Origin of the sequence: Vibrio floridensis, from assembly GCF_021852965.1 — a bacterium.
GTDB classification, from domain to species: domain Bacteria; phylum Pseudomonadota; class Gammaproteobacteria; order Enterobacterales; family Vibrionaceae; genus Vibrio; species Vibrio floridensis.
In genome coordinates this window covers 57672-115342 of record NZ_JAKGCY010000011.1, presented here as the reverse complement: position 1 = coordinate 115342, position 57671 = coordinate 57672, and the positions used below count along the sequence as shown (strand labels likewise).

The window sequence follows — 57671 nt, the reverse complement described above, 5'->3', positions numbered from 1 at the left end:
ATGAACATTTAGGTGTTTGAAATTAAAGAGTTTAAAAAAAAGATCAAAAAAATCTTGAGGAAATCGTTTTCGCTTAGTTGTCTCATTGTGATGACAGGGTAAAGTAAAGCGCATCTACAGGGAGTAGGAAAGGATGACAGACCAAGATGGTCTCCAAGGATGCAGACACAGGGAGTGTTTGAAAGCCGGAGAAAGGACGTCAGGTCAGCGGGATGTTGATCGGATAAGGATGGTCATCTCGTCTAAAGGTTAAGACAGGGTAAAGGATCAGGCGCAAGGAATCGCCGTGATACAGGAAGTCGAAGGAAAGCCAAAAATCATCAGGAAGATGGCAAACAACACTTTTGGCAAGGAAAGCTTGAAAAACAAATGGAATATTGGTGCACTAAATGAGTGCAACACAGTTTTAGCCACTTATGTGGCGGTTCAGAAAGCGACAGCATAGCTGTCGCTTTTTTTATTTTGGCGGTTTTTTTACGAAATTGGTGATATTTTGCCCGCCAACCCTCCAATATGGCCTGACTTTCTGGTATGTTTCGCATCCTTGTTTGAGGAAGTCCCAATGCATACTTGTCCTTTATGTCAGCATGATCAGATTCAGCACTTTTTCACCGACAAACACCGTGAGTATCTGCAATGCGAGCAGTGTGAGTTAGTGTTTGTGAATCCGGCGCTACGGCTGGATGCAAAAACAGAAAAAGCTCACTATGATCTGCATGAGAACAATCCGTTGGACCTCGGCTATCGTCGCTTTTTATCGCGTATTGCTGAGCCTCTATTGGAAAGAATTGCACCGCAATCGAAAGGATTAGATTTTGGTTGTGGGCCGGGGCCAACGCTCTCGTTGATGCTAGAAGAGCATGGTCATATCATGGCGTTATACGATATTTACTATCATCCCAATGCATTGTCATTGGCGACAAAGTATGACTTCATGACCGCCACAGAGGTAATAGAGCACCTTTATGAACCCAATGCGGTGTGGCAACAATGGTTAAATTTAGTTAAACCTGGAGGCTGGATCGGTCTGATGACCAAAATGGTGATCGATCGAGAAGCGTTTACACATTGGCACTATAAAAATGATCCCACCCATGTGATCTTTTTTAGCCAAGCAACGTTCCAGTATCTAGCCGAGCGTGATCAGCTCGAACTAGAATTTATTGGCAAAGATGTAATTTTACTGAGGAAGACCCAGTAATGAGTCGTAAGAAAAAATCAAGAAAGCCGGGTGCCGCAGGTGCACCTGAATTCATCGTTACCCGCAACCGTTCTGAGTCGGACGTTGCTGGTCGTTTACGCAAAAAAGACAAAAAGCGTAAAGGACTAAAAGCGGGTGCCCGTAATTCAGAAGAAGTGTCAAAGCAAAAACAAGGTTCATCACAGCAACTTGATCCGCGCTTGGGCAGCAAGAAGAAGATTCCACTAATTGTGGAACCGGCGAAGAAACTCAATAAACAAGAGCGTCGCCTTTCTGCCGCACAAGAGCTCGAGATGCTCGAAAATGATGCGAAACTGAATGTGCTGCTTGACCGCCTCGAGTCAGGTGAAAACCTTGGTCGTGGTCTACAGCAATACGTGGATGAAAAACTCGATCGCATCGAGCAGTTGATGAGTCAGCTTGGCTTACTAGAGCCAGAAGCAGAAGAAGAGTACCAAGAAGCGCCAGTGCGCAAATCACGCTCGGATGATGATCTGCTAGCAGATTTTGAAGACTTTGACATGGATGATTACAAAGGATAAGTGGAACAATGAGTGTAACCCTACTGGCCATTCTTGGTGGCGCTATCATCCTTGGTTTGGCGTCGTATGCTGGTTACCTTCTACTCCAGCTTAAAAAGCAAAAGGAGTTGCAGCTCCAGCATCAGAAGTTGGCGCTCGAAAAACGCAACGCCAACATTTTTGATAATGTGAACACCCTTTGTCTCGCGGGCATTCAAGGCCAATGTGACCTATCCGAAATTGCGATTCGGGTTTACTGCATCATGGACTACGTTCAAGGTGAGGATCGTGTCGATTTCGACAAAGAGTATCCTGCGATTTCAGAGCTTTATCATGTCGTTAAAGACATGGCACGCGGTGAAGAACGTCAAAAGTTGGAGAAACAGCAACGCATGAAGCAAAACCTTGAACGTCACAAGGCCGAAGGTCGCCTCAGCGAAGCGGTGATCGAAGATCTCAAAACACTGCAAAAAAGAGTGAAGCCGCTGAACAATCAAATCCATGTTCAGATGATCTAATCTCTAGCCCTGCTTTTGAGCAGGGCTATCGTGATCAGGCTAGCACTTCTAAAAATTGGCGATAAAAAAGCCATATCACAGCGCATGAGTGTCTTGTTGATGTGGCAAAATAGCGCCCCACAGCATTTTATGGAAGTACCACCATGTCGAATCAGAATCTTGAATCGAACCAACAAATTGTTTGGGACCAAGCGGTATTGGACAAATATAACTACTCAGGTCCACGTTATACGTCTTACCCAACGGCTCTAGAGTTTCATGAAGCTTTTACCATTTCTGATTACGATATGGCTTGCTCGCAATACCCAGAGCGACCGCTTTCTCTCTACGTTCATATCCCGTTTTGTCACAAGCTTTGCTACTACTGTGGTTGCAACAAAGTGATCACGCGTCATTCGCACAAAGCGGATGAGTATTTGGATGTGCTGGAGCATGAAATTCGCCAACGTGCGTCTTTACTGCAAGGACGTCACGTGACGCAACTGCATTTTGGTGGTGGTACGCCAACGTTTCTTAGCGCAAAACAGATCACGCGTTTGATGACGCTACTGCGTGAAGAGTTTACTTTTGTTGCGGATGCGGAAATCAGTATTGAAGTAGACCCACGAGAAATCGCGTTGGAAATGCTGGATCACTTACGTGCAGAAGGCTTTAACCGACTGAGTATCGGTGTGCAAGACTTTAATAAAGAAGTGCAGAAACTGGTTAACCGTGAGCAAGATGAAGCGTTTATTTTCGCTATGGTTGAGCGTGCGAAGCAGCTCGGCTTCCGCTCGACTAACCTTGACTTGATTTACGGTTTGCCTAAGCAAGATCGAGACTCTTTCGCTAAAACGCTGGAACAAGTCCTCACCATGAAGCCAGGCCGATTGTCGGTGTTTAACTACGCTCACATGCCTCAGCTTTTTGCTGCGCAGCGCAAAATCAAAGATGAAGATTTGCCGAAAGCGGAAGAGAAAATGGCGATTCTGCAAAACACCATCGCGACATTGACCGATGCAGGCTACCAGTTCATTGGGATGGATCACTTTGCTCTGCCTGAAGATGAGTTGGCGGTGGCGCAGCGCAACGGTATTTTGCACCGCAACTTCCAAGGCTATACCACACAAGGTGAATGTGATTTGGTTGGCTTTGGCGTCTCGGCGATTTCCATGATTGGTGATGCCTATGCGCAAAACCAAAAAGAGTTGAAGAAATATTACGCACAGGTAAATGAACTGCGCCACGCTTTGTGGAAAGGGGTCGCACTCGATAGTGATGACTTACTACGACGAGAAGTTATCAAGCAGCTTATCTGTAACTTCAAGCTCGACAAAGTGGCGATTGAGAAGCAGTTCGCGGTGACGTTCAATCATTACTTTAAAGAAGACTTACAATTACTACAGACCTTTATTGACGATGCGCTGGTGGAAGTGGATGAACAAGCGATCCGCGTGACACTTCGTGGCCGTTTGCTCATTCGCAATATCTGTATGTGCTTTGATAAGTACTTGCGAGCCAAAGCGCGTCAACAGCAGTTTTCTCGCGTGATCTAAACACAGTATCGATGTCTCTTTAAATACAAATGCCAGCGAAAACGCTGGCATTTTTAATGTGTCTTAACGGTTTGTGCTTATAGTGATGGCCACTCATCAAATGGCACCGGGCGGCTATAGAGATAACCTTGTGCGAGTGTGCACCCTAGCTCCATCAACAGTTCTGCTTGCACACTCGTTTCCACTCCCTCTGCAACAACGTTAACGTTAAAGCCGCGAGTGATGTTTACCACGGCGGCCACTACCGAGCTGTTTAATCCTTCTCGGTTAAGTTTTTCAACAAAGGTGCGATCGATTTTGAGGCAGTCAAACGGCAATGAATGTAAGTACGCCAAAGAAGAATAGCCAGTACCGAAATCATCAATGGCTATCGCTATACCTAGTTTCCGCAGTTTGTTCATGTTATCCATGGTGGAATGGGCGCTTTCGACCAAGCGAGACTCGGTGATCTCCAGTGTTAAGTTGGAGGCGGACAAGCCCGTTTCGGCTAAGACTTGAGAAACTTCACTAACAAAATCCTCTCGCGATAACTGATTGACGGAAATGTTTACATGCAATTGGAACTCTTTCCGCCAACGGCCTTGAGCTATCGCTTGAGCACAATCACGGCACGATTGCAGTAAGATCCGTTTGCCGATTTCTTGAATCATGCCGCTATCTTCCGCGATGGGAATAAAATCGAGTGGGGAGACTATGCCTTGCTTGCTAAGCCAACGTGCCAAGGCCTCTGCACCGATCACTTCGCCGCTTTTTAGCTCAATAATCGGCTGGTAGTAGGGAACAAATTCATTGCTATCGAGGCCGTCCTGAATCTTGGCCAGCATCTGGGTGCGAAATTTTGATGCATCAGCCATCTCTGGTCTATAGTAGCTGATTCCCGCGACATCTTGTTTGGCATTGCTTAATGCTATGCTGCCGTTGCGTAACCAACGAGCCATGTTGTTGTCGTTATCTGTGATGACAATACCGATGGAAACCTTCATCACCACGCTTTCTTCATTCATGTAAAAAGGTGCAACGAAAAGCTGTTGTAAGCGATTGACGGCTAGTGACATTTCCTCTGACTGTTTGATGTGTGGGGCGTAAATGGCGAACTCATCACCACCGGTTCGCGCCAATAAGTATTTGTCGTCAAATATGGTTTGTAGGCGTTCAGCGATCTTAATGAGCAGCTGATCACCATTGTAGTGACCCATGCTGTCATTGATGTCGCGGAATCGATCTACACCTAGTATGAACAAGCAGCCGGACTCACTGGTTTGGCGTTTGCTGATGTCTATCAGTCCTTCTCGACTGTAGAGTTTGGTTAACGAATCGAAAACCAATTGGTTTTGCAGCGCTTTAAACGACGCTTTGAGATTGTTGGTCATATCGTTAAAGGCGTTCACCAGTAAACTGGTCTCATGAATACGCCCAGGTTTTGGCATATGGCTATCCCAATTGCCGTTGGCGAGATTTTTCGCTGCTGTTGCTGTCGCAGTAATGGGGCGGGTAATACGGCTAAAGATAACTAAGCAAAACGACATGCCAATTGCGCTGACCAGAAGGCCAATTAGCCAGCTTTGCTGTTGCGACTTGGGTAGAGAGCCAAGAAGCTCTGATTCAGAAATGGCGATACCAATGAACCAAGTGAGGCCATAGGCATCGGTGTAAGGTGAGAGCAAACTAAAGTATCGCTCATTCTTGGTTTTCAACTCGAATGGACGCGATGTTGGATGCGCCATCAGGTTATCTTGTTTTACGCGCTCAGCGTGCAACTTGATGATTGGGTCTGCGCTTTCTACTGCCAGTAGGCGTTCGCCTTTCTTAGACCATTCTGTCCCCCAAGAGACGACGCTACCTTGTCCCGAATGGGCAACCAAGCGTTGTTCACTGTCCATGATGTAAACCTTCGCTTTGGTTTTTTCACGTAACTGACTAAGAAAAGCGTTAAAGGTATTGATGCGAATATCCGTCACCATCACGCCGACAAACTGTTCAGTATCATAAACAGGAGATAGAGCGGATAGGGTGATCTCTTGGCGTTCATCTGCATTGGCGTAGATTGAAGACCACATCACTTTTCGTTCTTTGGCGACAGGTGCATACCAAGGGCGGATGCGAGGATCGTAATTGGGAATAACCGAAACAATATCATTGCTGATATGTTCGCCGCGATAAATCACCAGCTTGCTATCGGTGCGATCATCTTGAATCATCAAGGTATGAGAGCCATCGTTCTCTTTGCGAAAACCGATATAGTCGGCGGCTTCCGAACCAAAGCCAATCACATCAAGTTGTGGAATATCGGCGTACAGGGTTTGAAAAGCATTGAGAAAATAGCCTTGCAGCTTTGAGGTGTCATCCGCTTGGTAAAGGTGGTTATAGCTGATGGTATGGGCCATTGCCAACCCAGCATCAAAGGGAGCGCCTAAATACTCAGTAAGATTGTTGCGTACATTTTCCGTTAATGAGGAAAGCTGTTTTTCGCTGAGGTCGAGCACGGCATGTTCATAACTGTTGCGCTGAACCAGAATCACTAAGCTTATGGAAAGCAGGAATATCACCACAAATGGAGCGATAACCGCGGTTTTTAATGAGATGCTGCGTTTTTCTTCGAGCTCGTACATAGAGAATGCGTCAATCCTTGAGTTCTTTTGAGCCAATAAGGAGAGACGCGCTCTGATATTTAAGTGACGTGCTGTAAAGAATCAGTACAGTTCTTTGAGCTTGCGTGTGAGCGTATTGCGTCCCCAACCTAGCACTTTGGCGGCATCTTGTTTATGTCCATTGGTGTGCCTCAGTGCTGCTTCTAATAGTATACGTTCGAATTGAGGAAGTGCATAAGCCAGAAGTTCTTTTTCTCCCGACTCAAGGGCGTTTTCTGCCCAAACCGACAGCGTTTCTTGCCAAGTTCCGCTGGGATTGGATTCCTCCACCATGCGTTTCTCGTTTACCAACTCGCTCGGCAAATCGTTGGGCAAAACTTCGCTACCACTAGCCATCACGGTCAACCAACGGCAAATGTTTTCGAGTTGGCGAACGTTGCCTGGCCAACTGAGGCGGTTGAGTATCTCTACCGTGCTGCTGTGTAACGTTTTGGCTTCTACACCGAGCTCTTCTGCGGCTCGCAGCAAGAAGTGCTGGGTCAGTTTTTCGATATCTTGCTTACGTTCGCGAAGGGCTGGGATCTGCACGCGAATGACGTTGAGGCGGTGAAAAAGGTCTTCACGAAATTTGCCTTGTTGCACCAAACGTTCGAGGTTTTGATGGGTCGCCGCGACGATTCTCACATCGACCTTTATCGGAGAGTGGCCACCAACACGATAAAACTGGCCGTCTGCCAGAACACGAAGAAGTCGCGTCTGGATGTCGAGTGGCATGTCACCAATCTCGTCAAGGAAAAGGGTACCGCCATTGGCTTGTTCGAAACGACCTTGGCGTACCGAGTTTGCGCCAGTAAACGCGCCTTTTTCATGGCCAAACAGTTCAGATTCAATCAGATCTTTCGGTATTGCTGCCATGTTCAATGCAATAAAGGGTTTGCTTGAACGAGGACTGTGGCGGTGCAAAGCGTGGGCAACCAGCTCTTTGCCGGTCCCAGATTCGCCATTAATCAATACCGAAATGGAAGAGCGTGAAAGGCGGCCAATTGCGCGGAAAACCTCTTGCATCGCTGGCGCTTCGCCGATGATTTCCGGAGTGTGCGCTGCGTGTGTTTGACTAGAGGCCATTTGTTCACGTTTTTGCTCTTGTCCGTGAGCAATCGCACGCTCAACCAGCATGAGCGTTTCATCGATATCAAAGGGTTTGGGCAGGTACTCAAATGCCCCTTTTTGGTAAGCGTTAACCGCCGCATCCAGATCCGAATGTGCCGTCATGATGATGACGGGCAAGTTCGGACACTTCTCATGCACTTGTTTTAATAGTTCGATCCCATCAATGCCAGGCATGCGAATATCAGAAACCAAGACGTCAGGCACTTCACGTTCTAATGCCATCAACACACTTTCACCATTGGCATAGGTTTCACATTTGATGTTGGCAGAAGATAATGTCTTTTCCATTACCCAGCGAATCGAACTGTCGTCGTCGACAACCCAAGCATAGCCTCTACTCATGTTCTATTCCTTGCAGCGTTAAATTGGCAAATAAATCGTAAAATTGGTGTGCCCCGGCCAGCTTTCAACATCAATTTTTCCGTTGTGCTGATCGATCAGGTTTTGCGAAATGGAGAGTCCCAACCCTGTTCCTCCATCGCGGCCACTGACCATGGGATAAAATAAAGTATCTTGTAGTTCAACTGGGATGCCGGGACCGTTATCGATGATTTCTATTCTTGCAGCGACTTTGCAGCGCTGACCGTGAATATTGGCTTGGTGCACCGTTCTGGTGCGAATGGAGATTTTACCATCCTCTTGGTGAGCCAAAATTTGTGAAGCGTTGCTGACGATATTGAGCATCGCTTGTTCAATTTGATCGGTATCGATGTAGATGTCGGGCAAGCTTGGGTCGTAGTCTCGTTCAATCACCAGTGTTTTCTGCGATTCGAGCTCAACCAATTGGCGTACTTTTTCGAGCACTTGGTGGAGATTGGTTTGTTGTTTTTTACCGGGTTTTTGTGGACCGAGTAAACGGTCTACGAGCGCGCGTAGGCGATCAGCCTGCTCAATAATGATCTGGGTGTATTCCGTCAATGAGGGATCCGGCAGCATTTTTTCCAATAGCTGTGCTGCACCTCGTAACCCACCCAACGGGTTTTTTATTTCATGCGCCAATCCACGAACCAACAGCTTTGCCGCTTGCTGTTGCGCGTGCTGGTTCATTTCTTGAGTGATGCGACGTTGTTGGTCAACTTTGCGCATTTCCATCAAGAGCATCAACTCTCTTTCGATAGAAATCGGACTGACCGTCACCTCCAGCAACAAAGGTTTGCCATCCACCACGAAAGTGACGTCACTGTCGGTAATGCTTTGTCCGCTTTGTAATGGCTGTGAAAGCAGGGCGAGATCGAGCGATGCATGCTGAATCAACTGCGATAAAGGATGATGCACAATCCGTTTGGCGCTCTGTGAAAACAGCTGTTCGGCCGCGGGATTGGCATGATGTATTTGCAGCTCATCATCTAAGATAAGCGTTGCCGTCACCATATTGTTGAGAATGGTATTTGAGAGAGCGGAATTCACCTTCACATCCTTGTTTTTGTTATCTTCTGGTGCATTGCACTAAATTGGTGCAAATGAATTCAGTATGGCGGATTACAAAGACAAGAGAAAGGAGAATTTCCGTCTATCAGCTACTTAATATTGCTTGTAAACCGCTATTTTATCTTAGTGCGATGAAGATGCACTGATATAGGGCTAGTAGATGCAATAAGCTTGCCGCTTCGAAAGGCTTGTACGGCAATGACGTGAGTACCGCGATCGATGTTTTTGAGCTGCCACAACGTCGAGGTCTGAGGGGCACCATAGCGATTTCCGTCAAACATCAGTTGCAGCTGCTCACCAATATCCAGCTTACGGTTGGTCTGCACTTGAATCGTGATTAACCCTTGATTGCTGCGAATGGTTGCATCGTGGGTTGGTGAGCGAAGTGAGAGAGAAAGGGCTTGAGCCTCCTCTTTCTTGATTGGTTGCTCTTGTTCTTTGACTGCTTGGTTTGGTTTGGCCAACGATTGGGTCGATTCCACTTGAGGAGGGGGGGCGGTGCCATCAAGATCCGGTAGTACTACGGACTTTGCACCGTTGTTGGGCGTGTCACTAATGTGGAGCACGCCATTCTCATCGACCCATGTGTATACCGTTTGAGCGGCAACAAACGACGTTAAGAGTGAGAGGCATAGAGCAAAAAGTAGTTTCATGTTTCACCTCCTAAGAGATGCAAGTTCACGTTAATTAAGACGAAACCTCTATGAAAAACAGGGCTTCGATATCGTTTTTGTTATAGCAAGGTTATGTTATTACTCAGTGAGTATTTAGCAAATAAAAGAAAGGCTCGCCTGTGAGGCGAGCCTTAAAATGGATGCAACTAAAGTTGCACTGTCTACATAGTGGACAAATTATACTGAGTAGTATAGTTCGAACTCTAGTGGGTGAACCGCCACGTTTACGCGCTCAACTTCTTTTGTTTTCAGCTCGATGTAAGAATCGATGAAATCATCAGAGAATACGCCACCTGCAGTTAGGAACTCACGGTCATTGTCTAGGCACTCTAGCGCTTGTTTTAGCGATTCCGCTACTTTTGGAATCTCAGCCGCTTCTTCTGCTGGTAGATCGTACAGATCTTTGTCCATTGCTTCGCCTGGGTGGATCTTGTTCTTGATACCGTCAAGACCAGCCATCAACATAGCTGCAAACGCTAGGTATGGGTTTGCTGCTGGATCTGGGAAGCGAACTTCGATACGACGCGCTTTCGGGCTTGGTACCACTGGGATACGGATAGACGCAGAACGGTTACGCGCAGAGTAAGCCAGCATTACTGGTGCTTCGTAGTGAGGAACCAGACGCTTGTACGAGTTCGTCGCTGGGTTAGTGATCGCGTTCAGCGCACGTGCGTGCTTGATGATACCGCCGATGTAGTAAAGCGCCATTTCAGATAGACCGCCGTACTTGTCACCAGCAAACAGGTTCACGCCATCTTTGGCTAACGATTGGTGAACGTGCATACCAGAACCGTTGTCGCCGACAAGTGGCTTAGGCATAAAGGTTGCTGTTTTGCCAAATGCGTGTGCAACGTTGTGTACCACGTACTTGTAGATTTGGATCTCGTCCGCTTTAATCGTTAGAGTGTTAAAGCGAGTTGCGATTTCGTTCTGACCTGCTGTTGCCACTTCGTGGTGGTGCGCTTCAACAACAAGGCCCATCTCTTCCATTACAAGACACATTGCAGAACGTAGGTCTTGTGAAGAATCCACTGGAGCTACAGGGAAGTAACCACCCTTCACACCTGGACGGTGACCTTTGTTACCGTTTTCGTAGTCAGAACCTGTGTTCCATGCCGCTTCTACGTCGTCGATCTTGAAGAATGAACCCGACATGTCAGTTGCGAATTTCACATCGTCAAACAAGAAAAACTCTGGCTCTGGACCAACAAGAACGGTGTCTGCTAGGCCAGTAGAACGCATGTACTCTTCAGCACGTTTTGCGATAGAGCGTGGGTCACGATCGTAACCTTGCATTGTGCCTGGTTCTAGGATGTCACAACGGATGTTTAGCGTTGCTTCTTCAGTAAATGGGTCTAGAACAGCTGAAGATGCGTCAGGCATCATCACCATGTCTGATTCGTTAATGCCTTTCCAGCCAGCAACTGATGAACCATCGAACATTTTACCGTCTTCGAAGAAGTCAGCATCGATTTGGTGAGAAGGAATAGAGATGTGCTGCTCTTTACCTTTAGTATCGGTAAAACGCAGGTCAACAAACTTAACTTCGTTTTCTTGGATAAGCGATAGAACGTTTTCTACTGACATCTTGGATAACCTCCAGTGTTATTAAAGCGGTAATAGTCAGATTCGATTTGGAATCCAGCATTGATTAATTTCATTTCATTCTTATTAATCGATGCTGATTCATACAAAGCTAAAAGTGTGCCAGTTTTTTTAACCTATGTTAATCAATCACTTGCATCGCATTGTTGGTGCGGGGTATCCATGTTTGCACCAAAATGATCCTTTATTGCATCAGTTTGGTGCAATCCTTTGTCGGTTGCACCATTGTGAATCAGAATCGCGATCCATTTCGCCCCTGTTTGACGCTTTTGTCAACCAATGTGTGCTCATCTATGCATAAATGGGCTGTGGAGTGAGCTTGGTCGAAAAATTGCCACTCTTTAAAAAGGCCAAATAGCGTTAATCAAGCAAAAATACTTACGAATAGATCACATATTTCTGGGTTTTTTATCAAAATCTGGTACATTATGGCCGTTTTTTTAATCAAGCCTGACTTGTTCAAAAAGTGAACGGCTTGAATAATATTGTCTAAACAAGTGAATCAGAATCCATGACGACTCCACAGATTGATAAATTAAGAAATATCGCGATCATCGCACACGTTGACCACGGTAAAACCACACTGGTTGATAAATTGCTGCAGCAATCGGGCACTATACAATCTCGCGGCGATGTAGAAGAGCGAGTCATGGACTCGAACGACATCGAAAAAGAGCGTGGCATTACCATTTTGGCGAAAAACACCGCTATTCGTTGGAATGACTACCGTATCAATATCGTAGATACCCCTGGACACGCGGACTTCGGTGGCGAAGTTGAACGTATTATGTCGATGGTAGACTGCGTACTGCTTATCGTTGATGCAGTGGATGGCCCAATGCCACAAACGCGCTTTGTAACGCAAAAAGCGTTTGCTCACGGCCTTAAGCCTATCGTTGTAATCAACAAGATCGACCGTCCAGGCGCGCGTCCTGATTGGGTTATGGACCAAGTGTTCGACCTCTTCGACAACCTAGGTGCAACTGACGAACAGCTCGATTTCAAAGTGGTTTATGCTTCGGCACTAAACGGCTGGGCAACGCTTGAAGAAGGCGAAACTGGCGAGAATATGGAACCACTGTTCCAAACGATCGTTGATGTGGTTGATGCGCCAAATGTTGACCTTGATGGTCCACTACAAATGCAAATTTCTCAGCTTGATTACAGCTCATACGTGGGTGTTATCGGTGTTGGCCGTGTGACTCGTGGTAAAGTGAAAGCGAACCAGCAAGTAACCATTATTGGTGCAGATGGTAAAACGCGTAACGGCAAAGTGGGCACGGTACTGGGTTACATGGGTCTTGAGCGCCACGAAGTTGATCAAGCAACCGCGGGCGACATCATTGCGATTACTGGCCTTGGCGAGCTAAAAATTTCAGACACTATCTGTGATGTGAACAAAGTGGAAGCGCTTAAGCCGTTGTCTGTGGATGAGCCTACCGTCACCATGACGTTCCAAGTAAACACCTCTCCGTTTGCGGGTCTTGAAGGTAAGTACGTGACTTCACGTAACATTCTTGAGCGTCTTGAGAAGGAATTGGTTCACAACGTAGCACTACGTGTAGAGCAAACTGAAGATCCAGACAAATTCCGCGTTTCAGGCCGTGGCGAGCTTCACCTCTCTATCCTGATCGAGAACATGCGTCGTGAAGGCTTTGAGCTTGCAGTATCTCGTCCAGAAGTAATCCTGAAAGAAGAAAACGGTCAGCTAATGGAACCGTTCGAAACCGTAACCATCGACGTTCAAGAAGAACACCAAGGTGGCATTATGGAGAAGATCGGTATGCGTAAAGGCGAACTGAAAGACATGTCTCCAGATGGTAAAGGCCGTGTTCGTTTGGACTTTATGATGCCATCTCGTGGTCTGATCGGTTTCCAAACTGAGTTCATGACACTGACGTCGGGTTCAGGTCTTCTTTACCATACGTTTGATCACTACGGCCCACACAAAGGCGGTAACATCGGTCAACGTATCAACGGTGTATTGATTGCGAACGCTGCGGGTAAAGCGCTGACTAACGCGCTATTTAACCTGCAAGAACGTGGTCGTCTCTTCATCGGTCACGGTGTGGAAGTGTACGAAGGTATGGTTATCGGTATTCACAGCCGTGACAACGACCTAACCGTAAACGCACTGAAAGGTAAGCAGCTAACCAACGTTCGTGCTTCGGGGACGGATGACGCACAGGTTCTGACTCCACCAATCGTGATGACCCTAGAGCAAGCACTAGAGTTCATCGATGACGACGAGCTAGTAGAAGTTACACCGGAAAACATCCGTATCCGTAAGAAATTCCTAACGGAAAGTGATCGTAAACGTGCTTCTCGCGAAGCGAAGTAATTACGCTTTCGGTTAATTAAATGGGAAACCCTGAGTTGGCAACGACTCAGGGTTTTTGTTTATTTAGGAGCAAAACATGGATTTGGTGATCATCAGTGGTGGCCCCGGAGCGGGTAAAACCACGTTAATTAATGCGCTGTCGGCGCAGGGTTACATGACTTTTGCGGAAGGCTCTCGCACATTGATCGAGGAGCAAAGTGTACGCGCTGACGGCATTTTGCCTTGGACCAATCTTCCCGCGTTCGCTGAGTTGTGTTTGGCGTTGATGAGTGAGCAAAAGCGCCAAGCCAGTGGTGCCACCGTCGCGTTTTTCGACCGCGCCATTCCCGATATCATCGCCTATCTCAAAATGGGGCACTGTGAGGTGCCCATCGCGTTGCATCAGGCCAGCCAAGGCTATTACGCCAAAGTGTTCGTCTGCAAGCCAGAATCGTCCATTTATGTCCAAGACGAAGTGCGGCCGCACACGTTTGTCGAAGCGTTGCAAATTCATCAATTGTTGGTGGAAGGCTACCGTGAGCTAGGTTATCAAGTGGTGGAAGTGCCGTGGGGAAGTGTGGCTGAGCGGGTGGCGTTTATTCTGCAGCATGTAAGGTGAAAAGACCCTCGCGAGGCACAATAAAAAACCTCCCGCAAGCGAGAGGTTTGAGAGGTTTACTGCTGGTTGAGTTTTTGCAAGAACTTGTCGGATTCGGCTATTGCAGCATTCATTTGTGAGATGGCGTTGGCGATCTCTTTTTCCAAGCTCATGAACTCGCCTTGCAATGACCCAACGGCGCTGGCGTTGAGATTGTGTTTCAAATACAAAGTATTGTCGCGCAGCGTATTGAGCACTGGTGTCATTTTTTGCTCCGCTCGTTTCATCGCTTTGAGCATCTGTTGGTAAGAGGCTTTGGTCTCCTTGAGCTTCTGTTCACTGGAACGGCGCAGCTTGGCATTGGTGTAAAGTGCGAGCTCTTGTTGCCATTCATCGAACAAGGCATCCGAGACATCTTCAATCGCTGCAATGCGATCGCGTACTTCCTGCGCGGCTTTTTCACTCTCTTGGTATTGGTCGTTGATTTGGTTATACACCTCTTCCAACTCACCGCCATTAAATTGGGTTAGGCTGGATAAAGCCTGCAAGGCGCTGGTAAACTCTTGTTGGGCCTCTTGCTGAGATTCTTTGGCGTCTTCGACTCGGTCGACCATGATCTCACGTTTGTGGTAACCCACTTTTTCCATTGCAGAGTAGTATGCGGACTGACAACCAGTCAGTGCAAAAATCGTTAGTAGTATGGTGATTAAATAAGGCATGCTTATTTCTCAATGATCTATTTAAGTTACGTATGGTTAGGACTATGAACCAGTTATTTGGCAGAGACAAGTTGAGATTGCCGCAGAGAGCCCAAACGTGTGTGGCTTTCGTCCGTTATTTGATAACACGCATGAATCATGACCGCGTCAATGTGAATGCTGGCTATTTGGCTTACATTACCTTGCTTTCCATAGTGCCGATGCTGACGGTGTTGCTGTCGATCTTGTCAAAGTTTGCTGTGTTCGAGGATGTGGGCGGGGTATTGCAGAGCTTTATCATCCAAAACTTTGTACCCGCATCGGGAGACGCTGTTCATGCGGCATTGCAAGAGTTTATCGCCAATACAGGCAAAATGACGGCGGTGGGTGCGGCGTTTCTGTTTGTGGCGGCGTTGATGCTGATTTCCAACATCGACAAGAATCTCAACTATATTTGGAGAGTGAAGAAGAAGCGTCGTGCGGTGTTCTCGTTTTCGATGTATTGGATGGTGTTGACGCTTGGGCCGATTTTGGTCGGAGCCAGTATTGCGGCCACCTCTTACATCACCTCACTGCGTTTACTCGATAGTGAAGCGATCTCGACAGTCTACGATCAGTTGCTGCGTTGGCTGCCATTTATCCTCTCTTCTTCTGCCTTCGTTGGTCTTTATTTGTTGGTGCCGAATAAGAAGGTGCAGTTTTCTCATGCCGTCGTTGGTGCCATGATTGCGGCGGTGTTGTTTGAGCTTAGTAAAAAAGGCTTTGCCGCGTACATCACACAGTTTCCGTCGTATCAATTGATTTATGGCGCTTTAGCCGCCATTCCGATTCTTTTTGTTTGGGTGTATCTCTGTTGGTTGATCGTTTTAATCGGTGCTGAAGTCACCGCTGCACTCGGTGAGCGGGAGCACTGGAGGCCAGCTGAGGACGTGATACAATCGCTGCCAGATAATGACACAGAATTAGAAAAGGATACTCAACGTGATCGCTTTGATTCAGAGAGTTAGTGAAGCGGCTGTACGCGTCGATGGTGAAGTGGTTGGTCAGATCGACCAAGGCCTTTTGGTGTTGCTCGGCGTAGAAAAAGACGACGATGAGGCCAAAGCAAAGCGTTTGATGGAGAGAGTCACGACCTACCGCGTGTTTGAAGACAGCGAAGGAAAAATGAACCTCAATGTGCAGCAAGTGGACGGTAAGGTGTTGGTGGTTTCGCAATTTACTTTGCCTGCCGATACCAAAAAAGGCACGCGTGCTGGTTTTTCTCGTGGTGCACATCCTGCTGATGCCGAGCGTTTATACGACTATTTCTCCGATTTGTGTCAGCAAGTGCTACCAACGGAGCGTGGACGATTTGCTGCGGATATGAAAGTCTCGTTAATTAACGATGGCCCAGTGACGTTTTGGTTACAGGTATAGTGACCCCAAAAACGGGCGAATAATGCATGGAAAAGGAATTTTATGTTTAAACTGATCACCCCAGAAACGGACAATCAACTGAACAAGTATTTCCACTTCCGTTGGCAAATGCTGCGCGAACCTTGGCGCATGCCGATAGGCTCTGAGCGCGATGAATACGATCCGATGAGCCATCATCGCATGATTGTGGATGGCCGAGGTCGTCCGATTGCGATTGGCCGCCTTTACATCACGCCGGATAATGAAGGGCAAATTCGTTATATGGCGGTTAAAGGCAATCGCCGCAGCAAAGGCATGGGTTCGTTAGTGCTGGTGGCGTTAGAGTCGCTAGCGCGCCAAGAAGGGGCAAAACGCTTGGTGTGTAATGCGCGCGAAGATGCGATTTCATTTTATGAGAAAAATGGTTTTGAACGCCGCGGTGAACTGACCGATGAGCGTGGGCCAGTGCGTCACCAACAAATGGTCAAACCGCTTGATCCGATGGCGAATGTGCTGCGCAAACCAGAATGGTGCACCGAGCTGCAAGACCGTTGGGAAAAGCAAATCCCTATCGCTGACAAAATGGGCATCAAAATTAACCAATACACCGGTTATCAATTTGAGTGCTGTGCGCAGCTCAATCCCAATCTCAATCCCCACAACACCTTGTTTGCGGGTTCAGCCTTTACCTTGGCGACGCTTACGGGGTGGGGGATGGCGTGGCTGTTACTCAAAGAGCGCGGTTTGAAAGGCGATATCGTGCTGGCGGACAGCAACATTCGTTATCGTCATCCCGTGGATAAAACCCCGATTGCGAGCACCTCGCTCGATGGGATCAGTGGCGATTTAGATCGCCTTGCCAATGGACGAAAAGCACGCATTGTTATCTTGGTGACCATTTACAGCGGTGATGTGGCTGCGGTGGAGTTTACCGGTACCTACATGCTGCTGCCAAACTACAAAAAGCAGATGCGACAGCAATAGGCGTAATGGCTATTTGAGTGCATTAAGAGGCCGCGTTTGCGGCCTCTTCTGTTTTGGCTGGTGGAGTCTCCTGTGTCGCTTGGCTTTGCTCTGGACATTGATTTACGCGTTGATGTTCGTCTGACATCATATCGCCACTCCATTGTTGGCAACCCATTTTCATCTGATAGTGAATGCCGCCTTGTTCCGGCGCTGTAAGATCGCTCGCACCACCAAATGTGCCCTCGATATCGGGGCCTTGCAGTTTGACGGGGTCGAGGGTGAGTTTGCCTCTCTCCATGCTCAGACTGATTTCCGAAACTTGCAGCGGCAGGATGCTCCCTTCATCAAATGGCGTGTAGACTTCGTGCAGGCGAGCATGAATGCCACCGGTGAGCGAATGGGAAAACATTGCCCAATCACCACCTAGCCCTTTCGCGCTGACATCAAGGCTGCTGATGGCGTTGAGTTCAAAAGGCAAAGGGAGTTGAGAGAGTAACAATCCAATAGGCAGGCCATCCGCATTTAAGTTGGCTTGCCAGGGTTTGCTCAAGCTATCCAACTGCAGTTGCCCATATGCTTCGACATAACCTTGCTTGAGCGGCGCAAACAGACGTTCAAGCTGCCACAGGCCATTTTCGCTGTGCATTTCAATCAATGGGTGGCTGGTTAGAATGTCTTTGTAGCTGGCATTCACAGCCGTTGCTCGCAACTTACCTTGCCACAATCCTGCCTGATGATTTTGCTTTAAGAGTAATTGTTCGCCATCGATATTGAGTCCAGAAAGCTGCCAATAGGGCTGGCTGATTAACTGAATAAACTGACTGCGTTCAATGCTGAGTTTATCAATACGAACATTCGGTGTTTGAGCGAACAGTTGTCGTATCCATGCCTCTTCTCCCGGTTGCTCGGCTGCCCACTTCACATTGTTCACCAGCAGTTGTTCCAGTTGAATGCTGTCTGGTGTAAGCAAGCCAGCAAAGAGCACGTTGCCTTGCTGCCATTGGGCAGAAGCCTCTTTTACTTGAATCGCGTTTGGATCGAGCTGTAGTTTTACTCGCGGTTCCACCCAAATATTGTTGGGCGCTTGAACACTTTCTGCCGAAAAGGACAGCAGACCTTGCTGCTGTTGCCAAGGTTCAAAAGGCAGAGTGAGGTTTTCACTGCTCAACTCAAAATTGACCAATTGATACCCCTCAATCGCCAGTGAACTGCGTAAGATATCTAGGCTATTGATATGGTTCACCTTCATGCCAAGGCTTTGCCATGGCTTGGCCAAAATAGAGGTGACTTGTTGCTCGGTGAGTGTCAATCCTTCTAGGGTAACATTGACCAATGACCAACCTTGCGGGTATTGCTCCGCTTGGCCAGAGACTTTGGCGCCGCGCCAAACCAATGAGAGGCCATAAACGGTGCTGTCCTGGGGTTTATAGTCAATATCAACCAGCAGTTGGTTAAAGGCTTCACCTTGCCAATAGAGCTGTTGTGCGGAAAATTGGATTTCACCAAAAGGGATACGTTGCTCGTCATTTTGCCAAATTGGCTGTTTGACCTGCAGTTTCATCCCCCTCGCGCTGAAGGCGCTGTCGGCATAATCGAGATTGGAGATCGCTATTTGATGGATATGAATTGCATTTGGTAGCCGTGCTGACAACGATGAAGTTAAGCCGTTTTGCAGGCTTAAACCATCGAGCAGCACACTGGCTATTTGCCATCGACCATCGGCATACCATTCTGGCGCAATCCAAACATCGAGCTGTTCAACGTAATTAATCTCGCTGTCGTCAAAAGAGACATTCTTAAAAGAAAAGTGATGGGGATATTGGTAGTGAACAGATTCGACCTGCATGCCCAACGAAGAAAGCTGGCTTAGGTGGTTAAACACTTGACTGGCATAACGGGTTTGCAAGCTGATAAGAATGCTGATGGGTATTAATGCGACGACAACCAACAAAAGCGCGACACTGACTAGTGCTTTTTTCATCCCTGCCTACTGATCACTATGGTTTGCAAATAAGTGCAGATAAGCTTGGCTTAATTTCTATGGTGATTCAATAAAAAAGCCCCTCAGGAGAGGGGCTTAAGTTTGCTTTTCGTAGCTAGGTCACTAATCGAGCTGTGGGCCTGCTGCAACCAATGCCTGGCCTTCTGCGTTATCGGTGTACTTGGCAAAGTTATTGATAAAGCGCTGAGCAAGATCTTGTGCTTTGCTTTCCCATTGAAGTGGGTCTACATAGGTGTCGCGTGGATCAAGAATGGTTGGATCCACACCAGGAAGTGATGTAGGTACTTCTAGATTGAAGATAGGCACGTGTTTAGTTGGTGCTTGTTCAATTGAGCCATCTAGGATCGCATCGATAATACCGCGCGTATCTTGGATTGAGATACGTTTGCCGCTGCCGTTCCAACCGGTATTGACGAGGTAGGCTTCCGCGCCTGCTTCTTCCATACGTTTTACCAGTACTTCAGCGTACTTGGTTGGGTGAAGCGTCAGGAACGCAGCACCAAAACACGCAGAGAAGGTTGGTGTTGGTTCGGTGATGCCACGTTCAGTACCCGCTAGTTTCGCGGTAAAGCCAGATAGGAAGTGGTATTTGGTTTGCTCTGGCGTCAACTTAGACACTGGAGGTAGCACGCCAAACGCATCCGCAGAAAGGAAGATCACTTTGTTGGCATGACCGCCTTTTGATACTGGCTTAACGATGTTTTCAATATGATGAATTGGATAAGAAACGCGAGTATTTTCGGTTTTTGAACCATCGTCGAAGTTGATTGAACCGTCGTTACGAACGGTCACGTTTTCAAGTAGCGCGTCACGACGAATCGCATTGTAGATGTCAGGCTCAGCTTCTTTCGACAGTTTGATGGTTTTTGCGTAACAACCACCTTCGAAGTTAAACACACCATCGTCATCCCAGCCGTGCTCATCATCGCCGATCAGTGCGCGTTTTGGATCGGTCGACAGCGTCGTTTTACCCGTACCAGAAAGACCGAAGAAGATCGCCACATCGCCTTCTTTGCCCATGTTGGCTGAACAGTGCATCGACGCGATACCTTTGAGAGGAAGGAAGTAGTTCATCATCGCGAACATGCCTTTCTTCATCTCACCGCCGTACCAAGTACCGCCGATCAACTGCATGCGTTCTGTTAAGTTAAATACCGTGAAGTTTTCAGAGTTCAGACCGTGCTCTTGCCACTTCTGGTTGGTACACTTCGCGCCATTCATCACCACGAAATCAGGTTCAAAGCTGGCCAACTCTTCTTCGGTTGGACGAATGAACATGTTCTTAACGAAATGCGCTTGCCATGCCACTTCGGTGATCACACGGATGCTAAGACGGGTATCAGGGTTGGCACCACAATAGCCATCAATCACAAAAACGCGCTTACCAGAAAGCTGGTTGGTGACGAGCTGCTTTAGATCGTTCCATACGGCTTGAGTGATGGGCTTGTTGTCGTTTTTAACAGCATCAGTGGTCCACCACATGTGTTCTTCGGTGGTGGCATCCTTCACAATGTATTTATCTTTTGGTGAGCGGCCAGTGAAGATACCTGTGTCTACAGCGACTGCGCCAAGCTCGGTCACTACGCCTTTTTCGTAGCCTTCGAGATCAGCACGAGTCTCTTCTGCGAACAATGTTTCGTAACTTGGGTTGCGCACAACCTCTTTTACGTTGCGAAGACCATGTTTGGTTAGATCAATTGATGCAGCCTTTGTATGTTCCATAACGGTCATAGGTGCTCCTTTTAGGATTTTTGTAGGGATTTTGTAAGAATTTATTAATATTTCTGCTCACCATGCTAACAACGGGTGGGGTAGAAAACAGGGATATAGTTCAAAAAATAACCTTAAGATTCCCGTGGTTTTAGGTGTCCCGTCACATATTGGCCGAGATAGTTTATCGTGTGCGCAAACCTTTGCGCCAGCTTAAAAGGATTATTAATTGGCAAAAATTAATGGGTTATTAAATTACAAGTAAACCTATGTTTTATCATGCTTAGATCACAAAAAGGCCAGCATGAGCTGGCCTTTTGATGGGTAAATTACGTGCTTGGTAAAGCGGGCAAATTAATGCAGCGTTTTTGGTTCAGAAGTGGCGTCTTCGTAAAGCTTACTGATGTCAGATTCATCAAACGAATAAGTCGTGCCGCAGTAATCACAATGTAAAGAAACGGATCCATCAGAGGCCAAAATGTCATAAATTTCATTTTTGTCGACAGTCACGATCGCCGCGCCACTGCGCTCACGTGAACAACCACAATGGAACTCAACGGTTTGCGGTTCAAACAGGCGCACTTGTTCTTGGTTGTAGAGGCGGTAAAGTAGCTCGTTTGCTGGTAGCGTAAACAGCTCTTCGTTTTTCACCGTGTTGGTCAACTGCTCCAAATGCTCAAAATCATTTTCTGAGCCAGTGCCGTCAGGCACCACTTGAATCAGCATACCCGCGGCGTGTGCTTTGCCTTCGAGCTCGCCTGTACGGATCCATAGGCGCGTTTTTAGCTGCTCTGAACGTTCAAAGTAACCTTCAAGCACTTGTTCTAGGTTATCGCCTTCTAGGCCAACAATACCTTGGTAGCGCTCGCCTTTTTTCGGCTCAATGGTGATGACCATATAACCTTTGCCCATCATCTCGTGTAGAGTCGCGTCGTCGGCAATCTCGCCTTCCCAGCGAGCCACGCCACGAATTTTCTGTTCGTTGTCACCATTGATCACGGCCAGTGAGACAGGGCCGTCGCCTTGCAGCTGAATCGTGATTGAGCCTTCAAACTTTAAAGTTGCAGTCAGAAGAGTGGTAGAAACCAATAGCTCACCAAGCAGTTTTTGCAGTGCTGCCGGATACTCCTTGCTAGAAATAATTCGCTGATACGCTTCATCCAGTTGTACCAACTCACCACGTACTGAAAGATCTTCAAATAAGTAGCGATTCAAAATATTGCTTGCCATTTAGCGATTCCTCGTCGGTTTTTCCGGCTTTTACTGGTGTTTAAATTTGATAATGTCGCGGCGCTGCTTTTTGTCTGGGCGGCGGTCTGGACTTGGGTTATGCGCGTTTAACTTACGTTGCATCGCTTGTGCTTCGCGCTTGGTTTGGCTCTCTTGTGTTTCACTATAAAGAGCTTGCGCTTCTGGTGCGCCACGACGCTGAGTGGAGAGCTTTTCTATCACCACGGTTTTTTCTTCATTACCTTGGCGTAGTTTCAATACCGCACCCACTTCAACAATCTTACTTGGCTTGGCGCGTTGACCATTATAGTGGACTTTACCACCATCGACCATATCGCGAGCGATTGAGCGCGTCTTATAAAATCGCGCTGCCCAAAGCCATTTATCCAGCCTCACGGCTTCAACTGGGGAACTCATCGTTAGTATTGCTCTCTAAACACTGCTGTGATTGATTGAATCTTGCTCTGTACAATGGTGACTTGGCGCAAATTTTTCAAGACAGTTGGCAAAATCGTCATTGGAGAAGCATCGAACAAACAAGCTGTGATATAGTTTGGGGTCGATGTATTGATAGGAAAATTGACCATGTTAATCAGCATAACCTGCTGTTTATTTGACGAGTTTTCTCAAAATACATGACAAAATGGATAGCTTTGAGAGCAGTAGCGTTGAAAAACAAATTATGAGCTCAATGATTACAAAGCGAAATCTTCAATGGCAAAAGGGACGAATTGAGTGAAACCATCAGAGCTGAATGCTAGATTCGTTGACGGTGCGTGGCTAGCAAAGTTTGTGGCTAACCAAGGCGTGATTCAACAGCGAGTTAGCATGGTTGTTACAGGCATGTTGGTTGCTTTGAGTGGTTGGACGCTCGGGCAGGTCGTTTGGCTAACACAAGAAAGCAATAGTCAGATCGTTGCTTGGCAACCTACGTCAAAACGGGCAGTACAACATCAACAAGGTGAACAACTCAACCTCAACGATCTTCAAGCCATCAACTTATTTGGGGTTTACAACGAAAGTAAACCCAAACCCGTGGTTAGTCAGCCCGTCGTACAAGATGCACCAAAAACTCGTTTAAATCTGGTGTTAGTGGGTGCGGTGGCGAGCAGCAACCCGCAAACCAGTTTGGCGGTCATCGCCAATCGTGGTCAACAAGCCACTTATGGCGTTGGCGAAGAGATTGAAGGCACTCGTGCCAAACTGAAAGCGGTGCTGGTTGATCGCGTCATCATTGACAATGAAGGTCGAGATGAAACCTTGATGCTTGAAGGGGTGGAATACAAAAAACTCTCCCAGTCAGGTTCACAAGTTATCCCTTCATCGACCATTACCAAAAATAACCCACCCGATACGGACGAACAGTTGGCGCAGATTCGTGAAGAAATCACGGCCGATCCACAGAAAATCTTCCAATACGTGCGCTTGTCTCAAGTGAAGCAAGAAGACAAGGTGGTGGGTTATCGCGTGAGCCCGGGTAAAAGTCCGCAACTGTTTGAAGCCGTTGGCTTACAAGATGGTGACATCGCTGTGCAGTTGAATGGCAATGATCTTACTGACCCAGCGGCAATGGGCAAAATTTTTAATGCTGTCTCTGAGCTCACCGAGCTCAATCTCACAGTGGAGCGAGATGGACAGCAGCATGATATTTACATCCAGTTTTAACACTTAGGCTAACAGCGTAAGTTCAGGGAGATAGACGTGAAATATTGGTTTAGCAAAAGTGCTTGGCTACTAGCGGGAACTTTAGCCTGTTCAAGTGGCGTGCTGGCAAACGATTTTAGTGCGAGTTTCAAAGGCACTGACATTCAGGAATTCATTAACATTGTTGGCCGCAACTTGGAAAAGACCATCATTGTTGACCCGTCGGTTCGTGGCAAAATCGATGTGCGTAGTTACGATGTATTAAACGAAGAACAGTACTACAGTTTTTTCCTCAATGTGCTTGAAGTGTATGGTTACGCGGTGGTTGAAATGGAAAATGGCGTACTGAAAGTCGTCAAATCCAAAGATTCCAAAACCTCGGCCATTCCTGTCGTCAGTGATGACACCGTGAAGGGCGACAATGTCATTACACGCGTGGTCGCGGTGCGTAATGTATCGGTACGTGAGCTTTCTCCTTTGCTACGCCAACTGATTGATAACGCAGGGGCGGGCAACGTGGTGCATTATGACCCGGCCAATATCATTTTGATCACAGGCCGTGCTGCGGTGGTCAACCGCTTAGCCGAAATCATCAAACGCGTTGACCAGGCGGGTGACACCGAAATTGAAGTGATTGAGCTCGCGAGTGCGTCAGCGGCAGAAATGGTGCGTATTGTCGACGCTTTGAGCCGTACTACGGACGCCAAAAACACCCCCGAGTTCTTGCAGCCCAAATTGGTGGCCGATGAGCGCACCAACTCCATTTTGATTTCGGGCGATCCCAAAGTGCGTGATCGCTTGAAGCGTCTGATTCGCCAACTCGATGTGGAAATGGCGAGCAAAGGCAACAACCGTGTTGTTTATCTCAAGTATGCCAAAGCGGAAGATTTAGTCGACGTATTGAAAGGGGTCTCAGACAACTTACAAGCGGAGAAAAACTCTGGGCAAAAAGGCGGTTCTGCACAGCGTAATGATGTGGTGATTGCGGCGCATAAAGGGACTAACTCACTGGTGCTGACTGCGCCACCCGATATCATGGTTGCGTTGCAAGAGGTGATCAACCAATTAGACATCCGTCGTGCGCAAGTTCTGATTGAAGCCTTGATTGTCGAAATGGCAGAGGGTGATGGTATCAATCTTGGCGTTCAGTGGGGCTCATTGGAAACGGGTGCGGTGATTCAATATGGTAATACCGGTGCGCCCATTGGCGGTGTGATGGTGGGTCTTGAAGAAGCAAAAGATCAAACTAAAACCGAATATTATAATGACGGCAATGGCAATCGCGTTCCTTATCAGGTAACGGAATCAGGAGACTATTCCACCCTTGCTGCTGCGCTTTCTGGCGTGAATGGTGCCGCATTGAGCTTAGTGATGGGGGACTGGACGGCGTTGATCAGTGCGGTCTCAAGTGATTCCAACTCTAATATTCTTTCTTCGCCAAGCATCACCGTGATGGACAATGGTGAAGCGTCTTTCATTGTTGGTGAAGAAGTGCCGGTCATCACTGGCGCGACCGCGGGATCCAACAACGACAACCCATTCCAAACCGTTGACCGTAAAGAAGTGGGCATCAAGCTTAAAGTGGTGCCGCAAATCAACGAAGGTGATTCGGTTCAGCTGAATATTGAACAAGAAGTGTCTAACGTCTTGGGTGCGAACGGTGCGGTGGATGTGCGTTTTGCCAAGCGACAGCTCAATACCTCGGTGATTGTGCAAGATGGTCAAATGTTGGTGCTCGGTGGCTTGATTGATGAACGCGCGTTAGAGAGCGAATCAAAAGTGCCGCTACTGGGTGATATCCCGATTTTGGGGCATTTGTTTAAATCAACCAATACGCAAGTTGAAAAGAAAAACCTGATGGTGTTCATCAAACCAACCATCATTCGTGATGGCATGACAGCCGACGGCATCACTCAGCGCAAGTACAACTACATCCGTGCTGAGCAGCTCTACAAAGCAGAGCAAGGGTTAAAACTCATGGATGATGAGCACATTCCTGTGTTGCCAAAATTTGGCGAAGACAGACGTCATCCTACAGAAATTCAAGCGTTTATTGATCAAATGGAACAGCAGTAATGGTAGATATGCTGGATACGGCGCTAGCGTATCGCCGTTTACCGTTTAGTTTTGCTAACCGTTTTAAAATGGTGCTGGAGATTGAGCATCCAGAAAGGCCGCCAGTGCTTTATTACGTAGAGCCTTTGAATGCCCACGCGTTGCTGGAAGTACGCCGCGTGCTAAAGCAAACTTTTGTGCCGCGAGCGATTGCCGCTGAAGCGTTTGAAAAAAAACTGACCGAAGCGTACCAACGTGACTCGTCAGAAGCGCGCCAGTTGATGGAAGACATTGGCTCGGATGATGACTTCTTCTCTTTGGCCGAAGAGTTGCCGCAAGATGAAGACTTGCTCGAAACAGAAGACGATGCACCGATCATCAAATTGATCAACGCCATGTTGGGCGAAGCGATCAAAGAAGGTGCGTCTGATATTCATATCGAAACGTTCGAGAAAATTCTGTCGATTCGTTTCCGCGTCGATGGCGTTTTGCGCGATGTGTTGTCTCCGAGCCGCAAACTGGCGCCGCTGTTGGTGTCACGTGTTAAAGTCATGGCCAAACTGGATATTGCAGAAAAACGGGTGCCACAAGATGGCCGTATTTCACTGCGTATCGGTGGTCGTGCGGTCGATGTGCGTGTATCGACCATGCCTTCATCACACGGCGAGCGTGTGGTGATGCGTTTGCTGGATAAAAACGCCACTCGTCTTGACCTGCATAGCTTGGGCATGACGCCGGTGAACCATAACAATTTCCGTCATCTTATCTCGCGTCCTCACGGGATTATCTTGGTCACCGGTCCAACCGGTTCGGGTAAATCCACCACCTTGTACGCTGGCCTGCAAGAACTGAATAGCAACGAGCGCAACATCTTAACGGTGGAAGACCCGATCGAATTTGATATCGATGGTATCGGCCAAACCCAAGTGAACCCAAAAGTCGACATGACCTTTGCTCGTGGTCTGCGAGCCATTTTGCGTCAAGACCCAGACGTGGTGATGGTTGGGGAAATTCGTGACTTGGAAACCGCGCAAATCGCCGTACAAGCGTCGTTGACCGGTCACTTGGTGATGTCAACCTTGCACACCAACACCGCCGTAGGTGCGATTACCCGTCTGCGTGACATGGGCATTGAGCCCTTTTTGATTTCTTCTTCACTGCTGGGTGTGCTGGCTCAGCGCCTGGTGCGGACCTTATGTCAAGACTGTAAAGAACCGTACGAGGCCGACAAAGAGCAGCGCAAACTGTTTGGCGCGAAGAAGAAAGATGCGCTGACCTTATATCGTGCCAAGGGGTGTGAAAAATGTAACCACAAAGGTTATCGTGGCCGTACCGGTATCCATGAGCTGTTGATGGTAGACGATAAAGTCCAAGAGCTGATCCATGCTGAGGCGGGAGAGCAAGCGATGGACAAATACATTCGTGAACATACCCCAAGCATTCGCAGCGACGGTTTAGACAAAGTGTTGCAAGGCGTGACCTCACTGGAAGAAGTGATGCGCGTGACCAAGGAATCTTAATGGCGGCGTTTGAATACAAAGCGCTCGACGCAAAAGGGCGCACCAAAAAAGGCACCTTGGAAGGCGACAATGCCCGCCAAGTTCGCCAACGCTTGAAAGAGCAGGGCATGGTGCCCATCGAGGTGATGGAAACCAAAGCCAAGTTGGCCAAAAGCAAATCGTCAGGTGGCTTTAAGCGGGGCATTTCCACTCCCGAACTGTCGTTGATTACTCGTCAGATCTCGACCTTAGTGCAATCTGGCATGCCGCTGGAAGAGTGCCTCAAAGCGGTATCCGATCAAGCAGAGAAGCCTCGTATTCGAGGTATGTTGGCGGCGGTGCGGGCCAAAGTCACCGAAGGTTACACCTTGGCAGACAGCCTGTCAGACTACCCGCATATTTTTGATGAACTGTATCGTTCAATGGTGGCCGCGGGTGAAAAATCGGGTCATTTGGATGCCGTATTAGAGCGCTTGGCCGATTACTGTGAAAATCGCCAGAAGATGCGTTCTAAGTTACTGCAAGCGATGATTTATCCGGTGGTATTGGTGGTGTTTGCTGTCACGATTGTGGCGTTTTTGCTGGCCACTGTGGTGCCCAAAATCGTCGAGCCGATCATCCAAATGGGTCAAGAATTGCCACAGTCGACGCAGTTTTTGTTGGCGGCGAGTGAGTTTGTTCAAGAGTGGGGATTATTGCTGTTGGGAAGCATCGTGTTTGCCATTTACCTACTCAAAACGGCCTTGAAAAAGCCTAATGTTCGCATGGCGTGGGATCGCCGCATCCTGAGCCTGCCACTGCTGGGCAAAATCTCGAAAGGGTTGAATACCGCACGATTTGCTCGCACCTTATCCATTTGTACCTCCAGTGCGATTCCCATTTTGGAAGGAATGCGCGTGGCGGTCGATGTGATGTCGAACCAATTCGTCAAACAACAGGTCTTATTGGCGGCAGACAGCGTGCGTGAAGGGGCCAGTCTGCGTAAAGCTTTGGATCAAACTCGCCTTTTTCCACCAATGATGTTGCACATGATTGCCAGTGGAGAACAAAGTGGTGAGTTGGAAAGCATGCTGACGCGTGCCGCGGACAACCAAGACCAAAGTTTTGAATCGACGGTCAATATCGCGTTGGGTATTTTTACCCCAGCGTTGATTGCGCTAATGGCGGGATTGGTGTTGTTCATTGTGATGGCGACACTGATGCCGATGCTGGAAATGAATAATTTAATGAGTGGCTGATTTTGGGGTGCTGAGTGGCTTGGTCATTCGGCCTCATTATTCTGGAGAAAACAATGCAAAATAAAGCAAAAAAACAGGCGGGTTTCACCCTGCTTGAAGTCATGGTTGTGGTGGTGATTCTGGGCATTCTGGCCAGTTTCGTTGTCCCTAACCTGCTAGGTAACAAAGAAAAGGCTGACCAGCAAAAAGCCATTACCGACATCGTCGCGTTGGAAAATGCGCTGGACATGTACAAGTTAGACAACAGCGTGTATCCAACCACCGATCAAGGTTTGGAAGCGTTGGTGACCAAGCCAAGCAGCCCAGAACCACGCAACTACCGTGATGGCGGTTACATCAAGCGTCTGCCAAAAGACCCTTGGGGTAACGAATACCAATACATGAGCCCAGGCGACAAAGGCACGATTGATATCTTCACCTTAGGCGCAGATGGTCAAGAAGGCGGTGAAGGCGCAGCGGCAGATATTGGCAACTGGAACATGCAAGACTTCCAATAACAGGACGTTGAGTCGAAGAGGCAACCACTTGAAACCACCTTTTTCATCTCGCTTAGCGGGTTTTACACTGATCGAAATTCTGTTGGTGCTGGTGTTGTTGTCTCTGACTGCGGTGGCGGTTATCGCCACCCTTCCCACTCGCAGTGACGAGCGGGGCAAGAAATACGCGCAGAGTTTTTACCAACGATTACAGCTCCTCAACGAAGAGGCGGTGCTCAGTGGTAAAGATTTTGGTGTTCGGATCGAGGAAGAAAAATCACGCTACACCTTACTCAAATTGGAAGCCGATGGCTGGCAGACGTTGGAGTTGAATAAAATCCCCGCCACCACCGAGCTTGAAGATGAGGTCGCGATGCAATTGACCTTAGGGGGAGGGGCATGGCAGCAAGACGATCGCCTGTTCGAGCCGGGCTCTCTGTTTGATGAAGAGATGTTTGCCGAAGAAGAAAAAGAGAAAAAACAGCGACCGCCGCAGATTTTCATTTTATCCAGCGGAGAATTGACGCCGTTTTCATTGTCTTTTTATCCCGACGATCAGGACGCGACCGAAAATGGTTGGCGAGTACGAGCCAAAGACACAGGGCAGATTATTCTGCTGGCTCCCGGTGAAGAAGAGCAAGACGATGGTTAAACGACGCAAATACGCAGGCATGACCTTGCTTGAGGTGCTGGTGGCGTTGGCGATATTTGCCACTGCGGCGATGAGCGTGATCCGTGCCGTTAGCCAGCACATCAACACCGTCGGTTACTTGGAGCAGAAGATGTTTGCTGCCATGGTGGCAGACAATCAAATGGCGATGGTGATGCTCAACCCCAAAAACCTAAAAGCCAGCAACGGTGAAGAAGAGTTAGCGGGGCAAACTTGGTATTGGAAAGTCGCGCCCGTAGCCACGACCCAGCCGCTGCTGAAAGCGTTTGATGTGAGTGTGGCAGCCGAAAAGCAGGCCAGCCCAATGATTACGGTGAGAAGCTATGTGGCGAAATAAAACGTGGCGAAAGAAAAGCACGCGCCAACGTGGCTTTACCCTCATCGAAGTGTTGGTGTCGATTGCCATTTTTGCCACCTTAAGTGTGGCCGCTTATCAGGTGGTCAATCAGGTGCAACGCAGCAATGAGTTATCACAAGAGCGCACCGCACGTTTGAATGAACTGCAACGCGCTTTGGTGATGATGGATAGCGATTTTCGCCAGATAGCGCTGCGTCAAACACGCACCAACGGCGAAGAGCCGAGCAAAAAACTGCTGCATTGGGCGGATTATCTCTTAGATTCAGACAGCAAAGGCGTCATGTTCGCGCGTTTAGGTTGGCACAATCCGCAGCAGCAATTTCCTCGCGGGGAGGTCACCAAAGTGGGTTATCGCATCAAAGATGAGCGTTTAGAGCGAGTATGGTGGCGTTACCCAGATACCCCAGCAGGGCAAGAACGGGTCGTGACTCCGTTACTCAGTGATGTGGAAGAGCTCAATGTGCGTTTTTATGACGGCAAACAGTGGAGCAATGAGTGGAGCAATGAGTTGACCTTGCCGGCGGCGATCTCGGTAGAGCTGACGTTGAAAGATTACGGGAAGATCGCGCGAACCTACCTCACTCCAGAGGGGAATTTGCAAAAACAAGCGTCAGGTAGCGAAGACTCCGGGCAAAACAATAGTGGTGGAGCAGGCAACAATGGCTAAATCGAACCGCTCGCGCCAATCTGGAGTGGCACTGATCATCATTTTGCTGTTGCTGGCCATTATGGCCACCATCGCCGGCAGTATGTCTGAGCGTTTGTTTGCACAGTTTAAGCGTGGCACTAACCAGATCAGCTATCAGCAAGCGTACTGGTACAGCATTGGCGTGGAAGCGTTGGCGAAGGTCGGTATTGAGCAAAGTTACAAAGACAGTGACACCATTAACTTAAACCAGCCTTGGGCCTTGGAAGAGAAAACCTATCCCTTGGACTATGGCCAAGCGAAAGGACGCATTTTTGATAAGCAAGCGTGCTTTAATCTCAATGCCCTCTCTCCCGTGGTGATGCAAGACGCTGCGGTAGAGCGTCCTTATTTGGTGAAAGTCTTTCGGGCTTTACTCGAAGAGTCAGGCGTTGAAAGTTATGAATCCGAAGTGATTGCTGACTCCATGTGGGAGTTTGTCGATCCCAATGATGCGGTGCGCTCTTCTTCTGGGGTGGAAGACTCGACTTATGAAGGGATGAAACCCGCCTATTTGGCGGCGAATGGGTACATTGCCGACAGCAGTGAACTGCGCGCGGTTTACCAAGTGTCGGGTGAAATGATGGCGACGCTGCAGCCTTTGGTCTGTGCTTTACCGACCGATGAGTGGCGCTTGAACGTCAATACCATCAGCGCTGAGCAAGCCGCTTTGCTGGTGGCGCTGTTTTCGCCTGCGTTGAGTGAATCTGATGCCAAGCAACTGATAGAAAAACGCCCCTTTGATGGCTGGGCGAGCATTGATGCTTTTCTTTCAGAATCTGAAATGGCGGGCATCAGCGAAGAAATCAAAAAACAAGCAAAAGCGTATCTTGGCGTTGATAGCCGATACTTTGAATTGGATGCACAGGTGTTAGTCGAGGACTCTCGGGTGAGAATTCGCAGCCTTATGTACAGTAAAAACAGAGAAACCGTGACCGTTGTGCGTCGCCGTTTTGGAGGAATCAGTGAGCGAGTTTCTGACCGTTCGGCTGAGTAGCGAACAATATAGCCCCATTCCTTGGTTGGTTTGGTCATCAAGCCAACAAGAAGTGATCGCCAGTGGGGAGTTGTCGGATTGGCAACAACTGGACGATCTCAAAAATTATGCCGAGCAGAGGCCGATTGTGGTGCTGGTCGCGGCCAGCGATGTGGTGTTAACCGAAGTGGACATCCCACCGGGCGCTTCACGTCAGTTTGAGTCGATGTTGCCTTACCTGCTGGAAGATGAAATCGCCCAAGATGTGGACGATTTGCATTTCTCTGTGTTGGCCAAAGAGAATGGCAAAGCGCAAGTGTGTGGTGTGGATCGTCGTTGGTTGCAACATATGCTTGATGCATTTCGCGCTCAAGGTTTGGATGTCAAACGTGTGCTGCCAGACTCACTGGCTCTGCCACTCGACGACGAAGGCATCAGCGCCGCGCAGTTGGGAGAGCAGTGGTTGTTTCGTCATTCTGCCTGCCAAGGCAGCGCAGTCGACGACAGCTGGATGCCCGTCTACTTGAATGCCCTTGCCGGCGAGCAACCCCTTTCTGTCGCCTGCTTTAGCTCGTTGCCTGAACAGCAAGGTCAAGCGCATTGGCTGAGTCGCCCAGTGGAAATGACCATGGCGTTACTCAGCCAAGGCGTTGCCGATGGTAAATTCTCGCTGCTAACCGGTGAGTTTAAGCCGAAAAGCTCGTTCTTTAAGCACTGGAAAGTGTGGCAGAAGGTGGCGATCAGTGGCAGCTTATTGATCGCCGCGTTGGTCGCGCAACAAGTGCTCACGATTCAGCGCTATGAGTCGCAAGCACAGGCGTATCGAGAAGAGAGCGAGCGCATTTTCCGTCAAGTGATGCCGGGCCGAAACAAGATCCCAACCGTCAGTTACCTCAAACGCCAAATGGAAGACGAAATTCGCCGTTTGTCTGGGGGGGGCGCGGGTGATTCGATGTTGCAGTGGATGGCACAATTGCCGGGTACCATTGGTCAAGTGAAGAACTTTGAAGTGCTGAGCATCAAATACGATGGAAATCGAGGCGAAGTCCGCATTCAGGCGAAAAGTAACGATTTCCAAATTTTTGAACAGGCACGCGTGAAGTTGAGCGAGCAGTTCCAAGTGGAGCAAGGGCAGCTTAACCGCACTGGCGACGCTGTGATTGGCAGCTTTGTGTTAAAGCGTAAGTGAGGAGCAGATGACAAATTTACTCAATATGTTCCAAGCTTGGTGGAGCAGCATTAGCCAGCGTGAGCAACGTTTAGTGGTGGTGTGTGGTGTATTCGGTCTTATCGGGCTGATTTACTGGGGCGTTTTGCAGCCCATCAATGCGCGCGCTGAGCAAGCTCAGTTACGTATCCAAAGTGAGAAACAGCTACTCAGTTGGGTGAGTGAGAAAGCCGATGAGCTCACCGGTTTACGTGCCAGTGGTGGTGTATCGTTTTCCAATCAGCCACTCAACCAAGTCATTGCTTCGTCCGCGCGTCAATTTAAGGTGGAGCTACAGCGTGTTCAGCCCCGCAATGAGATGTTGCAAGTGTGGGTCGCTCCGATGCCATTTAACCGTTTAGTCGACTGGCTGACCTTTTTGAAAGAGAAGCAAGGCATTGAAGTGGAATTCATGGACATCGACCGTGGTAAAGAGTCCGGTCTAGTGGAAGTCAACCGATTACAGTTTAAGCGAGGCTAGGGTGAAGCGCGCGATTATTTACAGCCTGATTTTTATTCTCTTTTTTAGCATCAGTTTGCTGTCGAGCATTCCAGTTAGCTTTGTGCTCAATTACTTACCGCCAGTGCGTGGCCTGACCATTGAGGGCACCTCCGGGTCGGTGTGGCAGGGCAGTGCAAGCACCATTCGTTGGCAAGGTCAGAACTTTGGCGAGGTGCATTGGGATTTTCAAACCAGCAAATTGTTCACCGGTAACGTGCAATACGCATTGCGCTTTGGTCGCGGCAGCGATTTGAATCTGCGTGGTAAAGGTTTGGTCGGCTATGGTCTTGGCCAAGGGGCGTATGTGGAAAATCTTGTCGCTTCGTTACCCGCGGAAAAAGTGGCCTCACGTTTGCCCATGCCTTTGCCGCTGCAAGTGGAAGGGCAAGTGGAAGTGAACGTGCGTCACGCGGTTTACCAAGCACCTTGGTGTGCCAGCGGCACGGGCACGTTAGTGTGGAGTGCCAGTAAAGTCGGTACCCCGATCGGTGCATTGGATTTGGGGCCGGTGATTTCCGATTTCACCTGTGAAAACAGCCAATTATCTGTGAAGGGCGAGCAACAAAGCGCCCAAGTCAGTGCGCAATTCAGTGCTCAAGTGACGCCAAATCGTCAATACACGACCTCGGCTTGGTTTAAACCGGGTGCAGAATTCCCAGCGGCGATGAAATCACAGCTGAGCTGGCTAGGGAACCCGAATGGTCAAGGGCAGTATGAGTTTGACTACCAAGGGCGTTTTTAGCGAGATTGCCTTGGCGTTGAACGCAAAGAAAGATTAACGACACAAAAAAGCGAGCTGAGCTCGCTTTTTACGTTTCCGTTGGCACGTTTCACTGGGACTTTCCGCCGGCAGCTAGGTCAATAGCCCTAGCCTTTGACCTGCAAAATGTCGTTCCACGGCAAATCGGCATCGCCTAATACGATGAAGTTCGGATTTTCCAAGGTGTCTCGTTCGTTATAAGAAAGCGGTTCCAAGTAGGTGCTGAGGATGCGTCCACCAGCTTCTTCCACGATGCATTGTGTCGCCGCGGTATCCCATTCCCCAGTCGGGCCAAGGCGCAAATAGCAATCCACCGCCCCTTCCGCGACCAAGCACGCTTTCAACGCCGCAGAGCCTAACGGCACCAAATCGTAATTCCAACTGCTGCTCATGCGGCTGGTGATGCGATTGATGTCTTGACGGCGGCTGATGGCAATCGCGATGTTTTGTCCGGGCAGTTCATGTTTGTGGGTTTGAATTTTCAAGCTTTCGTTCATCTCAGGGATCTTCCATGCGCCTTTACCTTGATACGCATAGTAAGTTACGCCTGAAACCGGACCATACACCACGCCCATTACCGGCTTGTTGTTCTCCACTAAGGCGATGATGGTGGCAAAATCGCCGCTGCGGGCGATAAATTCCTGCGTTCCATCAAGAGGGTCTACCAACCAGTAACGGTTCCATTGCGCGCGTTGTTCCAAGCTGATATCCGCCGCTTCTTCAGACAGCACTGGAATGTCTGGGGTTAACTCACTCAGTCGTTGGTTGATCAATTTGTGTGCGGCGAGATCGGCGCTGGTGACCGGCGTCTCATCGCTTTTGGTGTATTCTTGGTACTGCTTACTTTGGTAGATATCCAGAATCAATTGCCCCGCGGTGCGAGCAATATCGATAACTTGCGGCAACAGTGCCGATAAATCCTGTGAGGTAGGCATAACTCTCTTCCTTACTACTTGGCCGGTCGAAGTGCTCTCAGTGCCAATAGTAGCGCTGTGATACTGCGGGATTCACAAAAATCTAAGTGATGAAGAAGTTCTTCTGCCTGCGCGAGTGGCCAACGAACCACTTCAAGTGGCTCTGGCTCATCGCCTTCCAATGTTTCTGGATACAGATCTTGTGCCAAAAACAGCGTCATTTTGCTTGAGAAATAGGAAGGAGCCAACACCACTTGCTTCAATGGCGTTAATTGTTTCGCGCCAAAGCCGATTTCTTCTTTCAATTCCCGATCCGCTGCTTGTTCGGCGCTTTCTCCCTGATCAATAAGCCCTTTAGGGAAGCCAAGCTCATAGCGCTCTGTACCTGCAGCGTACTCTCTCACTAATAATAGGTCACCTTGCTCAGTAACGGGAACCATCATCACGGCATTTTTACCGCTTGGTTTGAGGCGCTCGTAAATTCGCTCTTCGCCGTTGGAGAAACGCAGTTCAAGGCTTTCGATAGAAAAGAGTCGTGATTGGGCAACGACATTACGATTGAGAATATCGGGTTCTTTCCTTCTGCTCATGACGTTGATTCCTCCTGCAAAACATTGATGACTGGAATATATACTAAAAGAAAAGGTTGGCCCAAGTGTGCCAACCTTTAAATTTCGTCTCAGTTATAACCAAAATGAGAATAACTTAGTAGTATGAGTGATCGCCGCGATCGTGCTCAGTGGCATCGCGAACCGCCGTTAGCTCACCTGAGAATTGCTGTAGTAATTCTTTCTCGATGCCTTCTTTTAGCGTCACGTCGACCATTGAACAACCGTTACAGCCGCCACCAAAGGCAACAATTGCAACACCTGCGTCAGTGATTTCCATCAGTTTCACGTGGCCGCCGTGACCAGCAAGTTGTGGGTTCACTTGAGTTTGAATCGCGTATTCAACACGCTCAAGCAGTGGCGCGTCGTCCGCGACTTTACGCATTTTTGCGTTGGGTGCTTTCAGTGTTAACTGTGAGCCCATTTTGTCGGTCACGTAGTCAATTTCCGCATCTTCAAGGAACGGCAAGCTGAGCTCGTCAACGTAGGCAGAAAAGCTTTGGTATGGGATTTCGGTATCGGTAGCTTCTACCGCTTCAGGTGGGCAGTAAGATACGCCACATTCTGCGTTTTGTGTGCCTGGGTTGACGACGAAAACACGAATGTTGGTTCCATCAGGCTGCTGGCCCAATAGATTGGCAAAATGAGTTTGTGCTGCTTCAGTGATAGTAATATTTGACACGACGAATACCCGAGTAAATTTGTAGGTTATTGACGCCATTTTACTCCTGATAACGAAAGGATCTAGTGTTTTGATGAGAAAACATGCTTTAGAGCGCACGCTGCACTGTCAAGCGACAGTGACATCCAACTTAATCCTTCTCGGGAGTTCGGCAGAGGCAATAAATATCAATGCTTTCCACGCCGACTGCAAGCAGTAATTGACATAATTGTCGTACCGTACTGCCCGTCGTGACCACATCATCGACAATCGCGACGTGCTTAGGAGTCGCATAGGGTAAAGCCGAGCGATTGAGGCGAAAAGCACCCGCTAAGTTGCGCTGACGCTGCTGTTTATTGAGCCCTTGCTGTGGCGGAGTGTGCAACAAACGAGTAAACGCGTGAGCAAGGAAGGGGCGATTTAATCTACGGGCCAGTTGCGCCGCCAACACATCGCTTTGATTGAAGCCTCGTAGCCATTGCCGACGCCAATGCATCGGCACAGAGAGCAGCAGTGGCGCGGGGTGGTCAATGCGTTGGATGAGCAAAGGGGCCAAGCTGGCACAGTACCAGAACTTGCGCTGATGTTTGATCTGATTGACGTAGTGTGAGGCCGGGAAGCGATACGGCGTGAGGCAGTAAAGCCTTTGCCAAGGGGGCGGAGATTTCAGGCATTGGCCGCATTGGGGGACAACCGTTAACGTCGGTAGCCCGCAACGTTGGCAACGCGGTTCTGCATCGAACAGGGTTAGGCAGTGCTGGCACCAGAGCGGGTGATGGTCGTGATTCATCGGCAAGCCGCACAGATGACAGAGGCGAGGAAGAGATCGGAGTATTTTTTCACTAAGCCAATCGGTTAACATACGGGCAGTGGGGCGAATGAATCGTGTCGCTAGCGTACTCGACCACACGTGGCGCTTGAGGCTGGAAAAAGTAGGAGTAAGAGGGAAGATGAGCACAGATTTACACTGGCAAACACAAGGTCAGGGGCCCGATTTGGTGTTGCTGCATGGCTGGGGCATGAATGGCGCGGTGTGGCAGCAGGTGGTTGAAAGGCTGGAGCCGCACTTTCGTTTGCATGTGGTGGATCTGCCTGGCTATGGCCACAGTGCCCATCTTCATGCGGCAAGTTTAGAAGAGATTGCCCAGCAGCTTCTCGAGCATGCACCAAAACAAGCCATTTGGGTTGGCTGGTCATTAGGTGGGCTGGTGGCGACGCACATGGCGCTGCATCACGCCGATTACGTCAGCAAGTTAGTGACGGTGGCGAGTTCACCCAAGTTCGCTGCAGAAGCGCGTTGGCGTGGCATTCAGCCGCAAGTATTGAGCGCCTTTACCGAGCAGTTGAGTGAAGATTTTCACACCACGGTAGAGCGTTTTATGGCCCTGCAAGCCATGGGCAGCCCTTCTGCGCGACAAGATGTAAAAAACCTCAAACAAGCGGTGTTCTCACGCCCGCAACCCAACCCACAATCGCTTTTGGCTGGGCTGCAAATGCTGGCGGAGGTGGACTTGCGTGACCATCTGCCGCACTTAACCATGCCGATGCTGCGTCTCTATGGCCGTTTGGACGGGTTGGTGCCGATCAAGGTGGCGCAGGATCTGGAGAAAGCGTTACCCGCCAGTGAGCAGTTCATTTTCACCCAGTCGTCACACGCGCCTTTTATCACTGAACCAGAGAGCTTTTGCCACCAGTTGCTGAGCTTTGCAGGCAAGTAAGCGAAAAATAAAATTAAACCTGTTCAAATATTGGTCGATACAAGAAGTAACCAAGGCAACTTACTACGGTTAGTGAAGCGGTTTTGGGGCTGTGCAGTGATGTGCATGGTAGGGCGATTCTTTGAGGAGGTATCGCGATGATAGTGTCACCGACCACTGTGAGTGTGCCACTGATCGCCCCATCGGTAAATGTGCAGACAGAGCAGGCCGCGCGCGACAACAGAGTGCGTGAACCTGTGGCGCCAACCGTTGCGTTGGCCAAATCTAACGCGGAACGTAAAGTCAAAAGTGATGATAAACGCCGACGTCAATCTTCGTGGGATCCTTCAGAGCACCCTGGCTATGAGATGGAAACCAATACGCAAGAGATCTCGGTCTATCATGAAGACCCCAAAGACACGCTTGAGCGGCTTTTTGGACTTCTGGCACTGCGAAGTTACAGTGAAGAACAGGGTAAAGGCTACGCAATGCGCTATCGTCTGCCCAAACGTATCTTGGATGCGGCGATAAGAGAAGGGATCATGGAGAAGCGTCGAGCGATCATCAAGTACCATTACGGTCACTCTGTCGCACCTCATACCCCTTCAGAAGTGATTGCGGTGTTATAGCAAGCAAACACCACCGCAGTGACTGACAATAAAAACCCACTATGGAAACATAGTGGGTTTTATTTTGCTCAGCGGGCTGCGGTTACTTTTTCGCTTTGGCAAACGCGGCGGCAAACGCACCACCCATGGCACCGCCAAGTGTATTGTCGTTGTCATGGCGACGTGGCGATGGAGCGCGGCGCTCTTGCTGGCCACGTGGTGTGGCAGCGCGTTGGCTGCGATTGTCTTGCCCTGGCTCATCACTGAGGCGCATTGACAGTGCGATACGCTTGCGTTGCACATCCACTTCCATCACTTTGACTTTAACAATGTCGCCCGCTTTAACCACTTCACGCGGATCAGAAACAAAGCGATCGGTCAGCGCTGAAATGTGCACCAAGCCATCTTGGTGAACGCCGATGTCAACAAAGGCGCCAAAGTTGGCCACGTTTGATACCACCCCTTCAAGAATCATCCCCACTTCGAGATCGGACACATTATGAATGCCTTCGGCGAAGGTGGCGGTTTTGAATTCAGGACGAGGGTCACGGCCCGGTTTATCCAACTCTTTGATGATGTCGGTCACCGTTGGCACACCAAAGTGTTCATCGGTGTAATCCACCGCGCGCAATCCTTTAAGGAAGCCTGAATCGCCAATCAGCGCTTTGACCGCTTTTTGGTTCTTCTCGGCAATCGCTTTGACCACAGGGTAGGCTTCAGGGTGAACTGAAGAGGCATCGAGCGGGTTTTTACCATCCATAATACGTAGGAAGCCCGCACACTGTTCAAACGCTTTTGGCCCCAAACGTGGCACTTTTTTCAATGTGGTACGGCTGTCGAAACGGCCATTCTCATCACGAAAATCGACAATGTTCTGCGCCAAAGTAGTCGAGAGACCCGCCACGCGGGTCAGCAGCGCGGCGGAAGCGGTGTTGACATCCACACCGACCGCGTTTACACAATCTTCCACCACCGCATCAAGGCGTTTCGCCAGCATGGATTGGCTCACGTCGTGCTGATATTGGCCGACACCGATTGATTTCGGATCGATTTTCACCAGTTCGGCCAGTGGGTCTTGCAGGCGACGAGCAATCGACACCGCGCCACGCAGTGACACGTCCATGTTCGGGAACTCTTTGGCCGCCAGTTCTGAGGCAGAGTAGACCGAAGCGCCTGCTTCGCTGACCATGATTTTCTGTACTTTGAGATTGCCACGTTTAATCAAATCTGCAGCAAAGGCATCGGTTTCGCGTGAAGCAGTGCCGTTACCAATCGCAATCAAATCGACGTTGTGTTGCTTGATCAACGCGGCCACCGTTTGCATGGCGCGATCGTACTGGTTCTGTGGTACGTGTGGGTAAATGGTGTCGGTGGCCAGTACTTTACCGGTGGCGTCCACCACCGCGACTTTACAGCCGGTGCGCAAGCCAGGGTCAAGACCGAGCGTCGCACGCGGACCCGCAGGCGCTGCCATCAACAGATCTTTGAGGTTGGTGGCGAACACTTCAATCGCTTCGATTTCCGCGCGCTCTTTCATTGCCGCCATCAACTCGGTTTCCATGTGCATTGAAACCTTGATGCGCCATGCCCAACTGATGACCTGTTTGCGCCAGTTGTCAGCAGGGGCACTGCTCAGCGTCACGCCATAGTGATCAGCAATCAGGGTTTCGCAATAGGATTGGCGTACACTTTCTTCTTGTTGTGGATCGGCATTGAGCGTCAGGCTGAGGAAGCCTTCATTTCGGCCACGCAGCATCGCCAAAGCGCGGTGAGAAGGCACCTTGCTGATTGTTTCGTTATGCTCAAAGTAATCTTTGAACTTCTCGCCTTCTTGTTCTTTGCCCGCCACCACGCGTGACACAATTTCGGCATGACGATTGAGGTACTGGCGAATTTTCTCCAGCAAGTTGGCGTCTTCGGCAATGCGCTCCATGATGATGGCACGTGCGCCATCGAGTGCAGCTTTACTGTCTTCCACCCCTTTGTCGGCATTAATGTAGCGGATCGCTTCGCTTTCTGGCTCGGTTTGCGGGTGGTTCCAAAGTGTATCGGCCAGTGGCTCTAGGCCTGCTTCAATCGCGATTTGCCCTTTGGTACGGCGCTTTGGCTTATAAGGCAGATACAGATCTTCAAGGCGCGTTTTGCTGTCGGCAGTGAGGATCTCACTTTCCAGTTCAGCGGTAAGTTTGCCTTGTTCTTGAATCGATTTAAGAATGGTTTGGCGACGGTCATCCAACTCGCGCAGATAGGACAAACGGCTATCAAGGTTGCGCAATTGAGTATCATCTAACCCACCGGTTACCTCTTTACGGTAACGGGCGATAAAAGGAACGGTGTTGCCATCATCAATTAGGGCAACGGCAGCAGTGACTTGCTCAGGGCGAACATTCAGCTCTTGAGCAATCAGACGACAGATAGCTTGGCTCATCCGTGGGATCTCTTTTTATCAAGTTTGCTGTGAATATATGGGCAAGCAACGCTTTTTTCTAGGGGAACGTTCATCCCAGTCAAAAGCAAGCCAATGACTGTGATCCCGATACAGTATTGTTGTTCGATATAATGTTGCTGTGATCCAGTTCTCGTCAGCTATGAAACTAAGCAACTGAGTGGGTATGGAGTAATGTTTTGTTTTTATGTTGCTAATTGGTAAATAAGTTTAAGCATAAATTAACTGTCTGGGCTTATATTTTGATCCCAGTGGTGTTTATTGGGTTTGAATTTTGATACTTCTCTTGGGGGCTTTTTTTGATTTGTGACGTAAAATGGCGATGTTAAAAGCGGTATTTTTGCTGGTCACTTTATTTCCGGTATTTCTTCACCAATGATTGTGTTACCGAGATTTGGCTCGGTATAAATTTATGAAATAAAAGGAATTAAGAAATGAGTAACACTCCATTTTTTGCAAACTTTATTGAATCGCAGGTTGAAGAGCTAAGCACAGAAGAACTACAGCAATGCGCAGGTGGTGCGTTTGCCACTCTTCCAGGTGAGTTTGAGCCGCCAGTGTATGTGACCATGAAAGCACCTTCAGACGATGATGAGGGCATTGAGTTTGGTGACCTTTTCTTCGTTGGTACCTGTCCAGGTATCAACCCAGCACAAAACGGTTAATGTTCATCCTCCCTGCTGTGCAGGGAGGTTTTTCTCATCGACATAGTTCTTATCGACATAGTTGTAGCACACCGTGATTCTCTGCATTACTCATAGCCAAGATAGTTACCCAGTTGATTGGGTGGCAGCCCATTTAGAACATCTTGGTCACGCTTTGTTGCGTTTTAACAGCGATCAGTTTCCTCTCTCTGCTGGGCTCAGTGGCGAAATAAATCAGGCCACACATCAAGCAATGACCGATTTAACGATAGAAGGGGCTGATGTTAGCTCCAAGGCCATCTCCGCCGTGTGGCACAGAAAGAATGCCCTTGCCGATCTGACCTCCTGCTTGCACGGGGATACCTTGCAACAGGCTGCTCGTGAATCTGAAGCGATCAAACAAGGAGTTCTGCACAGTTTGGACTCGCTTTTTTGGCTCGACCCCCCTGCCAAGCAAAAGCAAGCAGAAAACAAATGGCTGCAGTTGCAGCTGGCGCAACATGTCGGTTTAGCGGTACCTGATACGCTTTTTACCAATCAGCCCGAGCGTGTGCGTCAGTTTTTCCAACGTTGCCAAGGTCAGGTGGTGGTAAAAATGCATACGCCCTTGATGAGCAGCATGGGAAAACCCGGTCAGTTTGTCTACACGTCACGGCTGGAAAAAGCGCATCTGGATTCACTTGATTCACTCAAGTTCAGTCCGATGATTTTTCAACGGCAGATTGAAAAAGCCCAAGAGATACGCGCTGTGTATGTCGATGGAGTGCTGATGTGCGCCAGTATCTTAGGCAGAGTGCAAAGTGGTGAAGCACTTGTCGATTGGCGCAAAGCGGATCCTCAACTCTCATCTTGGCAGCCAGCTCAGCTCCCCCCTGACGTTCATCAGGCGGTGCATCGACTGATGCAGAAACTTCAGCTCAAGTTTGGCGCGATTGATTTCATCGTTGATCATGATAATACCCCTTATTTTCTCGAAGTTAACCCCGCCGGGGAGTGGGGAATGTTAGAGCAAACACTGGGGTTGCCAATCTCACGCCATATCGCAGAGACGCTCGTTAAATATGCACGTTAAAAGGAAGTCCTGATGCAGAAAAACAAAATCGTGGTGATCACGCACAGAAACGAAAATCAGTGTATTGACGATGTCGCTCAATACCTTGACCAGCATGGTTTTGAGCTGGTGCGCTTTAACAGCGATGAGTTCCCCTACCACAATCGGTTGGAAATCTTTAACACCACGGGTGTTCAACAAAGTGCGTTGATTACGCCACAAGGTCAGCGAGTGACCAGCGATGAGATTCACGCCCTTTGGTATCGACGCTTTTATCCAGGCAAAGGCCTACCGAAGGAGATGGAGCCGCAACAACGCGCAGTAAGTGTAGAAGAAAGCAAACGTACCATGCTCGGTTATTTTGACAGCCTGTCGTGTTTCAAAATGAATGACTATTGGGCCATTCGTCGCGCTTCCAACAAGGAGCTCCAATTGAGGGTGGCACGTGATCTCGGCTTGACCTTGCCAGACACGCTCACGACCAATTCACCACAAGCGGTGCGCGAGTTTTATCAGCACAATCAGCGTCACATCATTACCAAGATGCAGACGTCGTTCTCTTTGTGGCAAGACAGCAAAGAGCAAGTGGTGTTTACCAACTTGGTTGAAGAACATCATTTAGACGACTTGGAGGCACTCAAATTCTGTCCAATGGTTTTTCAGCAAGCCATTGATAAAGATGTTGAGCTTCGAGCCACGGTGGTTGGCGATCAGGTGTTTTGTGCGGCGATCGATCCGACCACGATGGCGGGGATGGATTTGGATTGGCGCAAGCGCGGGCAGCAAACGCTCGAAGCATGGCAACCATACACGTTGCCACAAGCGATTCAAGACCAGTTGGTCTCGCTCGCCCATAAACTGGGTTTGAGCTATGGCGCAGCGGATATCATCGTGACGCCTGAAGGCAAATACGTCTTTTTGGAAATTAACCCGTGCGGTGAGTTTTATTGGATGGACAAACACCAACACCTTGGAATCAGCCAAGCGATCGCGAAGCGCTTAATCCAAGGCTAAGTAAAGTCACAAGGCGAGCTGGGCTCGCCTTCCTTTTTAAGCATTTAAGCAGGCTGCGGATGCTTGTGTTCCGCTTCTCTTACCACGCCCTGCTCTAAAACGACGATTCGCTCTGCTTGGCGAATGGTTTCAGGACGATGGGCTACGGTAATTCGGGTCATTGGTAGCTGCTTGACATACTGGTTAACCAACGCTTCGCTCTGAATATCCAGATTGCTGGTGGCCTCATCCATAAACAGAATCTTGGGTTGTTGGTAAAGTGCTCGTGCCAACAGCAGTCGCTGAATTTGTCCACCAGAGAACTGATTCCCCATATCTCCGACTAAGCTGTTGTAACCCATGGGCATGGCGGTAATATCCGCTTGAATGGCCGCTAACATGCTGCATTCTTCCATGCGTTTAGCATCGGGTTGAGGGTCAAAAAACGAGATGTTATCTGCAATGGAACCAGACAGCAACTGCGCGTTTTGCATCACGGCGGCGATCTGCTGACGGTAGTGGACCAGTCCCATTCGATTGATGTCGATACCATCGAGTAAGATTTGCCCCTTGGTGGGTTGCAGCAAACCGAGCATGAGCTTGATCAGCGTCGATTTACCGCTGCCGGATTTACCCACAATGGCAATGGATTCCCCAGCCCGGATCGACAAGTTGACCCCGCTGAGGATCTCTTTTTCATTGTCACCATAGCGAAAATGGATATCGCGCAACTCGAGATGCCCTTGTATCTCCTTTTGTGGCAATGTGCCATTGCGATGCGGCTCTTGCTCGGTAAGGGCAATATCAGAGATGCGTTCTAAATGCAGTTTGAGCATGCGAAACAAAATCATTTGTTCAATAAAGTGGGTGATGCGATCGGTGAACTGTACCTTATAGGCGACAAAGGCCAGTACCATACCGATACTCAACGCATTGCCCATCACCAGTTGTGCCGCAAAATAGACCACCAATACGTTCTCAAAACCAAACAAGAGTTTCTTTAACGACTCGAAGCCAATGCTCAGTTTGCCAAGTTGGATATCAGCGTTAATCACCTCAGCATAACGGTTTTGCCAAGCACTTTGTCGCATCGATTCACGAGTAAACAGCTTGATGGTTTGCATGCCACGCAACGTTTCTAAAAATTGACTCTGTTCACTGGCACCAGCGCGAATCGCCAGTTCCGTTGCTCGATGCAGTGGAAAGTAGAGGGCGAAGCGGATGATGCAGTAAGCCAGCATAGTGGCAACGACAATGCTGGCGAGGGTGGGAGAGTAAACGAGCATCATTGCCAACACCGTGATTCCCATGATGGCGTCGACACAGGTTTCGACTAAACCGGTGGTTAAACGTTCTTTAATTTGTTTGATTGAACCAAAACGGGAAACAATGTCTCCGATATGGCGGTTTTCAAAAAAATCCATTGGCAAGCGCAACAAATGACGCAAGAGGTTAACGCCCATTTGCATGTTGAGCATAGCGGCGACACGAAGCACCAAGTAACTACGCAGCGTACTGGTCATCACTGAGATGAGGGTGACCAACGCAAACCCTATCGCCAAGGTCAGCAGCAGTGGCTGGTCATAGCTGATCAGCACCTCATCAACGACCCATTGCATGTAATAGGGAGCCACGAGATTGAACAGCTGAAGAATGAGCGATAGGAGTAACATCATCACCAAGCTACTCTTAAACCCTTCTATTTTGCTCCAAAGCTGTTGCAAACGCATCGGCTGACGTAGGTCTTGGCGCTGAAAATCGGTGGTGGGGGCCAGCTCGAGCGCCACGCCCGTGTAATGTTCTGAAAGTTGCGCAAGGGTGAGTGTTCGTTCCCCCTGCGCAGGATCATGGATGGTCGCGATACCATTCCGATAGTCGCTCAGAACCACAAAGTGGTTGAGGTCCCAGTGCAAAATCGACGGCGTGGAGATTTTGTCGAGAGATTCAAGCGGGCACTTTAACGCTCGACTGGCAAGATTGAGCTTGTCTGCAAGCTCGATCATTTGCTGTAAATTCATGCCTTTTGAGTTGATTTGGATCTGCTTACGTATGGCATTCATATCCATCTGCTGGCCATGATAACTGGCCACCATCGCAAGGCAGGCGAGTCCGCATTCCGCGAGTTCACCTTGCATGATCAGTGGTGTCTGCTTACGTGAATGAAACTGAAGCAAGTTGAGTGGATTCGACATTAGCCAATTCTCCCGATGAGGCTGATCAGTGGGTCAAGCAACCAACCCGCAATAGAGCGTTTTTCTAAGATGATATCGGCTTGGAGCTGCATGCCACTTTTGAGCAGTAAGGTTTTGTCGCCACTGGCAAAGTTTTGCTCGTTGAGCTCTGCTTGAACACGATAGACCGGTTCGGTCGTGGGAAGCTTTAACGACGGGTGACGCGCTGGCGTGATGGTTTTATCAATGCTGGTGACGCGGGCTGACATAAAGCCAAAGCGTTGGTATGGGAATGCATCAAACCGCAGCCGAACTTGATCACCGACTTCAATTTGGCCAATGGAGCGACTAGGAACCAACAACTCGGCGACCAACTGAGCATGATTTGGCAACAGGGTAATCAAATGCGTATCACTGGTCACGAACTGTCCGGTTTCCAACATAATGTTTGAGACCGTGCCGCTCTGTGGGGCTTTCAGTGCAAATTGGAACTGATTTTTTGCCTCAGAGATTTTCAAACGAGTGGCGGAAATCTGCTTGGCAATGTTCGCGAGCGCAAGTTGCGTATTGATTGGGTGCGCTTTGAGGTCACGCTGCCACCGTTTGATATCAATCTGTAACGTATCGATTTGCGCGGCAATGGTCTCCGCTTGTTGTTGCCTGTCGAGTAGCTGGCGTATTTCGTCGCGCAACGCCGATTCGGTAAAAAAACGTTGTTCTTTCAACGCTTTGATTTTAGTGAGCTCTTCTTGCTGCAGTTCGATGGCCTGTTGAGCCAACTGCAAACGACGTTGCAGCGTTGCTACCAGCGTTTGATTGTCCGTGATTTGCATTTTACGGTCGTCAAGCTCTTGCTCGCCAAGCTGTTTGGTGTGGCGGTACTCTTGTTCCAGTGTATCGAGCTGCTGTGTTAATTCGCTAAGCAAATGTTCACTTAACTCACTGCCATCCGATAAGCCTCGGTTGAGCTGCATCAACGCAACGACTTGCCCCTCGGTGACCTCTTCTCCTTCTTTGACCAGCAACTCTTTTAGCAGTGCATTGCGTGAGTTGTAAATGTTGATCACCCCAAGGTCGGGTTTCAAATACCCACTGACCGTGGCTTTGCGTGCATAATCAAAGGTGAGAAAAAACAGCGATGCAATCAGGATACTCAACGCAAAGAACCCCACAAACAGGGATAGGGGCAGTGGTTGCGCGAGTGAGATGGTGCCATGCAGTCGACGCTGTTGCGATGCGACAACTTGCTCTCGAAATAGCATGCCAAAACTCCTTGTGTTGGCAAAAATGGGTTCGTATGCCCAATCCATGGGCTTCAAATTATAACTTGCTGAAATGACGTTGAAATTCAATCTTAGTGATTGAATAGGAGTTCCGCTCAGTAATGTGTTTCCACTCGCAAAAACCTTGCCTAAGCAAGAGCGGTGGAGTGGCCACTAGAGGATGGAGACCGCTTGCACTGGCAATCCCCAATCGCCATGGTAAAACGGGCTTTTACCTTGTTTTTCTCTTGCTTATACTAGTCACCAATTTGAACAATGAAGCGTTGTTCGCCAAAAAACGAATGAAGGAATAGGGTCGCGTGAAAACCAAAATGATTACCCGTGAAGGGTACAACAAGCTCAAGCAAGAGCTCGATTATCTGTGGAAAGAGCACCGCCCTGAGATCACGCAGAAAGTGTCGTGGGCGGCGAGTCTCGGCGATCGCTCAGAAAATGCCGACTACACTTACAACAAGCGTTTGCTGCGTCAAATCGATCGCCGCGTGCGCTTTTTGAGTAAGTTTTTACCGGAAGTCAAAATCGTTGATTACGCACCGCAGCAAGAGGGCAAAGTCTTCTTTGGTGCGTGGGTGGAAATTGAAAACGAAGCGGGTGAAGTGATGAAATTTCGCATCGTCGGTCCAGAAGAGATTTACGGTGACGCCAAAGGCTACATTTCGATTGATTCGCCGATGGCGCGCGCGCTGCTGAAAAAAGAAGTCGATGACGAAGTGCAAGTGCCAACCCCAAGCGGCATCAAAGAGTGGTTCATCAACTCGATTGAATACGACAAAGGGGCGTGATGTTTTGTCGGTGTCACGACTTATTTTGGAAAACATGCTGTTTAGCCCTTGACTCTCCCCCTTACAGGAGACTCTAGGATAAAGCCTCCAGTAAATCATCGAGGCAGAAAATGAAAACAGCATTCATCAGTGGTTCAACATCGGGTATCGGTTTGGCTTTTGCGCAGCATTTGGCGGAGCAAGGTTATGCATTAATCCTTCACGGACGCAACCAAACGCGACTGAATCAGTTGGCTGAGACACTACCCAATGTCAAACTTACCATCGCAGCAGATTTGTCACACTCACAACCACTTGCTCATCTACTCCAACAGCTTGAACGCTATCCGGAACCTATTGAAGTGGCAATCAATAACGCAGGATTTGGGCTGCATGGCCAGCATTTGTCACTTGCCGAAGAGGCGGTTGATAACATGCTGGCACTCAATATTTCCGCCACGACCAAATTGAGCCGATACTTCGCTAATCGCATGGCCACACAAGGCGGGGGGCATATACTCAATGTCGCGTCGACCGCTGCGTATCAACCTCAGCCTTACATGGCGGCCTACGCTGCCAGTAAAGCCTATGTCTCCAGTTTTACCGAGTCTCTGGCTAAGGAAATGCGTGCGCAGAAAGTGATCATTACTTGTCTCTCCCCTGGGCGCACCAATACGGGTTTCTTTCATTTTGATGGACAAGATACCGCTCGGCTTGGTCAGGGAACATTTGCGGAAAAACATCGAGCGGATCCCCACACCATTGCGAAATTGGGTTTGAACGCACTTTTTAACCATCAAGTGAGAGAAATTCCGCTGTGGGAGAACAAGTTTTATGTATTTCTCAATCGCTTATTGCCGAGAAACTGGGTGTTGAGTTTGTACCATCGAGCGATGGCGAATATTTAAACGTCAGAGTTTTCTAATGACATGAGCAGGCAGGCGTTGTGTCGGGAAACGCTTTGCTCCAGTTGTCCAAGCCCTTTTAGCATCAGTTCGATTTGGTTCTGCTGCTCGAGCAGTTTCGTGCGTTTTGCATTGATGTGCTCAAGTAGCAAGTCCATTGGGATCAAGCCCAGCTGTGTTTTGGCTTGGGCAATCATTTTGAGTTCTTCAAGGGTAAACCCTAAGCTTTTGGCCAACTTAATCATCGCCAAAATATCCAAATAACTGGCATCGTAGTGTCGGTATTTGCCTTGGCGTAGAGGTGATTTGATGAGTCCGATTTCTTCATAATGTCGAATGGCCTTGATACTGATCCCAGATTTCTTTGCTAATTCGCCAATATACATGCTCTTTCCTGTTGCTCGAAACTGCCGTCTCTTCTAGGGTTGGTGCCATTTATCCGCTAGTGATGGTCAGCGTTTTTCTAAACTTAATAAGTAATTGCGCAGATTGACGCCGCGGTTGGTGATGCCCAATTTGTTGCGCAGGCTGTTGCGGTGGTTTTCCACTGTTTTCCGCGCCACATTAAGCGTGCTGGCAATCTCTTGGCTCGACATGCCACTGCGAATGAATTCCGCTACCTGTAGCTCCGATGGTGTCAGCACTTCGAGCAAACGGCTGTTGAGCGCACCGTCTTCTTGCAGCAGGTTCTCCATATTGGTTTTGACGATTTCTAAGCACAGTTTCAAGCTGGGATCTTGCAGTTGCGATAAGCGATGTTCAACTTCTGGCAGGTGTTTGCTGCGGATCTCTTGCTGCAGTTCATCAGGGAGCTGTGTTGTTCCGGATTGACTCAATAGGCTCAAGGACTCCGTCAACTCATGAATGATTTGATAGTCTTGTTCAATGGCGCTGAGTTTCGGTTCCATCGCCACTTTTTCTTTTGATTCAATTTGCAGGCAGTAAAGTGGCTGACTCTTGTTGGTATCCTGCAGCTGGCACATAGAAAAGTGTAAGTTAGCGATATCAAAACTGAGTTGGGCGGTTTGCCCTTTCAACAAGGCGCGGATTTGACCTATGAACTGCGGCCCAACAAGAAAAACCAAATCGTCTAAGGTCTGCAGTGACAATGTGGCAACAGGATAATTGCTGGCCACGACCTTTTCCTCGTGATCAAAGGCCACAAAATAAATGTCATGCAGGGCGAGCAATTGTTGATACATATTGCTGGTCATTGGACTATTCATTGTGTCTGAGGAAGGCATAAACCGTGACATATCTCTGCTGATTAAACTGGAACTGACAATATACCTATCTTTTACCTATTAGGCATCTCAAATTTAACCCACGCATTCTACGCTTTTGTACTCTCAGTGCGATGATTCCGCGCAATATGTCCCATTTTGTATGATTATTAGCCATCTTTGCGATTGTTATCACAATGTAAAAAGTGATTGATGAGATCTCGATCTCATATGAATGCCTATAAAATACCTAAATTAATACCTACCTAATACCCACATGGTTGGATGAGAAATGGAAAAACAAGCAATAATCAGTTTATGTCGTGCGGTAAGTATGAGTGCTGTGCTTGCCGTGAGCAGTTTGGCATTCGCGGTCACGGAAACCAAAGGTCCTAATGGAGAAAGTGCCACGCCTTATTCACAAGTGACGTTGTCTGAGGTGGAGAAAAATCAAGTGCGCGCCGCCGGTTACACCGCCGCCATTTTGATGCACAGCACATCAGATTGGTCGAATGCGTTAATTGAAGGGGCAAAGGACAAATTCGCCGATTTGAATATCAAGGTGGTTGCGGTCACGGATGCCGAGTTCAATGCCAATAAGCAGAAGACCGACGTTGAAACCACCATGGCGATGAAGCCTGACATTCTCATTTCGTTGGTCGTTGATCCGGTCTCAGGTGCGGCTGCGTTTCGTCCTGCGGTTGAGCAGGGCAGTAAGCTTGTGCTGATCAGTAACCTACCAAGTGGTTTTGAGCATGGCAAAGATTACGCCGGTATTGTGACGGATGATTTATCTCAGATGGGCAAAATTGCGGCTGATCTCATCGCCGATGCCGTGGATGAGAAAGGCAAAGTCGGCTTTATCTATCACGAAGCGAATTACTACGTCACCAATCAGCGTGACCAAGCCGCATTAGCCAATTTGCAACAGCGTTACCCTAACATCGAGGTGGTCGCAAAACGCGGCATTGCCAATGCGAATGATGGTGAAGTGATCGCCTCGGCGATGATTACCCAATATCCTGACATTAAAGCGATTTACGCACCATGGGACAGCATTGCGGAAGGGGTGGTTGCCGCCACTCGTGCTGCAGGGCGTAAAGACATTAAAGTGATTACCATGGATTTGGGCGCGGCCAATGCGCTAGACATGGCCAAACAACGCAACGTGGCGGGCATTGTCACGGATTTGCCATATGACTTGGGCCAGACCCTCGCACGCATGGGGGCATTGGCGAAACTGGATCAGCCAACTCCTCCTTTTGTTACCGTTGGTGCCAGCGCGGTGACCCGCGATAACTTGTTGGAAGCGTGGCAGCAAGCGCTGCGTCGCCCAGCGCCTGAAGCGGTGCAAAAAGCCCTGAAATAAAGAGATAGTCACTGGCCTGTCAGCATGCTGGCAGGCTGAACCTGATTCAGATAGGGAGACAGCGTGTGAGTAATGCAATTGAAGCCCGTGGTTTAAAAAAAGGGTTTGATGGTACTCCAGTGTTGAAAGGAGTCGATTTCACCTTAAAGCAAGGGGAGGTCCATGCGTTAGTGGGGCAAAACGGCGCCGGGAAATCCACGTTGGTGAAACTGATCAATGGTTTCCATACTCGTGATGGTGGTGAAATTCGCTTGTTTGGCAAAGCGGTCACCTTCTCGTCACCAAAGGCGGCGCAAGCCGCTGGAATTGCCATGGTTTATCAGGATCTCAGCCTCGTTCCGACATTAAGTATTGCTGACAATATTTTTCTTAACCATCCGACCGCAAGGCGCAGCTTGATTTCCAATCGGGCCCGCGAGCGTCAAGCGAAGCCGCTATTAGAGCTGCTGGGTGTGGAGATTGACCCTAGCCAGCTTGTTGAAACATTGAGCTTGGGTGAGCAGCAGCTGGTGGAAATCGCCAAGGCACTGGCGCTCGATGCCAAAATACTGGTGCTTGATGAACCGACGGCGTCGCTCTCGAACAATGAAATCAACGAACTGTTTCGTGTGATCGAAAAGCTCAAAACGAGTGGCATCAGCATCATTTATATCACCCACTATTTGGCGGACATCCTACGAATTTGCGATGCGGTAACAGTCCTACGCGATGGCTACAGTGTACTGGAAACCCCAACGTCACAAACCTCAGTGGATGCACTGGTGGAAGCGATGCTCGGCAATAAAAGTGATACCCAAATGGATTGGCTTCGCCCTGTGGTTGACACGCAGAAAGTGCCGTTGCTTGAACTCAGAGAGGTGACAACCGATCAACTGGATGCGATTTCGCTCAAAGTGATGCCAGGGCAAGTGGTGGGCTTAGCCGGTTTACTGGGCAGTGGCCGCACTGAAATCTTGCAAGCCATCTATGGTTTAACGCCACTCACCAAAGGGGAAGTCTTGGTTGAAGGCAAGCCGGTACACATCCGTTCACCGCGGGATGCGATTGAAAATGGCATCAATATGGTGCCCGAAGAGCGCCGTTCACAAGGGCTGGTGTTGGATTTTTCAGTCTTCGACAATCTTCTGATGGCTTCATTCGATCGCATTTCTCACTCTTTGGTTATTGATAAAAATGAAGGGCAAGACATTGTCGATGCAGCGATTCGTCGTCTTGGCGTAAAAACCGCTGGGGCGTCCCAAGCGGTCCGTTACCTCTCTGGCGGGAATCAGCAAAAAGTGGTGATTGGTAAGTGTCTCTCGACCCAAGCCAAAGTGCTGCTGCTCGATGATCCGACCTTCGGCATCGATATCAACGCCAAATATGAAATCATGAAAATCGTCAATCAGTATGTGGAACAAGGCAACGGAGTAATTTTTGTCTCCAGTGAATATGCCGAAGTGGGCAGCTTTTGCGATGTGATCTACGTGGTCAACAAAGGTCGAATCGTCAAACAGATCCAGGGACAACGAATGTCAGAAGAGGAGTTGCTGGCCGCGGTCCAGTAATAAGGAAATGAATTATGAATGAAAAAACCATCCCAGTGCCAAAAGAACGTTCCATCCAGTGGCGTGACTACATTATCTATTTTGTGTTTGTCGGCATCTTCATCTTCTTTTCCGTGATGTTGCACGATAAGGGCTTCTTGACCTCGATGAACTTGATGAATATCGCGCGTCAAACCGCCACCATCGCCATTATGGCGGTGGGCATGACCTTTGTGCTCAGTGCGGCAGAGATCGATCTCTCCTTTGGTGCGACGGTGGCCTTGTCGGCGATCGTCTCAGCGTTAACGCTGCAAGAGACGGACAGCATTTTGATGGCGGTTTCGGCGGCGTTGTTGGTCGGTACCATGATCGGCTTTATCAATGGCATTTTTGTTACTCAGGTCGGCATACCATCGTTTCTCGTTACCTTAGGGACAACGGGCATCATTACCGGGGTAGCGCGTTGGTCAACGTCTTTGCAATCCATTCCCATTGATAACGATACCTACGCCTTTATTTTTGGCTCTGGTGATATTGGCCCATTCTCGGTGCTGTTCATCTGGACCTTGGTCGTCACTGTGATTGGTGCCTTTGTGCTGCGTAACACTACGTTTGGTAAACATGTGTTGGCGACGGGGGGCAACAAAGTGTCAGCCATGTACTCAGGGATCAACGTCAATAGAATCAAACTTTATGTATTGATGCTCAATGGCTTTCTTGCCGCTTTGGCGGGCATTCTCTACTCCGGACGCTTGTACAGCGCACGATATACCTTAGGTGAGAGCGATTTGATGCTGGTGATTGCCGCGGTGATCATCGGTGGAACCAGTTTGTTTGGTGGCAAAGGCACCGTAATTGGCTCCGTGATTGGCGCATTAATCATGGGAATGGTGAATAACGGATTGATTCTGATGGGCCTCAACGTCGACCAGCAGCTTATTCTGCGTGGGATTATCGTGATTGTCGCGGTGACGTTCACCATGGGGCAAATTAAACAGTTGCGCAAAAAATAGCCGATAAAAATTTAAGGAGAACAAACAATGGTAAACCAACAACAGATCACTGAGCAGATCGCCAAGTGGAGCCTGAAAGAGAAAGTCGGACAACTGTTTATTTTGGCCTTTCCGGGCAAGTCGGCCCAGGCGGCGCAACACATGATCGCGGAATACAATCTCGGTGGTTGCTACTTGAGCCAAGATAACGCAGAAACCTTTGCTGAGGCACAATCGCTCAATAAAGGGTTGCAGAGCATCTTAGAGGCACATCAGCGTTTGCCTTTGTTGCTTGGCGTCGATCAAGAAGGGGCTTGGGGTGTGTTGGTGGGTGAGTCGACCACCGGGCCGGGCAACTTAGCACTGGGCGTGGCGGATCAAACGATGGGCACAGAGCAGATGTACCAAGTGTTTGCGCAAGAGATGCGCAGCGCCGGTTTTAACTGCATCCTTGGCCCTTGTTGTGATGTGAACCTCAACCCCGCTTCACCGATCATCGATACCCGTTCGTTTGGCGATCAACCAGAGAAAGTCTCTCGCCACTCTGCGGCCGCAGTGCGAGGCTTACACAGTGGTGGCATCACTGCGTGTGCCAAACATTTCCCAGGCCACGGTGATACCCATGGTGATACGCATCGCGATATTCCACGCGTTGATAAATCGTACGCTGATCTAAAGCTGAACGACTTAGCGCCATTCCAAGCGGCCGTGGATGCAGGCGTTGACTTGGTGATGACCAGCCATATTCTCTACCCACAGCTGGACGCTCATGCCCCAGCCACTCTTTCTGCGACGATATTGCAGCAAGTGTTACGCCAAGACATGGGATTTGAAGGGGTGATTATTTCCGACAGCATGAACATGGGGGCCATCGTCAATCACTACGCGCCTGTGGATGCCGCGGTCAAGGCCATGCAAGCGGGGATCACCATGATTATGCTCTCGGAAGAACATTATGATCACTCCGATGCTTATTTGGACAAACAACTGGCGATGATTCATGGCGTGATCGATGCCGTTGAGCAGGGTGATTTAGCGGAATCCGTGATCGATCAAGCGCTAGAGAAAGTGGTGCGCTTAAAACTGGAGAAACTGGTACCGATGGCGTTGTACCAAGATCTTTCCCTTGCTGCGAACCAACAAGTGGCAGCGGACGTTTCTCAGAGCGCGGTGACTTGGGTTCGAGGTGGTCTGTCACTCCGTGATCAGAAACTCTATGTGCTTAACGCGACACCAGCGGCAAGTTACCACAACTTAATGAATCCTCGTGGTATCGGCCCCAACCAAGCATTGCCCGCCTTCAGCGCCCTGTGCCAGGCGTTAACGGAGCAAAACGCCAATTGGCAATTGATCCAAGAAGAACAGTTGGATGCATGTCGCGATGGTTACTTGATTGTGGTGACCGAGAATCACCCATTGCCCGGAGAGGACTTTGAGCAAGTGGAAGCGCAAGCCAAGGTACAGCAGCTCAGTCAGGATTTCCCTAACCTGATCGTCCTTGCGCTACGAAGCCCCTACGATTTATTGCAGTATCCGCATGTTAAGCATTATTTGTGCGCGCATTCCCCAAGACCCGAAAGTGCCGCCGCCGCCGCTCGTGTCTTGAGTGGCGAGGTGCCTCCTGCACAAGGCTGCGCCGTGATGCGCGTCGCCTAAACAGACATTGATTCACCGGTAATCTGAATACACCACTGCTCATCATCGAGCAGTGGTTGGACTCCTAGTGGTTTGTGGTTGGGAGAGATGGACAAGGCAAGGAGCCTTAAACAATGACTCAACGAGGAAAAACATGTTCACAACGAAAAAAGCACTGCTAACAGCCTCTGTCGCAGTGGCGTTGGCCACACCCGCCCACTCGAGTGGTATCCAAGGTTTCTTAGATGCATTGCGCAACTTTGAATCGGGTATCAATCCCGCTCTGGCGGATTTTTACCTACAGAACCTTGATAATCCCGTGTACACCTATGCGCAGGTAACCAGTCCAGGACGATTGGTTCGTGATTGCTCTACCGGTTCAATGCTCTCGGAACCAACCACAATCAGTCAGTTTTTTACTAAGCTTGGTGTGGACACCCTCTACAATCCATTGACCCCAACGGACGCTGAAATGTTCCGTCAAATGCAATACAACTCAATGAACGCGTGGGGATTCATTGGCTATCAACTGGGTGAGGCTGTCTTGATTGATGCGGGTTACTACAGCCCGAAAACGGTCTCGATTGCGGGTAAAGATTACGACAGTTTCTACATGTTTGTGCCGGATTCGACGTGGGCTGGTTGTAAAACCGAGGCTCTGGCGGAAATTGAGGGCTCTGGTGGTAACAAGGTTTACGTGACTGACAACAACCGCTGGGAAGGGACGTTCGTTGGCAAAAATGGCGTGAACTCACTGGCGGATTTACGTTTACCAGAAAAGCAAGAGTTGGTGATGCGCGACGCCATGCACTTTAACGTTAAGGTGATCAGTAAACTTCTTGCTGATGCCAACGTGACTTGGGAGCAAGCGTTAGCGAAAAGCTGGCCCGGTACTGACGCCAATGGCAACCCGATCCAAATCCAAGCCACGATGTCCGGCATCCTTGCTGCCGCGCATTTGCGTGGGGCTTGGGGAACCGCAACACTGTTGACCAAAGATCAAATTACCTGTGATGAACTGGGCACTTGTATCACCACATACATCCACAAATTCGGCGGCTTTAACACCATTTTTGATACCCCAGCGAACGATGTGATTGAAGGTTCGCAATACAATGAAGTGCTGTCTGCGGGCTTGGGCAACGATATCGTGATTACCGGTGGGGGTGTTGACCAAGTGCTACTTAATGAGCAACTGGGCAGCAACACGACCATTTCTGATTTTACTGTCGGTGAAGACAAAATCATTCTACGAGGGTGGCAGGCAACGGATCCTCTCGCTGGCTTGGTTGTCGCCTCGGTCGCGGGGGGCACTGAACTGCAGTTCTCAGGACAAACGGTGTTGCTTTCAGGCGTGAGTGCTGCTGAGGTACAAGCGAATCCAGCAGCGGTGATTACGAAATCGGATATCTACAGACTGGCATGGAACTCAGGCAAGAAAGTGGTCACTGGTTTTGACCCGCTGGTCGACAAGATTGAAGGATCGGCTGGTATTGGCTTTAAACACTTGAAAGCGTACGAAACCGCAACTTCAGTGGTGATCGGACCGCAAGCGGAAGATGGTGGTATCTACGCATCTTATGAGTTGGTCGGTTTAACGTTAGCGGACATCAATCCAGAGATGTTTGTTAACGTGACTGGTGGATACGATCGCCTTGGTTATATTGTTCCACTCAACAGCGTAAGCTGGGGATGGAATGTGCAGATGGTGGTGAATAACTTCTATCCAGCGAAAACGGTGATCACAACAGCAAGTAACGAAGCGATCCCGTTCAATGCAGTTAAACTGACTCAAGCGGGAAGTGACACAGTATTAACCCTGTTAGATCCGTTTGCGCAGGGCAACAAGAAAAGCCTCGTGCTCAAGAATACTCAGTTGTCAGCATTGACGGCGAGTAATTTTGCAGGCTTCACTGGAAGCTTCAATGAAGTCACTACGGATATTCCGGTGTTCT

At 49.0% G+C, this 57671-nt stretch carries 52 protein-coding genes and 1 pseudogene (1 of these 53 only partly in view); 34 read left to right on the top strand and 19 right to left on the bottom strand.

Translation table 11 applies throughout. The features are described 5' to 3' along the window. Window positions 1-286 precede the first annotated feature (286 nt). The 5 genes from LZU85_RS15820 to hemN all read left to right on the top strand — a co-directional run bounded on the left by LZU85_RS15820 (window position 287) and on the right by hemN (window position 3775). A complete protein-coding gene (locus tag LZU85_RS15820) occupies window positions 287-445 on the top strand; it encodes a hypothetical protein (protein WP_176299414.1) in 159 nt (52 codons plus the stop codon). Window positions 446-562: 117 nt separating this feature from the next. Continuing rightward, window positions 563-1201 carry a class I SAM-dependent methyltransferase gene (locus LZU85_RS15815; RefSeq protein ID WP_176299413.1) on the top strand — a complete coding sequence of 213 codons (639 nt, stop codon included), beginning with the start codon at window positions 563-565 and terminating at the stop codon, window positions 1199-1201. Beyond that, window positions 1201-1743 carry a Der GTPase-activating protein YihI gene (gene yihI / locus LZU85_RS15810; RefSeq protein ID WP_176299412.1) on the top strand — a complete coding sequence of 181 codons (543 nt, stop codon included), beginning with the start codon at window positions 1201-1203 and terminating at the stop codon, window positions 1741-1743. Before LZU85_RS15815 ends, yihI begins: the two co-directional genes overlap by 1 nt. An 8-nt stretch (window positions 1744-1751) precedes the next feature. Next, window positions 1752-2240 carry a DUF2489 domain-containing protein gene (locus LZU85_RS15805; RefSeq protein ID WP_176299411.1) on the top strand — a complete coding sequence of 163 codons (489 nt, stop codon included), beginning with the start codon at window positions 1752-1754 and terminating at the stop codon, window positions 2238-2240. Window positions 2241-2383: 143 nt separating this feature from the next. Continuing rightward, window positions 2384-3775, top strand: coding sequence for an oxygen-independent coproporphyrinogen III oxidase (hemN, locus tag LZU85_RS15800; protein ID WP_176299410.1), 1392 nt, complete (start codon window positions 2384-2386; stop codon window positions 3773-3775). A gap of 77 nt (window positions 3776-3852) precedes the next feature. Here hemN and gepA read toward each other — a convergent pair whose 3' ends face one another. The 5 genes from gepA to glnA all read right to left on the bottom strand — a co-directional run bounded on the left by gepA (window position 3853) and on the right by glnA (window position 11222). Next, window positions 3853-6384 (bottom strand): phosphodiesterase GepA, encoded by a 2532-nt coding sequence (gepA, locus tag LZU85_RS15795; protein WP_237287657.1) that lies wholly within the window; start codon window positions 6382-6384, stop codon window positions 3853-3855. An 81-nt stretch (window positions 6385-6465) separates the two neighbouring features. Beyond that, complete coding sequence (gene glnG, locus LZU85_RS15790; RefSeq protein ID WP_176299408.1) at window positions 6466-7875, bottom strand: nitrogen regulation protein NR(I); 1410 nt, start codon at window positions 7873-7875, stop codon at window positions 6466-6468. Window positions 7876-7893: 18 nt separating this feature from the next. Further along, window positions 7894-8946 carry a nitrogen regulation protein NR(II) gene (gene glnL, locus LZU85_RS15785; protein WP_419795977.1) on the bottom strand — a complete coding sequence of 351 codons (1053 nt, stop codon included), beginning with the start codon at window positions 8944-8946 and terminating at the stop codon, window positions 7894-7896. Window positions 8947-9074: 128 nt separating this feature from the next. Then, window positions 9075-9614, bottom strand: coding sequence for a DUF4124 domain-containing protein (locus LZU85_RS15780; RefSeq protein ID WP_237287655.1), 540 nt, complete (start codon window positions 9612-9614; stop codon window positions 9075-9077). A 198-nt stretch (window positions 9615-9812) separates the two neighbouring features. After that, window positions 9813-11222 (bottom strand): glutamate--ammonia ligase, encoded by a 1410-nt coding sequence (gene glnA / locus LZU85_RS15775; protein ID WP_237287654.1) that lies wholly within the window; start codon window positions 11220-11222, stop codon window positions 9813-9815. A gap of 529 nt (window positions 11223-11751) precedes the next feature. Between glnA and typA the strand changes: the two genes are divergently transcribed. Beyond that, window positions 11752-13581, top strand: coding sequence for a translational GTPase TypA (gene typA, locus LZU85_RS15770; protein WP_176299404.1), 1830 nt, complete (start codon window positions 11752-11754; stop codon window positions 13579-13581). 76 nt (window positions 13582-13657) lie between these two features. Continuing rightward, the gene (locus LZU85_RS15765; protein WP_237287653.1) at window positions 13658-14179 is read left to right on the top strand and encodes an AAA family ATPase; all 522 of its coding nucleotides are present in this window, start codon (window positions 13658-13660) and stop codon (window positions 14177-14179) included. Window positions 14180-14235: 56 nt separating this feature from the next. Here LZU85_RS15765 and LZU85_RS15760 read toward each other — a convergent pair whose 3' ends face one another. Next, window positions 14236-14877 carry a DUF2959 domain-containing protein gene (locus tag LZU85_RS15760; RefSeq protein ID WP_011078953.1) on the bottom strand — a complete coding sequence of 214 codons (642 nt, stop codon included), beginning with the start codon at window positions 14875-14877 and terminating at the stop codon, window positions 14236-14238. A 131-nt stretch (window positions 14878-15008) separates the two neighbouring features. Here LZU85_RS15760 and LZU85_RS15755 point away from each other — a divergent pair. The 3 genes and pseudogenes from LZU85_RS15755 to LZU85_RS15745 all read left to right on the top strand — a co-directional run. Next, window positions 15009-15774 (top strand): annotated as a pseudogene (locus tag LZU85_RS15755) (virulence factor BrkB family protein); the annotation flags it as partial. A 63-nt stretch (window positions 15775-15837) separates the two neighbouring features. Continuing rightward, the gene (gene dtd, locus LZU85_RS15750) at window positions 15838-16272 is read left to right on the top strand and encodes a D-aminoacyl-tRNA deacylase (protein WP_060532775.1); all 435 of its coding nucleotides are present in this window, start codon (window positions 15838-15840) and stop codon (window positions 16270-16272) included. Between the two features lie 42 nt (window positions 16273-16314). Continuing rightward, window positions 16315-17235 (top strand): bifunctional GNAT family N-acetyltransferase/hotdog fold thioesterase, encoded by a 921-nt coding sequence (locus LZU85_RS15745; RefSeq protein WP_237287650.1) that lies wholly within the window; start codon window positions 16315-16317, stop codon window positions 17233-17235. A gap of 22 nt (window positions 17236-17257) precedes the next feature. On the opposite strand, the gene LZU85_RS15740 is transcribed toward LZU85_RS15745, so the two are convergent. The 4 genes from LZU85_RS15740 to hslR form a co-directional block, all read right to left on the bottom strand. Beyond that, on the bottom strand, window positions 17258-19198 hold the full coding sequence (locus LZU85_RS15740; protein WP_237287648.1) for an AsmA family protein: 1941 nt from the start codon (window positions 19196-19198) through the stop codon (window positions 17258-17260). Between the two features lie 123 nt (window positions 19199-19321). Beyond that, window positions 19322-20950 (bottom strand): phosphoenolpyruvate carboxykinase (ATP), encoded by a 1629-nt coding sequence (gene pckA, locus LZU85_RS15735; RefSeq protein ID WP_176299399.1) that lies wholly within the window; start codon window positions 20948-20950, stop codon window positions 19322-19324. Between the two features lie 333 nt (window positions 20951-21283). Then, the gene (hslO, locus tag LZU85_RS15730; protein WP_237287646.1) at window positions 21284-22159 is read right to left on the bottom strand and encodes an Hsp33 family molecular chaperone HslO; all 876 of its coding nucleotides are present in this window, start codon (window positions 22157-22159) and stop codon (window positions 21284-21286) included. 30 nt (window positions 22160-22189) lie between these two features. Then, the gene (hslR, locus tag LZU85_RS15725; protein ID WP_176299397.1) at window positions 22190-22576 is read right to left on the bottom strand and encodes a ribosome-associated heat shock protein Hsp15; all 387 of its coding nucleotides are present in this window, start codon (window positions 22574-22576) and stop codon (window positions 22190-22192) included. A gap of 318 nt (window positions 22577-22894) precedes the next feature. Between hslR and gspC the strand changes: the two genes are divergently transcribed. From gspC to LZU85_RS15665, 12 genes are read left to right on the top strand one after another with little or no spacing between them, the layout of a single operon-like run. After that, window positions 22895-23824, top strand: a complete 930-nt coding sequence (gene gspC, locus LZU85_RS15720; protein ID WP_237287644.1) for a type II secretion system protein GspC — start codon at window positions 22895-22897, stop codon at window positions 23822-23824. Window positions 23825-23860: 36 nt separating this feature from the next. After that, a complete protein-coding gene (gspD, locus tag LZU85_RS15715; protein WP_176299396.1) occupies window positions 23861-25879 on the top strand; it encodes a type II secretion system secretin GspD in 2019 nt (672 codons plus the stop codon). Continuing rightward, the gene (gene gspE, locus LZU85_RS15710; protein WP_237287643.1) at window positions 25879-27378 is read left to right on the top strand and encodes a type II secretion system ATPase GspE; all 1500 of its coding nucleotides are present in this window, start codon (window positions 25879-25881) and stop codon (window positions 27376-27378) included. The genes gspD and gspE overlap by 1 nt, the downstream gene beginning before the upstream one ends. Continuing rightward, window positions 27378-28595, top strand: coding sequence for a type II secretion system inner membrane protein GspF (gene gspF / locus LZU85_RS15705; protein ID WP_011078942.1), 1218 nt, complete (start codon window positions 27378-27380; stop codon window positions 28593-28595). Before gspE ends, gspF begins: the two co-directional genes overlap by 1 nt. Before the next feature lie 53 nt (window positions 28596-28648). Next, window positions 28649-29092, top strand: coding sequence for a type II secretion system major pseudopilin GspG (gene gspG / locus LZU85_RS15700; RefSeq protein ID WP_017420501.1), 444 nt, complete (start codon window positions 28649-28651; stop codon window positions 29090-29092). 28 nt (window positions 29093-29120) lie between these two features. Beyond that, complete coding sequence (gene gspH / locus LZU85_RS15695; protein WP_237287642.1) at window positions 29121-29723, top strand: type II secretion system minor pseudopilin GspH; 603 nt, start codon at window positions 29121-29123, stop codon at window positions 29721-29723. After that, the gene (gene gspI, locus LZU85_RS15690) at window positions 29716-30078 is read left to right on the top strand and encodes a type II secretion system minor pseudopilin GspI (protein WP_038941656.1); all 363 of its coding nucleotides are present in this window, start codon (window positions 29716-29718) and stop codon (window positions 30076-30078) included. Before gspH ends, gspI begins: the two co-directional genes overlap by 8 nt. Continuing rightward, the gene (gene gspJ, locus LZU85_RS15685; RefSeq protein WP_237287641.1) at window positions 30065-30766 is read left to right on the top strand and encodes a type II secretion system minor pseudopilin GspJ; all 702 of its coding nucleotides are present in this window, start codon (window positions 30065-30067) and stop codon (window positions 30764-30766) included. The genes gspI and gspJ overlap by 14 nt, the downstream gene beginning before the upstream one ends. Next, window positions 30759-31781 carry a type II secretion system minor pseudopilin GspK gene (gspK, locus tag LZU85_RS15680; RefSeq protein WP_237287640.1) on the top strand — a complete coding sequence of 341 codons (1023 nt, stop codon included), beginning with the start codon at window positions 30759-30761 and terminating at the stop codon, window positions 31779-31781. The genes gspJ and gspK overlap by 8 nt, the downstream gene beginning before the upstream one ends. Further along, window positions 31750-32949, top strand: coding sequence for a type II secretion system protein GspL (gene gspL, locus LZU85_RS15675; RefSeq protein ID WP_043920924.1), 1200 nt, complete (start codon window positions 31750-31752; stop codon window positions 32947-32949). Before gspK ends, gspL begins: the two co-directional genes overlap by 32 nt. A gap of 7 nt (window positions 32950-32956) precedes the next feature. Next, complete coding sequence (locus LZU85_RS15670) at window positions 32957-33448, top strand: type II secretion system protein M (RefSeq protein ID WP_011078935.1); 492 nt, start codon at window positions 32957-32959, stop codon at window positions 33446-33448. A 1-nt stretch (window position 33449) separates the two neighbouring features. After that, window positions 33450-34211, top strand: a complete 762-nt coding sequence (locus LZU85_RS15665; protein ID WP_237287639.1) for a type II secretion system protein N — start codon at window positions 33450-33452, stop codon at window positions 34209-34211. Window positions 34212-34336: 125 nt separating this feature from the next. Here LZU85_RS15665 and cysQ read toward each other — a convergent pair whose 3' ends face one another. The 4 genes from cysQ to LZU85_RS15645 form a co-directional block, all read right to left on the bottom strand. Continuing rightward, window positions 34337-35164, bottom strand: coding sequence for a 3'(2'),5'-bisphosphate nucleotidase CysQ (gene cysQ, locus LZU85_RS15660; RefSeq protein WP_045623813.1), 828 nt, complete (start codon window positions 35162-35164; stop codon window positions 34337-34339). A gap of 14 nt (window positions 35165-35178) precedes the next feature. Next, the gene (gene nudE / locus LZU85_RS15655) at window positions 35179-35733 is read right to left on the bottom strand and encodes an ADP compounds hydrolase NudE (protein ID WP_011078932.1); all 555 of its coding nucleotides are present in this window, start codon (window positions 35731-35733) and stop codon (window positions 35179-35181) included. Between the two features lie 115 nt (window positions 35734-35848). Further along, the gene (nfuA, locus tag LZU85_RS15650) at window positions 35849-36433 is read right to left on the bottom strand and encodes a Fe-S biogenesis protein NfuA (protein ID WP_026050270.1); all 585 of its coding nucleotides are present in this window, start codon (window positions 36431-36433) and stop codon (window positions 35849-35851) included. Between the two features lie 130 nt (window positions 36434-36563). After that, entirely contained in the window at window positions 36564-37274 is a 711-nt protein-coding gene (locus LZU85_RS15645; RefSeq protein WP_237287677.1) for a ComF family protein, read from the bottom strand. 88 nt (window positions 37275-37362) lie between these two features. Here LZU85_RS15645 and bioH point away from each other — a divergent pair, with 88 nt between their 5' ends. Both bioH and LZU85_RS15635 read left to right on the top strand, forming a co-directional pair. Then, on the top strand, window positions 37363-38130 hold the full coding sequence (gene bioH, locus LZU85_RS15640) for a pimeloyl-ACP methyl ester esterase BioH (protein WP_110096948.1): 768 nt from the start codon (window positions 37363-37365) through the stop codon (window positions 38128-38130). 137 nt (window positions 38131-38267) lie between these two features. Then, window positions 38268-38738 (top strand): hypothetical protein, encoded by a 471-nt coding sequence (locus LZU85_RS15635; RefSeq protein ID WP_011078928.1) that lies wholly within the window; start codon window positions 38268-38270, stop codon window positions 38736-38738. A gap of 82 nt (window positions 38739-38820) precedes the next feature. Here LZU85_RS15635 and LZU85_RS15630 read toward each other — a convergent pair whose 3' ends face one another. Next, window positions 38821-41145, bottom strand: coding sequence for a Tex family protein (locus LZU85_RS15630; protein ID WP_237287638.1), 2325 nt, complete (start codon window positions 41143-41145; stop codon window positions 38821-38823). A 452-nt stretch (window positions 41146-41597) separates the two neighbouring features. Between LZU85_RS15630 and LZU85_RS15625 the strand changes: the two genes are divergently transcribed. The 3 genes from LZU85_RS15625 (at window position 41598) to LZU85_RS15615 (ending at window position 43872) form a co-directional block, all read left to right on the top strand. Continuing rightward, on the top strand, window positions 41598-41828 hold the full coding sequence (locus LZU85_RS15625; RefSeq protein WP_237287637.1) for a microviridin/marinostatin family tricyclic proteinase inhibitor: 231 nt from the start codon (window positions 41598-41600) through the stop codon (window positions 41826-41828). A gap of 73 nt (window positions 41829-41901) precedes the next feature. Beyond that, entirely contained in the window at window positions 41902-42879 is a 978-nt protein-coding gene (locus tag LZU85_RS15620) for an MvdC/MvdD family ATP grasp protein (protein WP_237287622.1), read from the top strand. Window positions 42880-42891: 12 nt separating this feature from the next. Continuing rightward, window positions 42892-43872 carry an MvdC/MvdD family ATP grasp protein gene (locus LZU85_RS15615; protein WP_237287620.1) on the top strand — a complete coding sequence of 327 codons (981 nt, stop codon included), beginning with the start codon at window positions 42892-42894 and terminating at the stop codon, window positions 43870-43872. 44 nt (window positions 43873-43916) lie between these two features. Here the strand turns inward: LZU85_RS15615 and LZU85_RS15610 are convergent, their stop codons facing one another. Beyond that, window positions 43917-46043: a peptidase domain-containing ABC transporter gene (locus LZU85_RS15610; protein ID WP_237287618.1), complete on the bottom strand. Its 2127-nt coding sequence runs from the start codon at window positions 46041-46043 to the stop codon at window positions 43917-43919. Next, a complete protein-coding gene (locus tag LZU85_RS15605; RefSeq protein WP_237287616.1) occupies window positions 46043-47284 on the bottom strand; it encodes an HlyD family secretion protein in 1242 nt (413 codons plus the stop codon). The genes LZU85_RS15610 and LZU85_RS15605 overlap by 1 nt, the downstream gene beginning before the upstream one ends. A gap of 320 nt (window positions 47285-47604) precedes the next feature. Between LZU85_RS15605 and greB the strand changes: the two genes are divergently transcribed. Together greB and LZU85_RS15595 are read left to right on the top strand one after the other, a co-directional pair. Then, entirely contained in the window at window positions 47605-48087 is a 483-nt protein-coding gene (greB, locus tag LZU85_RS15600; RefSeq protein ID WP_013572566.1) for a transcription elongation factor GreB, read from the top strand. 110 nt (window positions 48088-48197) lie between these two features. After that, on the top strand, window positions 48198-48974 hold the full coding sequence (locus LZU85_RS15595) for an SDR family NAD(P)-dependent oxidoreductase (protein ID WP_237287614.1): 777 nt from the start codon (window positions 48198-48200) through the stop codon (window positions 48972-48974). Here LZU85_RS15595 and LZU85_RS15590 read toward each other — a convergent pair. Next, window positions 48971-49357: a MerR family transcriptional regulator gene (locus tag LZU85_RS15590; RefSeq protein WP_237287613.1), complete on the bottom strand. Its 387-nt coding sequence runs from the start codon at window positions 49355-49357 to the stop codon at window positions 48971-48973. The genes LZU85_RS15595 and LZU85_RS15590 overlap by 4 nt on opposite strands. A gap of 66 nt (window positions 49358-49423) precedes the next feature. Continuing rightward, entirely contained in the window at window positions 49424-50173 is a 750-nt protein-coding gene (locus LZU85_RS15585; protein ID WP_176299431.1) for a helix-turn-helix transcriptional regulator, read from the bottom strand. Between the two features lie 313 nt (window positions 50174-50486). Here LZU85_RS15585 and LZU85_RS15580 point away from each other — a divergent pair, with 313 nt between their 5' ends. From LZU85_RS15580 to LZU85_RS15560, 5 genes are all read left to right on the top strand, one after another. Beyond that, window positions 50487-51563, top strand: a complete 1077-nt coding sequence (locus LZU85_RS15580; RefSeq protein WP_080535534.1) for a substrate-binding domain-containing protein — start codon at window positions 50487-50489, stop codon at window positions 51561-51563. A 65-nt stretch (window positions 51564-51628) separates the two neighbouring features. After that, window positions 51629-53110 carry an ATP-binding cassette domain-containing protein gene (locus LZU85_RS15575; protein WP_176299387.1) on the top strand — a complete coding sequence of 494 codons (1482 nt, stop codon included), beginning with the start codon at window positions 51629-51631 and terminating at the stop codon, window positions 53108-53110. Between the two features lie 14 nt (window positions 53111-53124). Further along, window positions 53125-54102 carry an ABC transporter permease gene (locus LZU85_RS15570; RefSeq protein ID WP_237287611.1) on the top strand — a complete coding sequence of 326 codons (978 nt, stop codon included), beginning with the start codon at window positions 53125-53127 and terminating at the stop codon, window positions 54100-54102. 27 nt (window positions 54103-54129) lie between these two features. Then, a complete protein-coding gene (locus LZU85_RS15565; protein WP_237287609.1) occupies window positions 54130-55737 on the top strand; it encodes a glycoside hydrolase family 3 N-terminal domain-containing protein in 1608 nt (535 codons plus the stop codon). A 133-nt stretch (window positions 55738-55870) separates the two neighbouring features. Beyond that, a protein-coding gene (locus LZU85_RS15560) for a carbohydrate-binding protein (protein ID WP_176299385.1) crosses the window boundary here: on the top strand, window positions 55871-57671 show its 5' portion. Its footprint extends 386 nt past the window's final position; the window shows 1801 of its 2187 coding nt (coding positions 1-1801); its start codon is at window positions 55871-55873; the stop codon falls past the right edge of the window.

Bases quoted from the DNA above. Each gene is read 5' to 3' on its own strand.
- LZU85_RS15815 (WP_176299413.1), top strand. From the start codon at position 563: ATGCATACTTGTCCTTTATGTCAGCATGATCAGATTCAGCACTTTTTC.
- yihI (WP_176299412.1), top strand. From the start codon at position 1,201: ATGAGTCGTAAGAAAAAATCAAGAAAGCCGGGTGCCGCAGGTGCACCT.
- LZU85_RS15805 (WP_176299411.1), top strand. From the start codon at position 1,752: ATGAGTGTAACCCTACTGGCCATTCTTGGTGGCGCTATCATCCTTGGT.
- hemN (WP_176299410.1), top strand. From the start codon at position 2,384: ATGTCGAATCAGAATCTTGAATCGAACCAACAAATTGTTTGGGACCAA.
- gepA (WP_237287657.1), bottom strand. From the start codon at position 6,384: ATGTACGAGCTCGAAGAAAAACGCAGCATCTCATTAAAAACCGCGGTT.
- glnG (WP_176299408.1), bottom strand. From the start codon at position 7,875: ATGAGTAGAGGCTATGCTTGGGTTGTCGACGACGACAGTTCGATTCGC.
- LZU85_RS15780 (WP_237287655.1), bottom strand. From the start codon at position 9,614: ATGAAACTACTTTTTGCTCTATGCCTCTCACTCTTAACGTCGTTTGTT.
- glnA (WP_237287654.1), bottom strand. From the start codon at position 11,222: ATGTCAGTAGAAAACGTTCTATCGCTTATCCAAGAAAACGAAGTTAAG.
- typA (WP_176299404.1), top strand. From the start codon at position 11,752: ATGACGACTCCACAGATTGATAAATTAAGAAATATCGCGATCATCGCA.
- LZU85_RS15765 (WP_237287653.1), top strand. From the start codon at position 13,658: ATGGATTTGGTGATCATCAGTGGTGGCCCCGGAGCGGGTAAAACCACG.
- LZU85_RS15760 (WP_011078953.1), bottom strand. From the start codon at position 14,877: ATGCCTTATTTAATCACCATACTACTAACGATTTTTGCACTGACTGGT.
- LZU85_RS15745 (WP_237287650.1), top strand. From the start codon at position 16,315: ATGTTTAAACTGATCACCCCAGAAACGGACAATCAACTGAACAAGTAT.
- LZU85_RS15740 (WP_237287648.1), bottom strand. From the start codon at position 19,198: ATGAAAAAAGCACTAGTCAGTGTCGCGCTTTTGTTGGTTGTCGTCGCA.
- pckA (WP_176299399.1), bottom strand. From the start codon at position 20,950: ATGACCGTTATGGAACATACAAAGGCTGCATCAATTGATCTAACCAAA.
- hslO (WP_237287646.1), bottom strand. From the start codon at position 22,159: ATGGCAAGCAATATTTTGAATCGCTACTTATTTGAAGATCTTTCAGTA.
- hslR (WP_176299397.1), bottom strand. From the start codon at position 22,576: ATGAGTTCCCCAGTTGAAGCCGTGAGGCTGGATAAATGGCTTTGGGCA.
- gspE (WP_237287643.1), top strand. From the start codon at position 25,879: ATGGTAGATATGCTGGATACGGCGCTAGCGTATCGCCGTTTACCGTTT.
- gspF (WP_011078942.1), top strand. From the start codon at position 27,378: ATGGCGGCGTTTGAATACAAAGCGCTCGACGCAAAAGGGCGCACCAAA.
- gspG (WP_017420501.1), top strand. From the start codon at position 28,649: ATGCAAAATAAAGCAAAAAAACAGGCGGGTTTCACCCTGCTTGAAGTC.
- gspI (WP_038941656.1), top strand. From the start codon at position 29,716: ATGGTTAAACGACGCAAATACGCAGGCATGACCTTGCTTGAGGTGCTG.
- gspJ (WP_237287641.1), top strand. From the start codon at position 30,065: ATGTGGCGAAATAAAACGTGGCGAAAGAAAAGCACGCGCCAACGTGGC.
- gspK (WP_237287640.1), top strand. From the start codon at position 30,759: ATGGCTAAATCGAACCGCTCGCGCCAATCTGGAGTGGCACTGATCATC.
- LZU85_RS15670 (WP_011078935.1), top strand. From the start codon at position 32,957: ATGACAAATTTACTCAATATGTTCCAAGCTTGGTGGAGCAGCATTAGC.
- cysQ (WP_045623813.1), bottom strand. From the start codon at position 35,164: ATGCCTACCTCACAGGATTTATCGGCACTGTTGCCGCAAGTTATCGAT.
- nudE (WP_011078932.1), bottom strand. From the start codon at position 35,733: ATGAGCAGAAGGAAAGAACCCGATATTCTCAATCGTAATGTCGTTGCC.
- LZU85_RS15645 (WP_237287677.1), bottom strand. From the start codon at position 37,274: ATGTTAACCGATTGGCTTAGTGAAAAAATACTCCGATCTCTTCCTCGC.
- bioH (WP_110096948.1), top strand. From the start codon at position 37,363: ATGAGCACAGATTTACACTGGCAAACACAAGGTCAGGGGCCCGATTTG.
- LZU85_RS15635 (WP_011078928.1), top strand. From the start codon at position 38,268: ATGATAGTGTCACCGACCACTGTGAGTGTGCCACTGATCGCCCCATCG.
- LZU85_RS15630 (WP_237287638.1), bottom strand. From the start codon at position 41,145: ATGAGCCAAGCTATCTGTCGTCTGATTGCTCAAGAGCTGAATGTTCGC.
- LZU85_RS15625 (WP_237287637.1), top strand. From the start codon at position 41,598: ATGAGTAACACTCCATTTTTTGCAAACTTTATTGAATCGCAGGTTGAA.
- LZU85_RS15615 (WP_237287620.1), top strand. From the start codon at position 42,892: ATGCAGAAAAACAAAATCGTGGTGATCACGCACAGAAACGAAAATCAG.
- LZU85_RS15610 (WP_237287618.1), bottom strand. From the start codon at position 46,043: ATGTCGAATCCACTCAACTTGCTTCAGTTTCATTCACGTAAGCAGACA.
- LZU85_RS15605 (WP_237287616.1), bottom strand. From the start codon at position 47,284: ATGCTATTTCGAGAGCAAGTTGTCGCATCGCAACAGCGTCGACTGCAT.
- LZU85_RS15595 (WP_237287614.1), top strand. From the start codon at position 48,198: ATGAAAACAGCATTCATCAGTGGTTCAACATCGGGTATCGGTTTGGCT.
- LZU85_RS15590 (WP_237287613.1), bottom strand. From the start codon at position 49,357: ATGTATATTGGCGAATTAGCAAAGAAATCTGGGATCAGTATCAAGGCC.
- LZU85_RS15585 (WP_176299431.1), bottom strand. From the start codon at position 50,173: ATGTATCAACAATTGCTCGCCCTGCATGACATTTATTTTGTGGCCTTT.
- LZU85_RS15580 (WP_080535534.1), top strand. From the start codon at position 50,487: ATGGAAAAACAAGCAATAATCAGTTTATGTCGTGCGGTAAGTATGAGT.
- LZU85_RS15570 (WP_237287611.1), top strand. From the start codon at position 53,125: ATGAATGAAAAAACCATCCCAGTGCCAAAAGAACGTTCCATCCAGTGG.
- LZU85_RS15565 (WP_237287609.1), top strand. From the start codon at position 54,130: ATGGTAAACCAACAACAGATCACTGAGCAGATCGCCAAGTGGAGCCTG.